Annotated in this window: 57 protein-coding genes (2 of these 57 cut by a window edge); 25 read left to right on the top strand and 32 right to left on the bottom strand. The window is 47.4% G+C overall.

The window, feature by feature from the left end; all coding sequences use genetic code 11:
- Positions 1-383 carry the 3' portion of a hypothetical protein gene (locus AC1DYT_RS14860; RefSeq protein ID WP_477470362.1) on the top strand. Its footprint begins 4 nt before the window's first position, so only the last 383 of its 387 coding nucleotides appear in the window; its start codon lies off the left edge, out of view; the stop codon is at positions 381-383.
- Here the strand turns inward: AC1DYT_RS14860 and AC1DYT_RS14865 are convergent.
- Entirely contained in the window at positions 380-904 is a 525-nt protein-coding gene (locus AC1DYT_RS14865; RefSeq protein ID WP_477470363.1) for a GNAT family N-acetyltransferase, read from the bottom strand. The genes AC1DYT_RS14860 and AC1DYT_RS14865 overlap by 4 nt on opposite strands.
- Before the next feature lie 73 nt (positions 905-977).
- Here AC1DYT_RS14865 and AC1DYT_RS14870 point away from each other — a divergent pair, with 73 nt between their 5' ends.
- Positions 978-3,350, top strand: coding sequence for a S9 family peptidase (locus AC1DYT_RS14870; protein WP_477470364.1), 2,373 nt, complete (start codon positions 978-980; stop codon positions 3,348-3,350).
- 145 nt (positions 3,351-3,495) lie between these two features.
- On the opposite strand, the gene AC1DYT_RS14875 is transcribed toward AC1DYT_RS14870, so the two are convergent.
- Positions 3,496-4,101, bottom strand: a complete 606-nt coding sequence (locus AC1DYT_RS14875) for a murein L,D-transpeptidase catalytic domain-containing protein (RefSeq protein ID WP_477470365.1) — start codon at positions 4,099-4,101, stop codon at positions 3,496-3,498.
- A gap of 138 nt (positions 4,102-4,239) precedes the next feature.
- On the opposite strand from AC1DYT_RS14875, the gene AC1DYT_RS14880 reads away from it, so the two are divergent.
- A complete protein-coding gene (locus tag AC1DYT_RS14880) occupies positions 4,240-4,575 on the top strand; it encodes a tRNA-binding protein (protein ID WP_477470453.1) in 336 nt (111 codons plus the stop codon).
- Positions 4,576-4,798: 223 nt separating this feature from the next.
- Here the strand turns inward: AC1DYT_RS14880 and AC1DYT_RS14885 are convergent, their stop codons facing one another.
- Both AC1DYT_RS14885 and AC1DYT_RS14890 read right to left on the bottom strand, forming a co-directional pair.
- Positions 4,799-5,164 carry a hypothetical protein gene (locus AC1DYT_RS14885; protein WP_477470366.1) on the bottom strand — a complete coding sequence of 122 codons (366 nt, stop codon included), beginning with the start codon at positions 5,162-5,164 and terminating at the stop codon, positions 4,799-4,801.
- A gap of 10 nt (positions 5,165-5,174) precedes the next feature.
- Complete coding sequence (locus AC1DYT_RS14890) at positions 5,175-6,980, bottom strand: M61 family metallopeptidase (protein WP_477470367.1); 1,806 nt, start codon at positions 6,978-6,980, stop codon at positions 5,175-5,177.
- Between the two features lie 258 nt (positions 6,981-7,238).
- Between AC1DYT_RS14890 and AC1DYT_RS14895 the strand changes: the two genes are divergently transcribed.
- From AC1DYT_RS14895 to AC1DYT_RS14915, 5 genes are read left to right on the top strand one after another with little or no spacing between them, the layout of a single operon-like run.
- Positions 7,239-8,357, top strand: a complete 1,119-nt coding sequence (locus AC1DYT_RS14895; RefSeq protein ID WP_477470368.1) for an efflux RND transporter periplasmic adaptor subunit — start codon at positions 7,239-7,241, stop codon at positions 8,355-8,357.
- Between the two features lie 3 nt (positions 8,358-8,360).
- On the top strand, positions 8,361-11,489 hold the full coding sequence (locus tag AC1DYT_RS14900; RefSeq protein ID WP_477470369.1) for an efflux RND transporter permease subunit: 3,129 nt from the start codon (positions 8,361-8,363) through the stop codon (positions 11,487-11,489).
- Between the two features lie 6 nt (positions 11,490-11,495).
- Positions 11,496-12,812, top strand: a complete 1,317-nt coding sequence (locus AC1DYT_RS14905; RefSeq protein WP_477470370.1) for a TolC family protein — start codon at positions 11,496-11,498, stop codon at positions 12,810-12,812.
- A 36-nt stretch (positions 12,813-12,848) separates the two neighbouring features.
- A complete protein-coding gene (locus AC1DYT_RS14910; protein WP_477470371.1) occupies positions 12,849-13,232 on the top strand; it encodes a response regulator in 384 nt (127 codons plus the stop codon).
- Positions 13,229-14,080 (top strand): N-acetylglucosamine kinase, encoded by an 852-nt coding sequence (locus AC1DYT_RS14915; RefSeq protein ID WP_477470372.1) that lies wholly within the window; start codon positions 13,229-13,231, stop codon positions 14,078-14,080. The genes AC1DYT_RS14910 and AC1DYT_RS14915 overlap by 4 nt, the downstream gene beginning before the upstream one ends.
- 133 nt (positions 14,081-14,213) lie before the next feature.
- Here the strand turns inward: AC1DYT_RS14915 and AC1DYT_RS14920 are convergent, their stop codons facing one another.
- Positions 14,214-14,648, bottom strand: coding sequence for a hypothetical protein (locus AC1DYT_RS14920; RefSeq protein WP_477470373.1), 435 nt, complete (start codon positions 14,646-14,648; stop codon positions 14,214-14,216).
- 131 nt (positions 14,649-14,779) lie between these two features.
- Between AC1DYT_RS14920 and AC1DYT_RS14925 the strand changes: the two genes are divergently transcribed.
- On the top strand, positions 14,780-15,412 hold the full coding sequence (locus AC1DYT_RS14925) for a dihydrofolate reductase family protein (protein WP_477470374.1): 633 nt from the start codon (positions 14,780-14,782) through the stop codon (positions 15,410-15,412).
- A 5-nt stretch (positions 15,413-15,417) separates the two neighbouring features.
- Here AC1DYT_RS14925 and lnt read toward each other — a convergent pair whose 3' ends face one another.
- From lnt to rsmI, 3 genes are read right to left on the bottom strand one after another with little or no spacing between them, the layout of a single operon-like run.
- Complete coding sequence (gene lnt, locus AC1DYT_RS14930) at positions 15,418-17,019, bottom strand: apolipoprotein N-acyltransferase (RefSeq protein WP_477470375.1); 1,602 nt, start codon at positions 17,017-17,019, stop codon at positions 15,418-15,420.
- Complete coding sequence (locus AC1DYT_RS14935) at positions 17,019-17,558, bottom strand: DUF1572 family protein (protein WP_477470376.1); 540 nt, start codon at positions 17,556-17,558, stop codon at positions 17,019-17,021. The genes lnt and AC1DYT_RS14935 overlap by 1 nt, the downstream gene beginning before the upstream one ends.
- Before the next feature lie 12 nt (positions 17,559-17,570).
- On the bottom strand, positions 17,571-18,305 hold the full coding sequence (rsmI, locus tag AC1DYT_RS14940) for a 16S rRNA (cytidine(1402)-2'-O)-methyltransferase (RefSeq protein WP_477470377.1): 735 nt from the start codon (positions 18,303-18,305) through the stop codon (positions 17,571-17,573).
- Positions 18,306-18,414: 109 nt separating this feature from the next.
- Between rsmI and serS the strand changes: the two genes are divergently transcribed.
- On the top strand, positions 18,415-19,686 hold the full coding sequence (gene serS, locus AC1DYT_RS14945; RefSeq protein WP_477470378.1) for a serine--tRNA ligase: 1,272 nt from the start codon (positions 18,415-18,417) through the stop codon (positions 19,684-19,686).
- 195 nt (positions 19,687-19,881) lie between these two features.
- On the opposite strand, the gene AC1DYT_RS14950 is transcribed toward serS, so the two are convergent.
- From AC1DYT_RS14950 to fumC, 5 genes are all read right to left on the bottom strand, one after another.
- The gene (locus tag AC1DYT_RS14950) at positions 19,882-20,376 is read right to left on the bottom strand and encodes a DUF3347 domain-containing protein (protein WP_477470379.1); all 495 of its coding nucleotides are present in this window, start codon (positions 20,374-20,376) and stop codon (positions 19,882-19,884) included.
- A 47-nt stretch (positions 20,377-20,423) separates the two neighbouring features.
- Complete coding sequence (locus AC1DYT_RS14955) at positions 20,424-20,864, bottom strand: low molecular weight protein-tyrosine-phosphatase (RefSeq protein WP_477470380.1); 441 nt, start codon at positions 20,862-20,864, stop codon at positions 20,424-20,426.
- Positions 20,865-20,967: 103 nt separating this feature from the next.
- A complete protein-coding gene (locus AC1DYT_RS14960) occupies positions 20,968-21,759 on the bottom strand; it encodes a S1/P1 nuclease (RefSeq protein ID WP_477470381.1) in 792 nt (263 codons plus the stop codon).
- 2 nt (positions 21,760-21,761) lie between these two features.
- Positions 21,762-22,277 (bottom strand): fumarate hydratase, encoded by a 516-nt coding sequence (locus tag AC1DYT_RS14965; RefSeq protein WP_477470382.1) that lies wholly within the window; start codon positions 22,275-22,277, stop codon positions 21,762-21,764.
- A gap of 80 nt (positions 22,278-22,357) precedes the next feature.
- A complete protein-coding gene (gene fumC / locus AC1DYT_RS14970) occupies positions 22,358-23,755 on the bottom strand; it encodes a class II fumarate hydratase (RefSeq protein ID WP_477470383.1) in 1,398 nt (465 codons plus the stop codon).
- A gap of 90 nt (positions 23,756-23,845) precedes the next feature.
- Here fumC and AC1DYT_RS14975 point away from each other — a divergent pair, with 90 nt between their 5' ends.
- Positions 23,846-25,072 carry an AAA family ATPase gene (locus tag AC1DYT_RS14975; protein ID WP_477470384.1) on the top strand — a complete coding sequence of 409 codons (1,227 nt, stop codon included), beginning with the start codon at positions 23,846-23,848 and terminating at the stop codon, positions 25,070-25,072.
- Positions 25,072-25,716 carry an HNH endonuclease gene (locus AC1DYT_RS14980; RefSeq protein ID WP_477470385.1) on the top strand — a complete coding sequence of 215 codons (645 nt, stop codon included), beginning with the start codon at positions 25,072-25,074 and terminating at the stop codon, positions 25,714-25,716. Before AC1DYT_RS14975 ends, AC1DYT_RS14980 begins: the two co-directional genes overlap by 1 nt.
- A 5-nt stretch (positions 25,717-25,721) precedes the next feature.
- On the opposite strand, the gene AC1DYT_RS14985 is transcribed toward AC1DYT_RS14980, so the two are convergent.
- Together AC1DYT_RS14985 and AC1DYT_RS14990 are read right to left on the bottom strand one after the other, a co-directional pair.
- Positions 25,722-26,732 carry a tetratricopeptide repeat protein gene (locus AC1DYT_RS14985; RefSeq protein ID WP_477470386.1) on the bottom strand — a complete coding sequence of 337 codons (1,011 nt, stop codon included), beginning with the start codon at positions 26,730-26,732 and terminating at the stop codon, positions 25,722-25,724.
- A 2-nt stretch (positions 26,733-26,734) separates the two neighbouring features.
- Complete coding sequence (locus AC1DYT_RS14990; protein ID WP_477470387.1) at positions 26,735-27,754, bottom strand: tetratricopeptide repeat protein; 1,020 nt, start codon at positions 27,752-27,754, stop codon at positions 26,735-26,737.
- A 214-nt stretch (positions 27,755-27,968) separates the two neighbouring features.
- Here AC1DYT_RS14990 and AC1DYT_RS14995 point away from each other — a divergent pair, with 214 nt between their 5' ends.
- From AC1DYT_RS14995 to AC1DYT_RS15005, 3 genes are all read left to right on the top strand, one after another.
- On the top strand, positions 27,969-29,174 hold the full coding sequence (locus AC1DYT_RS14995) for a serine hydrolase domain-containing protein (protein WP_477470388.1): 1,206 nt from the start codon (positions 27,969-27,971) through the stop codon (positions 29,172-29,174).
- A 175-nt stretch (positions 29,175-29,349) separates the two neighbouring features.
- Complete coding sequence (locus tag AC1DYT_RS15000) at positions 29,350-29,655, top strand: YbaB/EbfC family nucleoid-associated protein (protein WP_477470389.1); 306 nt, start codon at positions 29,350-29,352, stop codon at positions 29,653-29,655.
- Positions 29,656-29,747: 92 nt separating this feature from the next.
- Positions 29,748-30,428: a metal-dependent hydrolase gene (locus AC1DYT_RS15005; RefSeq protein ID WP_477470390.1), complete on the top strand. Its 681-nt coding sequence runs from the start codon at positions 29,748-29,750 to the stop codon at positions 30,426-30,428.
- 52 nt (positions 30,429-30,480) lie between these two features.
- Here the strand turns inward: AC1DYT_RS15005 and AC1DYT_RS15010 are convergent, their stop codons facing one another.
- The 7 genes from AC1DYT_RS15010 to AC1DYT_RS15040 all read right to left on the bottom strand — a co-directional run bounded on the left by AC1DYT_RS15010 (position 30,481) and on the right by AC1DYT_RS15040 (position 38,786).
- The gene (locus AC1DYT_RS15010; RefSeq protein WP_477470391.1) at positions 30,481-31,743 is read right to left on the bottom strand and encodes a glucose-1-phosphate adenylyltransferase; all 1,263 of its coding nucleotides are present in this window, start codon (positions 31,741-31,743) and stop codon (positions 30,481-30,483) included.
- Entirely contained in the window at positions 31,740-33,164 is a 1,425-nt protein-coding gene (locus tag AC1DYT_RS15015) for a glycogen synthase (protein ID WP_477470392.1), read from the bottom strand. Before AC1DYT_RS15015 ends, AC1DYT_RS15010 begins: the two co-directional genes overlap by 4 nt.
- A gap of 207 nt (positions 33,165-33,371) precedes the next feature.
- A complete protein-coding gene (locus tag AC1DYT_RS15020) occupies positions 33,372-33,923 on the bottom strand; it encodes a Uma2 family endonuclease (RefSeq protein ID WP_477470393.1) in 552 nt (183 codons plus the stop codon).
- A 135-nt stretch (positions 33,924-34,058) separates the two neighbouring features.
- Entirely contained in the window at positions 34,059-36,869 is a 2,811-nt protein-coding gene (polA, locus tag AC1DYT_RS15025) for a DNA polymerase I (protein WP_477470394.1), read from the bottom strand.
- A gap of 206 nt (positions 36,870-37,075) precedes the next feature.
- On the bottom strand, positions 37,076-37,633 hold the full coding sequence (locus AC1DYT_RS15030; protein WP_477470395.1) for a DNA-3-methyladenine glycosylase I: 558 nt from the start codon (positions 37,631-37,633) through the stop codon (positions 37,076-37,078).
- A 121-nt stretch (positions 37,634-37,754) separates the two neighbouring features.
- Positions 37,755-38,279 carry a hypothetical protein gene (locus AC1DYT_RS15035; protein WP_477470396.1) on the bottom strand — a complete coding sequence of 175 codons (525 nt, stop codon included), beginning with the start codon at positions 38,277-38,279 and terminating at the stop codon, positions 37,755-37,757.
- Positions 38,280-38,429: 150 nt separating this feature from the next.
- Positions 38,430-38,786 carry a carboxymuconolactone decarboxylase family protein gene (locus AC1DYT_RS15040; protein ID WP_477470397.1) on the bottom strand — a complete coding sequence of 119 codons (357 nt, stop codon included), beginning with the start codon at positions 38,784-38,786 and terminating at the stop codon, positions 38,430-38,432.
- Positions 38,787-38,900: 114 nt separating this feature from the next.
- On the opposite strand from AC1DYT_RS15040, the gene AC1DYT_RS15045 reads away from it, so the two are divergent.
- The 3 genes from AC1DYT_RS15045 to AC1DYT_RS15055 all read left to right on the top strand — a co-directional run bounded on the left by AC1DYT_RS15045 (position 38,901) and on the right by AC1DYT_RS15055 (position 40,119).
- Complete coding sequence (locus tag AC1DYT_RS15045; protein ID WP_477470398.1) at positions 38,901-39,284, top strand: VOC family protein; 384 nt, start codon at positions 38,901-38,903, stop codon at positions 39,282-39,284.
- The gene (locus AC1DYT_RS15050) at positions 39,281-39,643 is read left to right on the top strand and encodes a VOC family protein (protein ID WP_477470399.1); all 363 of its coding nucleotides are present in this window, start codon (positions 39,281-39,283) and stop codon (positions 39,641-39,643) included. The genes AC1DYT_RS15045 and AC1DYT_RS15050 overlap by 4 nt, the downstream gene beginning before the upstream one ends.
- 71 nt (positions 39,644-39,714) lie before the next feature.
- A complete protein-coding gene (locus AC1DYT_RS15055) occupies positions 39,715-40,119 on the top strand; it encodes a hypothetical protein (protein ID WP_477470400.1) in 405 nt (134 codons plus the stop codon).
- Here AC1DYT_RS15055 and AC1DYT_RS15060 read toward each other — a convergent pair.
- From AC1DYT_RS15060 to AC1DYT_RS15070, 3 genes are all read right to left on the bottom strand, one after another.
- Positions 40,076-40,408, bottom strand: a complete 333-nt coding sequence (locus AC1DYT_RS15060; protein WP_477470401.1) for an MGMT family protein — start codon at positions 40,406-40,408, stop codon at positions 40,076-40,078. The genes AC1DYT_RS15055 and AC1DYT_RS15060 overlap by 44 nt on opposite strands.
- Before the next feature lie 5 nt (positions 40,409-40,413).
- Entirely contained in the window at positions 40,414-41,061 is a 648-nt protein-coding gene (gene trmB / locus AC1DYT_RS15065) for a tRNA (guanosine(46)-N7)-methyltransferase TrmB (protein ID WP_477470402.1), read from the bottom strand.
- A 66-nt stretch (positions 41,062-41,127) separates the two neighbouring features.
- Positions 41,128-41,904 carry an SDR family oxidoreductase gene (locus AC1DYT_RS15070; protein ID WP_477470403.1) on the bottom strand — a complete coding sequence of 259 codons (777 nt, stop codon included), beginning with the start codon at positions 41,902-41,904 and terminating at the stop codon, positions 41,128-41,130.
- A 170-nt stretch (positions 41,905-42,074) separates the two neighbouring features.
- On the opposite strand from AC1DYT_RS15070, the gene AC1DYT_RS15075 reads away from it, so the two are divergent.
- From AC1DYT_RS15075 to AC1DYT_RS15100, 6 genes are read left to right on the top strand one after another with little or no spacing between them, the layout of a single operon-like run.
- Entirely contained in the window at positions 42,075-43,595 is a 1,521-nt protein-coding gene (locus AC1DYT_RS15075; protein ID WP_477470404.1) for a CotH kinase family protein, read from the top strand.
- Between the two features lie 54 nt (positions 43,596-43,649).
- Complete coding sequence (locus AC1DYT_RS15080) at positions 43,650-43,850, top strand: hypothetical protein (protein WP_477470405.1); 201 nt, start codon at positions 43,650-43,652, stop codon at positions 43,848-43,850.
- On the top strand, positions 43,851-43,994 hold the full coding sequence (locus tag AC1DYT_RS15085; protein ID WP_477470406.1) for an ATP-binding protein: 144 nt from the start codon (positions 43,851-43,853) through the stop codon (positions 43,992-43,994).
- Between the two features lie 30 nt (positions 43,995-44,024).
- On the top strand, positions 44,025-44,393 hold the full coding sequence (locus AC1DYT_RS15090; protein ID WP_477470407.1) for a diacylglycerol kinase family protein: 369 nt from the start codon (positions 44,025-44,027) through the stop codon (positions 44,391-44,393).
- A complete protein-coding gene (gene recO, locus AC1DYT_RS15095) occupies positions 44,383-45,108 on the top strand; it encodes a DNA repair protein RecO (RefSeq protein WP_477470408.1) in 726 nt (241 codons plus the stop codon). Before AC1DYT_RS15090 ends, recO begins: the two co-directional genes overlap by 11 nt.
- Before the next feature lie 53 nt (positions 45,109-45,161).
- Positions 45,162-46,133: a hypothetical protein gene (locus tag AC1DYT_RS15100; protein ID WP_477470409.1), complete on the top strand. Its 972-nt coding sequence runs from the start codon at positions 45,162-45,164 to the stop codon at positions 46,131-46,133.
- Between the two features lie 31 nt (positions 46,134-46,164).
- On the opposite strand, the gene AC1DYT_RS15105 is transcribed toward AC1DYT_RS15100, so the two are convergent.
- The 7 genes from AC1DYT_RS15105 to AC1DYT_RS15135 form a co-directional block, all read right to left on the bottom strand.
- On the bottom strand, positions 46,165-46,407 hold the full coding sequence (locus tag AC1DYT_RS15105) for a hypothetical protein (RefSeq protein ID WP_477470410.1): 243 nt from the start codon (positions 46,405-46,407) through the stop codon (positions 46,165-46,167).
- 251 nt (positions 46,408-46,658) lie between these two features.
- Positions 46,659-47,570, bottom strand: coding sequence for a glycosyltransferase (locus AC1DYT_RS15110; protein WP_477470411.1), 912 nt, complete (start codon positions 47,568-47,570; stop codon positions 46,659-46,661).
- Between the two features lie 107 nt (positions 47,571-47,677).
- The gene (locus AC1DYT_RS15115; protein WP_477470412.1) at positions 47,678-48,055 is read right to left on the bottom strand and encodes a GxxExxY protein; all 378 of its coding nucleotides are present in this window, start codon (positions 48,053-48,055) and stop codon (positions 47,678-47,680) included.
- 134 nt (positions 48,056-48,189) lie between these two features.
- The gene (locus AC1DYT_RS15120) at positions 48,190-48,963 is read right to left on the bottom strand and encodes a class I SAM-dependent methyltransferase (protein WP_477470413.1); all 774 of its coding nucleotides are present in this window, start codon (positions 48,961-48,963) and stop codon (positions 48,190-48,192) included.
- Positions 48,964-49,025: 62 nt separating this feature from the next.
- Entirely contained in the window at positions 49,026-50,966 is a 1,941-nt protein-coding gene (locus AC1DYT_RS15125; RefSeq protein ID WP_477470414.1) for an OmpA family protein, read from the bottom strand.
- Between the two features lie 14 nt (positions 50,967-50,980).
- Positions 50,981-51,982, bottom strand: a complete 1,002-nt coding sequence (locus AC1DYT_RS15130) for a PorP/SprF family type IX secretion system membrane protein (RefSeq protein ID WP_477470415.1) — start codon at positions 51,980-51,982, stop codon at positions 50,981-50,983.
- Positions 51,979-55,803: an Ig-like domain-containing protein gene (locus AC1DYT_RS15135; protein WP_477470416.1), complete on the bottom strand. Its 3,825-nt coding sequence runs from the start codon at positions 55,801-55,803 to the stop codon at positions 51,979-51,981. Before AC1DYT_RS15135 ends, AC1DYT_RS15130 begins: the two co-directional genes overlap by 4 nt.
- Before the next feature lie 114 nt (positions 55,804-55,917).
- On the opposite strand from AC1DYT_RS15135, the gene AC1DYT_RS15140 reads away from it, so the two are divergent.
- Positions 55,918-56,284 carry the 5' portion of an FkbM family methyltransferase gene (locus tag AC1DYT_RS15140; RefSeq protein ID WP_477470417.1) on the top strand. The gene runs 320 nt beyond the window's last position, so 367 of the gene's 687 nt are visible here — the first part of the coding sequence; it begins with the start codon at positions 55,918-55,920; its stop codon lies beyond the right edge, outside the window.

Below are 56,284 nucleotides of genomic sequence, written 5' to 3' on the forward strand. Positions count from 1 at the left end.
AAAAACCAATGCCATATGAGTTCCTGTTAGATTACCTGCCGGCTACGGTGGTGGTTAAGCCGGCCATCGGCATGTTTTATGTTTATTTCGGAGGCAAGATCGTGCTCATCTTCCGCAAGGTGGGCAAGAATCCGCAGCACAATGGCTTATGGATAGCTACCCGCAAGGAGCACCACGCCAGCCTCAAAGCTGATATACCCGCCATTACCGATTTTTTGTTGGGCGAGGGCGAGGTTTTTGAATCGGACTGGCTGCAGCTAAGCGATGGGCACGATGATTTCGAAGCAGCAGCGATAAGCATTTGCGGACTGGTTTCTGGTCGGGATAAGAGGGTAGGCAAGCCCACGCCGAAAGCTGCCCTGCTTACCAGGCAAAGCGATTAAGCGCTTGCAGGCCGGTAAGCCACATAAATATGCTCATCCAAAACCTGCCCCAGTTTAAGCACTGTACCTATCAGGATGCCCTGTTTTACGTACCCCGCTTTCTCCAGCACCCGCATCGATGCCGGGTTACTGCTGAAAACGCCCGCCTGCAGGCACATAATATCGAATGTCGCAAAGGCGTATTGCGTTACCAGCTGCGCGGCTTCCGTCATGATGCCGCGCCCCCAATACGGTTCGCCCAGCCAATAACCAAACAGCGGCGATTTGCTGAATACATCGCCGCGTAACTCCAGCCCTATAGCCCCCGCGAACGCCCCCTCAATATCTATTACAAGGGTTGTAGCCGGCTGTTCGCTTATTTTCCTGCTGATAAACCACTCCGCATCGGCGAGGGTGTAGGGTGATGGGAAGCGGTCGTACAAATTGGCGGCTATTTTAGGGTTATCGGCAAGCCGCTGCAAGTCTGCCGCGTCGCTTTCGCGCCAGTTGCGTAAGATGAAACTACTGCCTTTTATTTCCATTTGTAACAATCCAATCGTTAAAAATAGTAATATTACTTAAACTGCTAACTTGCGGCTGCTTATACTTTTTACGATGAAAAAAATCCTTACCCTGTCTTTCTTGCTGATGGCATCGGGCGCTATGGCCCAAACATTAGGCGCGCTCAGCATCGACAAAATAATGCGCGACCCTAAATGGATGGGTGTAGCGCCCTCCAATATCCGCTGGAGCGACGACAGTAGGAAAATATACTTCAACTGGAACCCTAAGAACCAGGACCGCGACGGCCTGTTCTCCATCACCCCAACAAGTATAAAACCCATTGAGGTAGGCACGGGCGACGAGCGTATGCTGCCGCCCGAGACCGGCAACTGGAACAAAAAGCATACGCTGAAAGCCTTCGAGAAGAATGGCGACATTTATCTGTTGGATATAACCACGGGTAAAACCAGACAGCTTACCAGCACTACCGAACGCGAAGCCTTGCCCGTATTCACCGGCGACGAGAGCGCCATCTTGTTCGTTAGAGATAATAACCTCTACAAAATAAGCCTGGTTAAAGGCGAACTGGTTCAGTTGACCAACTTTGTGAAAACGGCCGGCAAACCCACCAAAAAGAACACCGACAACCAACAGGAAATTTACCTCAAAAAGCAGCAACTGGAACTGTTCGATATCATTAAAGTAGAAGATAAAGACCGCAAACTGGATAGCATCGAGCGCGAAAACATGGCGTTGCCTAAGCTAAAAGAAATTGTTTATGGCGATAAGCGCGTAAATGGCATTCAATTAAGCCCGGACGGGCGATACATTACTTATCGCCTTATACAGGCTGCCGATGGCGGGCGCAACGGCATAGTGCCCGATTACGTAACCGCATCGGGCTTCACCGAGGATATCCCAAACCGCACCAAGGTGGGCGCGCCGCAATCAACATCGGTAAGTTATATTTTCGACAGACAGCGCGACAGCGTTTACGCCGTATCAACCAAAGAAATACCCGGTATAAAAGATTTGCCCGACTACCTTAAAGATTACCCCAAACTGTTGGCAGAACGCAAGAAAGCCGGTGCCGACCGCAAGGTGGATATAGGCTTGCCCATATGGAGCACGGATGGGAAATACGCAGTAATGGTGGTTGAATCGCAGGATAATAAGGACCGTTGGATAATGAAGCTGGATGCTGCAACAGGCAAACTGGCCCTGCTGGATCGCCAACGCGACGAAGCCTGGATAGGCGGCCCCGGTACAGGCGGTTTCTTCGCCAACGGCAGCCTCGGCTTTACCGATAACAGCCACTTTTACTACCAAAGCGAAGCCAGCGGCTACTCGCACCTGTACCTGATGGACTTGGTAAGCGGCACAAAAAAGCAGCTTACTTCAGGGCGTTGGGAGGTGCAGACGTTGAAACTATCTAACGATAAAAAGACTTTCTACTTTACCGCGAATATCGAGCACCCGGGCATCACGCATTTCTATTGCATCCCCGTAAGCGGCGGTGCGCCTGTAAAAATAACCGGTATGAAAGGCGGCAACGAGGTTGATCTTTCGCCCGACGAGAAATGGCTGGCCATACGTTACTCGTATGCTAACAAGCCATGGGAGCTATATGTGCAGGCCAATAAGCCCGGCGCAAAGGCCGTGCAGGTAACCAGCTCTACCACTGCGGAGTTCAATTCCTACGCATGGAAAGAGCCGGAGGTAATCAGCTTCAAAAACCGTTACGGCAGCGATATTTATGCCCGCGTTTATCAGCCCAAAACGCCCGACCCGGCCCGGCCCGCAGTAGTCTTCGTGCATGGTGCGGGCTACCTGCAAAACGTGCACTACTGGTGGAGCAGCTACTTCCGCGAGTATATGTTTAACAACATGCTGGCCGATAACGGTTACACGGTGATAGATATCGATTATACCGCCAGCTCTGGCTATGGCCGCGATATGCGTACCGGCATTTACCGCCACATGGGCGGCAAAGACCTTACCGACCAGGTGGATGGCGTGAAATACCTGGTAGAGAAATACGGTGTAAACCCTAATCATGTGGGCCTCTACGGCGGCTCGTACGGCGGTTTTATTACACTGATGGCCTTGTTTACCCAACCGGATGTATTTGCCGCTGGTGGTGCCATACGCTCGGTTACCGATTGGGCGCACTACAACCACGGCTACACCTCCAATATTTTGAACGAGCCCTTCGAGGATGATATAGCCTACCGCCAAAGTTCGCCCATCTATTTTGCCGATGGCCTTAAAGGCAAATTGCTGATGTTGCACGGCATGGTAGACCAGAACGTGAACTACCAGGACATCATCCGCCTTACCCAAAAACTGATAGAACTGCACAAGGATAACTGGGAACTGGCATCGTACCCTGTAGAAGACCACGGCTTTGTTCAACCCAGCAGCTGGACGGATGAGTATAAACGGATATTTAAATTATTCGAGGAGACGTTGAAGGGGAAATAAGCTTTTGATAACCATCGTCATCTTGAACTTGTTTCAAGACCCCATCATAGAAGTAGCCACTACGCTAAGCAGCTTTGCATGCCGCTGACCTGCCTTGTGGGGCACCGAAATAAACTCCATGACGAATGTTTGTTGAGTAACGCCCTCAATTATAAACCCACATCAAAACCTTTTTCTTCTGTTTCTTCAATAATGCATCCACTGTTTTCATGGTTTGGTTGGATATGGCCGGGCAACCCCATCCCTCCGGAGTACCGTTGGGGTACACTTCCGTTTCGCTCACTTTTTCCCAGGAATGAAAAACGATTTGCCGGGCGTAAGCATTGCTGTTGGTGGCATCTAAACCGGTTAAATAATATTTTACATTGATGCCCCAGGCGCTGTAATCGCGTGCGCCAATAGCGTATTTACCCAGGGCCGTGCAGTGGCTGCCGTCGGCATTGCTAAAAGAGGGCTTATCCTTGCTCCACTCGCCAGACCACGGACTAAGGCCGCAGCCGTGGCTCACCAATCCGGAGGTAATGGCTTTATCTGCCTTAAAATCCCAAACCATAAAGCGTTTAACGCCGCTGGGCAGGCTCATGTCGATCAAAATACAATAGCGGGAGTTGTAGCCTCTTTTTTTAGAAAATATTAAAGCTTGTTTGGCCTTTTCGCGGGTGCGGGCAATATCTATATGCGGCGTGTCGGCAACTGCACTTAGGTAACATAATAATGCCAGCACCAAAGCGGTAAAAGATTTAGGTATCATGGATGGGGTTTACAGGTTTAGGATGATAACGGTAAAGATGCCCTGGTATTTTATAGCTGCAGAAAAAGCACGACCTTCAGCCCCCATTCGTGTATTTCGGGATAATTGATGAAATTCGAGCCTCAATATTTTAGCCCTATGGAAACCATCACCTGGAACGATTTCGAAAAAGTAGATTTACGCGCAGGCACCATTTTAGAGGCCGCCGATTTCCCGGAAGCGCGCAAGCCGGCCTATAAGCTCAAGGTAGATTTCGGGCCGCTGGGCATCAGGCAATCCAGCGCGCAGATAACTAAACATTACACCAAAGAAGAGCTGCCCGGCAGGCAGATAATCGGTGTAGTCAATTTCCCCAGGAAACAGATAGCCAATTTCATGTCGGAGTTTTTGGTAACCGGCTTCGCCGATGAGAACGGCGATATTGTTTTGGCTGCTATTGATACACCCGTGCCCAATGGCAGCAAGCTGATATAACTATCTCATTTTCAGTTGTTCACGGTGTTCACGCGCCGCCGCGTGAACACCGTGAACACTTTCAAATTACTCATAATCAAATACTTGCAATTTTCAGCATGGTGACAAAATAATGTCACCAGCCATTTGAACAATCGGCATGACGATGGGGGTACGGCCTCTAAAAACGAAAGCCCTTTCTGCACGGCAAAAAGGGCTTTCGTTCTTTAGGTCTTAGCCTGTTTTATTTTACTCTTGTATAAGAAGGAGACTTATCCGATGAGGTAGATTTATTCTTTGGAACGTAATACAAATCTTTGTTTTTAATTAAATACCGTTCTTTCAAATACACCCACTTACCACGCGTCTTTCCGCCATCTTCCGAAAGGGCATCATCTTTGTAAACTATCGATAGAATATTTCCTTTTAGCGTATAAGTACCATGATACGTATAATCCAGTTCACAATTGTAAATCGCTACCCGATGGTTCTTTTCTATTGTAATCGTGTTGATGCCCGTTTTGGTAACGTGGTATTCCCAAACACTCCCCACCAAACTGTTATTGCTTAAGGTAGAAAAGAATAAAACTATCGTTAGTATCCGGTTCATTAAATACTTCTTACAGCTTCAGCCATTTTTTGCGAACGGCCAATTGCTGGGCAGTTGGGTTTGGCAATTCCTCTACTTTGTATTGCACGCGGTTATTACGCAGCAGGGTTACCGGCAGGCTGTAGGGTTTACCATCGCGGTTAACGACAATGGTAAGCTTATCGCCAACTTTATGGGCTGCTATAGCAGCGGCCAGGTCGGTAACGGGAGCGCCGTCTATGGATACGATCTCGTCGCCAACGTTCAGGCCGTCTACCCAGCCTGCACCGCCGCGCAATACCATGCTAATGGTTTTTTTGCCGTTTGCCTGGTTGTTAGTGCCTATGCCCAGGGTAGGGTTGTTGCTATCGGCTAGTTGGTCGGTAATTTTGTAGCCCGCGTAGCCCAGGTATTTGTTGTAATCTATAGCTGCAAGGCCATTGATGTATTTGGCATAAAAATCATTGAGGTTTTTGCCCGCGAACTTCTCGAAACCGGCTTTGAACTCCGCATCGGTATAGCCACGTTTTTTTCCTTTATAATAAGTATCGTACATGTACTTCATCACATCATCCAATGATTTTTTGCCGTTGGTAGCGTTGATGATCTCCAGATCGAGCAGCAGGGCCACCACGGCTCCTTTATCGTAGTAAGAGATGCCGGTGTTGTACGAATTCTCGTTGGGGCGGTAAGCTTTTATCCAGGCATCAAAGCTGGCTTCGGCCAGTGGTTGTACCTGCGTGCCGGGCTGGTTCTCCACGGTGTTGATATCGCCCAAGGCATCCTCTAGGAATGCATCGGCCGAGTAAACATCGGCATGGCGGCGTGCCAGGTTCTGGTAGTAGGCGGTAAAGCCCTCGGCTATCCAAAGGTTGGTGGTGTAGTTCTCGTTCTCGTAATCAAACGGACCTAAAACAATCGGGCGCAGGCGTTTTACGTTCCACAGGTGGAAATGCTCATGCGCTACCAGGCCCAAAAAGCCCATATAGCCGCTTTCGTTGCCATATTGTTCACGGGCAGCGCCCAGCACGGTAGAGCTTAAATGCTCCAGGCCGCCGCCGCCGCGCTGGCGGTTATGTACAATGAAGGTGTAATGCTTATTAGGGTTCTCGCCAAAAACGGCAGTTTCGGCCTCTATAATTTTGGCCATATCTTTCTTCAGGCGTTCTTTATCGTAATTGCCGCCGCCATACATGGCCACTTCGTATTTTACGCCGGCCGCATCAAAGCCGAAAACATCCTGTGTGCCCACTTCTATAGGCGAATCGAACAGGATATCGTAGTTAGGCGCGGTGCGGGCAAACTGGTCGCCGCCGATTTTTTCTAAACTGGTAGATACGGTGGTCCAGTCTTTATAAGGCGTAATTTTGATGGTCGATGGTTGGTTCAGCATACCCTTTGGGTAAAGGAATACGCCGGTAGTTGATAAAAACCCATGCGATACATCAACAAAGCTGGTGCGTACCGATACCTCGAAGGCGTAAACTTTGTATTTAACCACCACGGTTTGTACGCCGGCGGTGTTGAGGTGCCAGGTGTTCTTATTAAGCTTTGGCGCGGCAATAGCCTTGCCATTGGCAGTAGCGGTAAGCGATTCTATGTTTTTGGCAAATTCCCTCACCAGGTAAGATCCGGGGGTCCAAACGGGCATTTTTAATTCGAGTGAGGCTTGTTTTAGGCCGCTTACGGTCATTTCTACTTCTACGTAGTGTGCTTGCGCTTCGGGGAATGTAACTTTATAAGATATTTTTGGGGATACTACAGCAGCTCCGGCCGGCGTAATTTTCATAATCAACAGTATTAAATAAGCCAGGGCTATTGGTTTAAGATTTTTCATGGTGCAAGTTATAAAATTTTACGTTTTTTAATTGCAAGGCAAAAAATAGCAATGTTGTAAAATGGTTGATACAAGCAAGCAAAATAACACTTAAGCGGTTAGTTTTGCGAGCATTAAAGATGGCTGTTTATACCCCGATAGATTTATATTTGCGGGAGATTGATAGCCTGCTGCCCTTAGCCCCAAAGCTGCATGAAATTTAAAAATGAAATTGCGCCCATAAAATCGTAACCCCATCACCCCTGCCATACGCCCAACATGAAAACTAAGTACATTATCTACACGCTGCTGGCTTTATTGGTCGCGTTCCTTATCTACAACAAATTTTTTAGCGATCGTGCTAAAGAACGCGATGCACTGACTGCAGGCCCTGGGGGCGGCGGAGCCAAAGGGGGCAAAGATGCCAAAGGCGGCAAGGGCGGTAGGCAAAACCCTCCCGTATCGGTAACCATAATGGTGGTAAAAGATACTGCCGTAAACAACCAGATTGATATTACGGGCACCATAGATGCCAACGAAAAAGTAAGCCTGATAAGCCAAACGGCCGGCAACATCACCGGCATATACTTTACCGAGGGCACCAAGGTTGCCAAGGGCCAGTTGCTGGTAAAGGTTTACAACCAGGATCTGCAGGCATCGTTGCAGCAGGTAAACGCGCAGATGATATTGGCGAAAGACATCAACAACCGCAACAAGATATTACTAGAGAAAGAGGCCGTGAGCAAAGAGGAGTACGAAACCTCGCTGTCGTCGCTTAACTCTATAAAGGCACAGGCCGACGTGATAAGGGCGCAGATAGCCCGTACCGAAATACGCGCGCCGTTCTCGGGCACCATTGGCTTGCGTAATGTAAGCCCCGGCGGCTACCTCTCGCCATCTACACCCATAGCTACCATCGTCAACATCGACCCGGCTAAGCTTACCTTTTCGGTACCGGAACGTTACCTGCCTATTATAAGTAAAGGCAGCAAGGTAAAGTTCACTATCGAAAGTTCGCTGAAAGAATTCAGCGCGACGGTTTACGCCATAGAGCCGGCACTGGATGCTGCATCGCGTACCATAACCGTGCGTGCCACGGCGCCTAACCCGGGCAACCTGCTTACTGCGGGTTCTTTCGCCAAGATAAACCTTACGCTGGATCAGATACCTAAAACCATTATGCTGCCAACCGAAGCCGTAATACCCGACTTAAAGAGCAGCAAGGTGTTTGTGTACCACAATGGCGTTGCCGTGCCGCGTTTCGTAAAAACCGATTTGCGTACCGATACCAAGATACAGATAGTAGATGGCTTGAAACAGGGCGACAGCGTAGTGATATCGGGCCTGATACAGATACGCCCCAAATCGCCTTTGAAGATTAAAAAAGTTATACAATAACCTATGAGTTTATCGTCCGTAAGTATAAAAAGGCCGGTACTGGCAACGGTTATGTCGGTTGTCATCGTGGTTTTCGGGGTAATTGGCTATACCTTCCTTGGGGTGCGCGATTTCCCCTCCGTAGACCCGCCCATCATATCCGTATCTACCAGTTACTCTGGCGCCAATGCCGATGTGGTAGAATCGCAGATAACCGAGCCGCTGGAGAAAGCCATCAACGGCGTGCCGGGCATCCGCAATATATCGTCTACCAGTTCTGTAGGATCAAGTAATATCACCGTAGAATTCAACCTGGATGCCGACCTGGAAACCGCCGCTAACGACGTGCGCGACAAGGTGAGCCAGGCGCAACGCCAACTGCCGCAGGATATAAATGCGCCGCCTGTAGTTACCAAGGCCGATGCCAGCGCAGACAACATCATCACCCTAACGGTGAGCAGCGATAAGCGCAACATAATGCAGGTGAACGATTATGCCGAGAACGTATTGCAGGAGGGCCTGCAAACCATCCCCGGCGTAAGTACTATCAACATACAGGGGCAGCGGCAGTATGCCATGCGTTTATGGATAGACCCCAACAAGCTTTCGGCACTGGGGCTTACCGCTACTGATATAGGCACGGCACTAAACCGCGAGAACGTGGAATTGCCGGCAGGTAAAATAGAAGGGAATAATACGGAGATAACCATCCGAGCGCTGGGTAAACTCACTAATGAGAAGGATTTCAATAATCTCATCATCCGTGCGGATAGCAACCGGGTAATCAGGCTGAGCGATATAGGCTACGCCGTGCTGGGTTCTGCCAACGAGGAAACCTCACTCAAAGAATCTTTCGTGCCGATGGTGAGCCTTAACGTGGTGCCGCAACCGGGTGCCAACTATGTGCAGATAGCCAAGGATTTTTATGTAAGGCTAGCGCAGATCCAAAAAGATTTGCCGCCCGATATTAAAGTTAAAGTTGCGCTCGATAACACAAAATTCATCAACAACTCCATTATAGAGGTGAAGGAAACCCTGCTGGTATCATTCGTGCTGGTGGTGATTATCATCTACCTCTTCTTCCGCGATTGGCTCATCGCCTTCCGGCCGCTGATAGATATCCCGGTATCGTTGATAGGGGCTTTCTTTATCATGTACGTGTTCGGTTACTCCATCAATATATTGACCTTGCTGGGCATTGTGCTGGCAACGGGGCTGGTGGTAGATGATGGTATCGTAGTAACCGAGAACATCTACAAAAAAGTAGAGGGCGGCATGGCCATACGGCAGGCGGCGTTCCAGGGCTCGGCAGAGATATTCTTCGCGGTGGTTTCTACCTCGGTTACCTTGGCGGCGGTGTTTTTGCCTATCATGTTTTTGCAGGGCTTTACCGGCAGGCTGTTCCGCGAGTTTGCGGTAGTAGTGGCCGGCTCGGTGCTGATATCGGCATTCGTATCCTTATCGCTTACCCCGATGCTGAACGTGAAGCTTATCCGCAAGAGCCAGAAGAAATCAAAATTCTACGAGAAAACCGAACCTTTCTTCGTGAACATGACCAACGGCTACACCGAATCGCTAATGGGTTTCATGAAGAAGAAATGGGTCTCCTTCGTGATACTGGGCGGATCATTGGTGCTTACCTATGTGCTGTTTTTGATAACCCCGTCAGAACTGGCACCGCTTGATGACCGCAGCCTGCTGCGTTATTCGGTAACCGGCTCGGAGGGCGCAACCTACGAGTACATGACGCGCTATATGGACAAAGTTGCCCAAATTGTAGCCGATTCGGTACCTGAGGCCAACGTAAACCTCGAGATCGTATCGCCATCCTTCGGCGGTGGTGGTTCGGCAAACTCGGGTTTTGGTCGTGTTGGTTTGGTACCGCCAGATCAGCGTAAGCGTAGTCAGCAGCAGATTGCCGATTTCCTGAATAAGAAATTACGCGCCATGCCCGATGCCCGTGCCATTGTGGTGCAAGAGCAAACCATAAGTGGGGGTGGTAGCGGTGCGCGTACCTCGCTGCCGGTGCAGTTTGTTATCCAGAACCAGGATTTTGAGAAGATACGCAAGGTGCTGCCTGATTTTTTTGCCGAGGTATCAAAAAGCCCGGTTTTTCAGGGTACGGATATCAACCTTAAATTTACCAAACCCGAGCTGCGCGTAACGACAGACCGCGACCGTGCCCGCGACCTTGGCGTTTCGGTAGAAGATATTGCCCAAACCCTGCAGCTTTATTACAGCGGGGGCAGGCTCGATTATTTCCTCATCAACGGCAAGCAATACCAGGTAATAGCCCAGGTAGACCGCGGCAACCGCGACCAACCACTGGATCTGAAATCGGTTTACGTACGCAGCTCTAAAGGTAATTTAGTGCAGTTGGATAACGTGGTGAAGATTGCCGAGAGCGCAACGCCGCCATCTATCTTCCACTTTAACAGGTATAAATCTGCCACCGTGCAGGCCGGCCTTGCACCGGGTAAAACCATTGGCGATGGCATTGCCGAGATGAACCGCATCTCTAAGAGTATGCTCGACGAAACCTTCAGCACCGCCCTAAGCGGTCCGTCGAGGGATTACTCGGAGGGTTCATCCAATATCGCTTTTGCGTTCCTGTTCGCCTTGTTGCTGATTTATTTAGTGCTTGCCGCCCAGTTCGAAAGCTTTGTGGATCCGTTCATCGTGATGCTTACCGTGCCGCTCGCGATATCAGGGGCCTTCCTCTCGCTTTGGCTGTTCGATCAAACGTTCAATATTTTCAGCCAGATAGGTATCATTACCCTGGTGGGGCTGGTGACCAAAAACGGTATCCTGATAGTAGAGTTTGCTAACCAGCGTATGGAACATGGCTTAAACAAATACGAGGCCGTGGTAGAGGCCGCCACGTCGCGCCTGCGCCCTATATTAATGACCAGTTTGGCAGTGGTGCTGGGCTCGGTGCCTATCGCACTGGCTTTAGGCGCCGGGGCAAAAAGCCGCATGTCACTAGGTATCGTTATCATCGGGGGGATGCTTTTCTCGCTGATACTTACGCTGTACGTAATACCAACCATGTACATGGTGTTCGGCTCTAAAACGCGGAAGGATCCGGATGAAGAAACCGAAGAAGAGAACAAGGCTATCCATCCATCGCACATTATCATCCAAAAACATTAAGCAGCAATGAAAATCAAACATATACTGGGCTTAATTTTTTGCACGCTGCCTTTTACCGGGCTGCATGCACAGGATGCCCCCTTGCTTACACTGAAAGATGCCGTAGAAATAGCCCTGAAAAACAATTATAACATCAGGCTATCGCAAAACAATGCAACCATACAGGGTAATAACGTTACACTGGGTAACGCCGGCTTTTTGCCCACGGTAACCGGCAACCTTACGCAGAACAGCAGCGTGCAAACCACCAAGCAAACCCGCAGCGACGGCACCGTGAACGATATCAAGAACGCGCATAACAGCAATTTGAATTATGGCGTAAACCTCAACTGGACCGTGTTTGACGGCTTTGCCATGTTTGCTACTTACGACCAGCTGAAGCAGCTGGATAAGCTGGGTGCCATACGCCTGCAGGATACTATCCAGAGTACCATTGCCAGCGTTATCAATACCTATTACAGCCTCATCAGCCAAAACGAGCAGATAAAGGCGCTTCGCGGAGCCATAGATATATCGCGCACGCAAGTGCGCTACGCTAACGATAAGTTTGCCGTAGGCCGAGTTTCGCGGCTGGATGTTTACAATGCGCAGGTGAACCTGAATACCGATACCGCAGCATTGATTACCCAGTTACAACAATTCAAAACCACCAAAATACAGATGAACCAGCTACTGGTGCGCGATTTGCAAACCGACTTTACAGTGGGCGACACCATAGTAGTGGACCGCTCGTTGGTATTGGGCGATATACTGAGCCGGGCACAAACCCAAAACCCGGGCATATTATCATCGCAAATAAACAAGCGCCTGGCCGATATAAACCTGAAGCAGGTGCGCAGCACACGCTACCCTACGGTGGGGCTAACATCGGGCTATACCTTTACCCGCAACAAAACCCCGGCCGGCTTTACGCTGCAGCAGAATGCACATGGCTTTGCTTATGGCGTAGTAGCATCTGTAAACATATTCGATGGGCTTAACCAGTGGCGCAGGGAGCGCAACGCCAAATTGCAGATAGATAATGCCGATTTGGATTACAAAAAGACCATGCAGGAGGTTGAGGCGCAGATAAGCAGCTTCTACGTGTCGTACCTATCGGGCCTGGATCTGATAAAAATTGGCGAGGCCAACGTTGACCTGGCGCGCAAAAATCTGGAGATATCCTTAGAGAAATACCGCCTGGGTAACATCACTCCGCTGGAGATACGCGAGGCGCAAAGGAACTACCTGGATGCACAATCCACCTTCTTTTCGGCGCAGTACCAAAGCAAAATGGCAGAAGTTACTTTAAAGCAGATTACTAACAGTATAAATATTCAATAAAGTATATTTAATTGCTTTAAAAGATTATTTTTGGACATGCCTGTCCGCTATAAACTTTGCTTGCTGATTGACGATAATTATATCGACAATTTTGTTACGCGCAGGATTTTAGAAAGTGGCAATTTTGCGGAGAAAATCATCGTGCAGCAATCGCCTGCCGACGCATTAGCAGGATTGAAAAACGGCGTTATAAAACCCGACGTGATTTTTTTAGACGTGCGGATGCCGGGCATGTCGGGCTTTGAGTTTTTGGAAGAGTACGATAAGCTTGAACCCGACGCGGAGAACCCCGTGAAGATATTCATGCTCTCGTCCTCGCTGGACCCTACCGACATGAACCTTTCACTCAACAGCAGGCACGTAGCGCAATTTATACATAAACCCCTTACTTACGAGGCGCTCGAAGAACTTAGCACATGATATTAGTAGCAGATAGCGGATCGTCGAAAACAGATTGGTTGCTTTCGGATACAGAAAGCGAGCCTAAGGCCTTCCGTTCGGTTGGATTGAACCCATACTTCCTTAATCAGCAAGAGATAACCAAAATACTGCAGGAGCAGATTGCCGACCTGATACCCTACGCCCCCCAAATAAGCGAAATATACTTTTTTGGTGCAGGCTGTTCCAGCCCGGATAGGCACGAAATTGTTTCTAACGCGCTTACGGCGCTTTTCCCCAAATCATACATCAGCGTAGATAGCGACCTTTTGGCTTCGGCATATGCCACCTGCGGGCGCGAGAAAGGCTTTTGCTGCATATTGGGTACGGGCTCCAATATTTCCTTTTTTGATGGGGAAGAAATACACGACGGGCAGCATGGCCTGGGCTACGTATTGGGCGATGAAGGCGCGGGCACCATCATAGGCAAAACCCTGATTACCGATTTCCTGTACGGCCGCATGCCGGCGGATATCAGCACCCTGTTCAACGATGCTTATCACCTGGATAAAGAGGTAGTGATTAAAAACGTGTACCAAAGGCCCTCCGCAAATACTTACCTGGCTACGTTTTCTAAATTCCTGTTCGATATACGCAATACTGCTTATGTGCAGGATCTGTTGAGAAATCTTTTCCAGGAGTTTGTAGATACCAACGTAAAGTCGTATCCGCAGTACAATAAGTTCAAATGTAACTTTGTTGGCTCGGTTGCTTATGTATTTGCCGATGAGCTGAAAGCCGTTTGCGAGGCCAACGACGTGCACGTAGGCAAAATCATCAAACAACCCATCAACGATCTGCTGGAGTTTATCATCGAAAGGAACAAGTGACCGTTGATTTTTCGCAGTTTAATCGTTTTTAAAGGCGCTCAAGAGGGCTTCGCCGTTTTAATGATTGCGTTGATGAGCTCGTCATGCTGAAATTTTTTCAGCACCCCACCAGAAGAGCCGTTAGCTTAATGAATTATTTGCCGTCGTAAGTTATTGTCCATTTATGGTCAATAAGTTCTTGTTCGGTGTACTCAAACCGCTTCAAATACTTGCCGGCGCGGATGATGTCACCCATAACATTTCCCCGGTATTGACTAATCTCTTTTACCGAGAAAACATAGACAAATAATTTTTTCCTGGGGCTGTGGTCAATGTACCAATGCCAGGCACTATCTTTTCCCGCTATGACTATATCGTAGGTAGAATCCGGCATAATTGAATTGCGGTCGGCAATGTAATATTCAACATTATTCATCTGTTCGGGTAGTTCCCTGTCTGTATATTCTACAGTAACAATCTCCTTTGATTTGTTGTGAAGTTTCAGCTTATGGTTGTAGTAGTCGCAGCTACTCAGGAAAACGCTGACTACTATAATTGGCAGGATGAGTACAAACAACTTGGCTTTCATAACGTTTGCCGTTAATACTTTTCACCGACAAAAAGTAACCTTGCAGTCGTAAATTACCTCTCAATTGTCGCGTTCGCATCCCCTAAACAATTTCTCAGTAGCTGATATTTACATCATTAAATACCAAGGCAATGAGAAAGCTGATTTTATCGATGAACGCATCGCTCGATGGCTACATAGAAGGCAAGGGCGGCGATATGAGCTGGATGCAGCCGGACGACGATGATACCTGGGGCGATTTGTTCGGTATGCTGGAAGAACATGTAGACTTATTCCTCTTAGGCCGGGGCATGTGGGCAGAATACCGCAACTACTGGAAAAAAGCACTGGCCGAGCCGGAGAAATTCTCGGCTCACGAGGTTGCTTACGCAAAGCTGGCTGAAAAGACACCGCACATTGTTTTTTCCAAAACGCTCAAAGAGTCGGGCTGGGAAAATACCACCATCAATAATGGCGACCTGGTGATTGAAATAAAGAAACTCAAAGCCGCAACAGGTAAGGATATCCAGATAGTAGGCGGGGCGGATTTCGCAGCGGCCCTGCTAGATACCGGACTGGTAGATGAAATGCGCATCTTGTTAAACCCGGCTATCGTTGCGGGCGGCAAATCATTCTTTCATCAACTCAAAAACCGCCACTCATTGGAGTTGACGGAAGTTAAGCAGCTGGCCAACCAGATAGTGGTGCTGGTTTACCGTCAAATAGATACCAACAGCGCCGTAAACCAAAATCCGGTAAAGAGAAGGGCGGAGAATAATGAGTAACGTGGTTATTTCTTCCAGCGGATTAACAAAAATACAATTCCCAACAAAGCCAGTACGCTCCCCAGCTTTGGCAAATAATCGCCATATTCTACATAAAACGTAATATCGCTGTTGAGGTTGATATCCTGCTTTAGGGCCGTGCGTACCCACCAGGCACTATGCTGCACCACATCGCCGCGTTGGTTGATGAATGCCGAAATGCCCGTATTAGCCGAGCGGCACACCCAGCGGCGTGTTTCTATAGCGCGTAGTTTGGCGTAATCCAGATGCTGGTCTTTGCCGGAAGTGTTTTCCCACCAGCCATCGTTGGTAATGATGGCGATGAACTGCGAGCCTTGCCTTACCGATTTGGCCACCCATTCGCCCCAGGGCGATTCGTAGCAGATAACGGGCGTTACCCCAATGCCGCTTTGCGAATAAAATACGCCGGGTTCGGCTTGCGTGGTATAAGCGCCTGTTGCTCCGCCCAGGTGCTCAAAAACCGGCTTTAAGAACGATAAAGCGTTGCCGAAAGGCAAAGATTCGGCCCCGGGTACCAGCCGCGATTTATGGTAGAATTGCACTTTGGCCGAATTCTCGATATTGATAGCTGAGCTGTAATGATCCCAAAAGCCGCCGCCGGGGATAGGCGATGCTGTTTTGGTTGCGCGGGTATCATACGTGCGGTAAGTTTCGCCGCCGGTAAGTACGTTGCCGTTTTTGTATTTATCCAGGAATCGCCTCACCTGCAAGTAATAATTATTGGTTAGGATGTGGTTCTCGTCTATATAATCGGGGATGGCCGTTTCCGGCCATATGAAGAATTCGGTGTTGGGTTGCGCCAGTGAATCGGAAAGTTTGGTAAGCGTTTCTATCTGCTTAAATACAGGAATGGTCCCCCCCTTTTCATAGGGGTCGATATTGGGCTGGGCAACAATAATGTTGGCGGGGTTTACCTGCTCTTCGTATCCATAATATCTGGTTAGCGAGACGCCAATCGGCACCAGCAATACCAGCGCAACAATAATTATTAGTTTTAGGCGCAACTTTTTTGCCTGTGCTTCGCCTAGTCCGATATAAATTAAAAACAGCAGGATATTGGCGGCCCATACCCAGATGGTGCCGCCGTAAACGCCGGTGTACTCGTACCATTGTACCCATTGGTGCGATACCGCGAAGCCGTTGCCCAGCGTCATCCAGGGGAAGTTGAGGTCCCAGCTTTGGTGTAGGTATTCGTAAGCTATCCAAAAACAAACCAGGCCAATAAGCCCTACGGTGCGGTTTGTTCTTAAGCGCAGGCGGTAGTAGAGCCAGCAAGCGGTACTCATCAGTGCAGGCCCCAATGTATAAGGTATCAGCGAAATGGGCACAGCCACAACCGGCCCGATGATTTTAAGCGAATTATACACCCAGTAAACGCACAGCGTGTTCCAAATGACGAACCCAACGAAGGTGGTGTTGAATATCTGCTTCCCCCTTTTGGCCGAACTGGATTGGATAATGTTTTCCATCGCCAGCAGCATGGGTACAAAACCTACAAACAACAGGATAGTAGTATAAGGCGTTGGTGGCCAGGCCAGCCAAAGCAATAAGCCTGAGGATATGGATAGGAGGAGATTTTTTTTCATCAGAAGGTTTTTTTTGCCGCTACTTCGGCAAATTTCTGTGCATTGAATTCTGCGCTTTTGCCGCGCGGCACGGTAAGCGATGCCCAATCATCGGCGGCATGCAACTTGGCGATGAACACGATTTGCCCCACGTGATAGGGGATATGGGCCAACTGCCGGTTTATAGCATCCACAACGGTGTGCTTTTCGCCGCGGATAAAAACATCATTATGCCAGTTGCATTCATTAACCGAATCGAGCGCAGCGAAAAGGCATGCCCAACCTTCGTTCCATTTGGCGAATAACTCCTCGCGGGTTTGAGTAGCGTTCTCAAACTCCGCATCGCGCTGCCGCCAGGGCTTTTCGCCATCAGTGGTTAAAAAGTCGGTCCATCGCGATAGCATATTGCCCTGCAGATGTTTGATGATGGTTGCGATGCTGTTGCATTCGGCGTTGTGTTGCCAAAATAAAGCATCATCGCTAACCTGGGCTATTGCCCGTTCGCCTACCGATTTATAATACTCGAATTGTTTGCGTGCGCTTTGCAGGTAAGTGTGCATGCCGGTATATTTTTAATCTTCGTCTTCGTCGTCCTGGTACTTCCGCTTTTTCTTGTCCTGTTCAACCGGTGTGGCCCCGGCCACGCACATCACGAACTCGCCTTTCAGCGGATGTGTTTCGAAATAGGTTTTTACTTCGGTAACCGTTCCGCGTACCGTTTCCTCGAACATTTTGGTCAGCTCCCGCGATACGGACACCTGCCTGTCGGCTCCCCAAAAGGTGGCCATTTCTTCCAGCGTTTTTAATAAACGGTGCGGCGATTCGTAAAGTATCAGTGTGCGTTCTTCGGTTGCCAATTGTTTGTAACGTGTTTGGCGGCCTTTTTTTAGGGGTAAGAACCCTTCGAAGCAAAATTTATCCGTAGGGAAGCCCGAGTTGACCAGCGCCGGCACGAAAGCTGTTGCGCCGGGCAGGCATTCTACCGCGATGTTGAACTTTAGGGCCTCGCGCACCAGGAAAAAGCCCGGGTCGGATATGGCGGGCGTACCCGCATCAGATATCAGCGCCACGTTTTGCCCCATCAGCAGGAATTTGATGATCTCGTTGCTGCTTTGGTGCTCGTTGTGCTGGTGGTGGGCAAATACTTTATTCTGTATATCGAAATGCTTCAGCATGGGGGCAGAGGTGCGGGTATCTTCGGCCAGTATCAGGTCGGCCTCCTTTAATACGCGGATAGCACGGAAGGTCATATCCTCCAGGTTGCCTATTGGGGTGGGTACTAAGTAGAGTTTACCGGTTTGGTTCATGGGTGATGGTTCATAGTTTATGGTAGCTCCTTAGCTAAATTGTGATCCGGCTATGAACCATCAACCACAAACCATCAACTAATTTATATCTTTGCCTAAAATTATAATAATGCTGCAAGTTAGTTATATCCGCGATAACAGGGAACAGGTTTTAGAACGTTTGGCTGTAAAAAATTTCAAACAGCCCGAATTGGTAGATGAGGTGATTGGTCTGGACGATAAGCGCCGCCAAACTCAAACGCAATTGGATAACGTTTCGGCCCAATCCAACGCAGCCGCCAAACAAATTGGCGAACTGATGCGCAACGGCAAAAAAGAAGAAGCCGAAGCTATAAAAGCCAATACCGGTAAGTGGAAAGAAGAAGGCAAACAACTGAGCGAACAGCTTAGCGCGGTTGAGCAGGAACTGCAGGACAAAATCGTTTTGCTACCCAACCTGCCGCATGCTTCTGTTCCCAAAGGCATCACGCCCGAGGAAAATGAAGTGGTGCTGGAGCATGGCGCAATCCCCGCTTTGCCGGTCGGCGCTTTGCCACATTGGGAACTGGCTACTAAATACAACCTGATAGATTTTGAACTCGGCGTTAAAATAACCGGCGCTGGCTTCCCCGTGTATAAGGGCAAAGGTGCCAAATTGCAGCGCGCGCTCATCGCTTTCTTTTTGGATGAAGCCGAAAAAGCCGGTTACGAAGAAGTAATGTTGCCTCTAATGGTGAACGAAGCATCGGGCTTTGGCACCGGGCAATTGCCCGATAAAGAGGGCCAGATGTATTTCGTGGGCCAGGATAACCTGTACCTGATACCCACTGCCGAAGTGCCTATTACCAACTTGTACCGCGATGTGATATTAAAAGGCGATGAGTTACCTGTACGAAACACGGGCTACACACCATGCTTCCGCCGCGAGGCTGGTTCATATGGCGCCCACGTGCGCGGCCTGAACCGTTTGCACCAGTTTGATAAAGTAGAATTGGTACAGGTGGTGCACCCCGATACTTCTTACGATGTATTAGAGCAGATGAGTGCTCATGTGCAGGGCCTGCTGCAAAAGCTTGGCTTGCCCTACCGCGTGTTACGCCTTTGCGGTGGCGACATGAGCTTTACCGCAGCTTTAACGTACGATATGGAAACCTGGAGCGCCGCACAAGGCCGCTGGCTGGAAGTATCGTCTGTATCTAACTTCGAAACCTTCCAAAGCAACAGGTTGAAACTGCGTTTCCGCAACGCGGAAGGTAAAACGCAACTGGCGCACACACTTAACGGCAGCGCATTGGCCCTGCCGCGTATTGTTGCTACATTGCTGGAGAATAACCAAACCGAAAACGGCATTAAGATACCGGAGGTGCTGGTGCCTTATACCCGGTTTGAGTGGATAGACTAGTCATACACATTCAACACTCACTCATCGTCATTGCGAGGAACGAAGCAATCTACCGGTAAGAAGAGCCGCTATGCAAATCCGCTTGTCGAACGTAGAGATTGCTTCGTGCCTCGCAATGACGCGGTGGAGATTAACTAAAAAAGCGGCGAATGCCGCTTTTTTAGTTAATAAAATAATTGAAGCAATACGCCTGGCTTATTTCCCGGCCTTCAACGTGGCGGTTACCTTGCCGCATTCCATCATGTCCGAGCCGTAGTAAGGGTTGCGGATATCGGTGCTTTCGCTTAGCCAATAGGCCTTTTTCATGGGGCAGTACTGCTGGTAAAGCGGCGAACTGTTTAGGTTAAGGCCCGATAACAGGGCATACATATTTTTAGACAGGCTTTGGAAATGCTCGCGCTGATGGTCGATAACCGCAGTTTCGCTGATGTGGCGGCTATCGTATTTCAATTTAGCGAGGTAGGTGGCAAATGTTTTCTGCTGTTTGGGCTGAAGCGTTTTTACCGGGAACGCCGTTAATGCAGCCAGTAATTCGCCCGATTTGCTTTTGGCCAACTCGGCATTGCTGTTTACCAGGGCCTCTTTCAGGCTGATGTAATGCGCGGTTACTTTGTCAACGCTGTTTATCTGCTGGGCGTTAACGGTTACGATGCCAAATGCGAGGATGATGCTAAAAAAAAGTGCTTTCATGATTTTGTCTCTAAATTCTATAAAATCGCCTATATCAAATATACGAATTACTTGTTTTTATATTGCCTGATGATTTCCTTGCAACCGGCTTCAATCAGTTTAAAAACAGGTGCAAATTGTGCGTCGTCGTAATAGGGGTCGGGGACTATCTTATCGCCCAATAGCATCTTCACCTTTTCGCGGTCTGCGTTGTTGCGTGCTTTTGCTAATATATCGCTCAGATTGCTTTTGTCCATCACCAGTATCAAGTCGAACTCGTTGAAATCGCTCGTGCGGAACAAGCGGCAAACTTGTTTGCTAATATCTACCCCCTGATCGGCCGCAGCGCGGATGGAGCGCCTATCGGGCGGGGAGCCTACGTGCCAGTGCCCCGTACCTGCCGAATCGACTTCCCAATCCAACCCTTCCTTATCGGCCAGGTGCTGCATGACGCCCTCTGCCAGCGGCGAACGGCAAATATTGCCCAGGCAAACCATTAGTATCTTCATTTTAGTTGGAAAGTTTTAAGGTTGTAACGTTGGAAAGTTGTAAGGTTACCACAAGAGCGTTTAATTTATAGAACCTTAAAACTTTCCAACCTTACAACGGTGTTTAACTAAAAAGTTGATTCAACACTCCCGCCAGCCTTACGCCGCCTTGCAGCAGGCGTTGGTTTACGGTGGCTATGAATTTAAAATTGTAGGTGTAGCCGCTTATCTTATCGCCGTCTTTACTGTAAGCGTAAATGTCCTGGCAAATAGCGTTCGATTCGTATAGCCATTGAGCGATAGGGGCCTTTTGCCACTCGGCGCGTTGTGCTGCAGTGGTATGGTTTATCTCAGCGGCGTATTCGGTGAAGCTCATCTGCTGGAAATCTATCAATTGCGAATCCCAGATGGTGTGCAGGTTGGTTGGGTTGTTGAACCAGGTAACCTTTACGTCGTTGCCGCCTTTATCAAAGCTATGCGCAGTGTGCATCGGCTGGTGTATATCCTCAACCAGGTGTATCAGCATGTGCAGGCAGAATGATTTCTGATTTTTGCCCAGGGTCTTTTTCTTCAGTTCGCCAATCAAAAAGTTCAATTTGGTGTAGGCATCGGTAACGGTATCCTGCGCCAGGTAGGCTTTAATTTCGGGCAGGGTGTAGCCTTTATCCAGATTTACATAGTGCCAAACCTCGGTGAATTTGTACTCGGGATTAGAACGCTCGAAATCGGCCCAGTTGCCGGCCAGTGCCAGCGACTCATCGCCCAGGATGGCTTTGATGGCGGCCTTGGTTTTTGGCGTAAGGTAACTGTAAGCAATTTGCCCGGTAATGCGGTGCCCCTGTGTGCCCCATGCCATACATTGCACGGGCAGGTAAAATGTGGCTGCTAAAAGCAGTGTTTTGAATAGGTTTTTCATTTTTATAACGGTTTTGGATTACAGGTAGTGCGTTTTATTAAGCGTGCATTAAAAGGGATAACGCTTGAGGTTGGTAAAAATTGAATTCTTGAATCAGCTTTTTGGCTCAGCTTAAAAACTTCTTCGTAATTGCCGGAGCGGAAACAGCCGCCCTCGTTTTTATAACTGAAATCGGCATTGCAAAAAAGGCCCTTAAGGCGCAGGGTATCGTTCTTTTGCGTGTACACGCCTTTGGCGTACTCTCCCCACTGCCCGTTCTTTACGCAGCTATCCGGGTAGCCGCCGTTGGCTTTGCTGAAGGAATTAACACTGACGAAGAACGAATCGCAACTGAAGCGGAAGTGGTACAAGGAGTAGTTGAGCAATTTTTTCTGTAATGCCGAAGTATCCTGCTGCCATTCGCCCTGTAGGGCTGCTACGCCCGGCCCCTGCATATTGGGGTTAAACCTGCAAGCAGTTAAGCCGAAGGCCATTATTAAGGTAAAAGATAAAAGGTAAAAGGCGAAAGGTCTTTGCATGTGCCGTTAAGGATTTAAAGCCCTCTCGAATGGAGAGGGCTTATCTTTTACTCCTCCGTTAGCTAACGGAGGCTGAGGACTTATTTCAGCCCGCCTATCATATCTTCGGGGCGCACCCACTGGTCAAATTGCTCGTTGGTAAGGTAACCTAAGCCAACGGCCGTCTCGCGCAGCGATTTATTTTCTTTCAGCGCGGTTTTAGCAATTTTTGCAGCAGCATCGTACCCGATGTGCGGATTAAGCGCGGTTACCAACATCAGTGAGTTTTCGAGGTGTTTTTTAATGCCTTCGTAATTCGGTTCGATGCCAATGGCGCAATGGTCGTTGAACGATACGCAGGCATCGCCGATAAGGCGGGCTGACTGCAAAAAGTTTGCTGCCATTACGGGTTTAAATACATTCAACTCGTAATGTCCGTTGCTGCCGCCTATAGAGATGGCTACATCGTTGCCCATTACCTGTGCTGCTACCATGGTTACTGCTTCGTTTTGGGTTGGGTTAACCTTGCCCGGCATAATGGATGAACCCGGTTCGTTATCGGGGATGTGTATTTCGCCGATGCCCGAGCGCGGACCCGAAGCCAGCATGCGGATATCGTTGGCAATCTTCATCAGCGATACGGCTATTTGTTTCAATGCCCCGTGGCTTTCTACGATGGCATCGTGCGCGGCCAAAGCTTCGAATTTATTCTCGGCAGTGATGAACGGCAAGTTGGTGAACTGGGCAATATATTCGGCTACCTTCACATCGTAACCTTTTGGCGTGTTGATGCCAGTACCTACTGCGGTGCCACCAAGGGCCAGTTCGCTCAGGTGTTCAAAGGTATTGCGTAAGGCTTTCAGACCATGGTTCAGTTGCGATACATAGCCCGAAAACTCCTGGCCCAGGGTAAGCGGCGTAGCATCCATCAGGTGGGTACGGCCTATTTTTACCACGGCTTTAAAGGCTTCGCTTTTGGCCTGCAGCGTATCGCGCAGTTTTTCGATGCCGGGGATGGTGACATCGATTAATATTTTGTAAGCGGCAATGTGCATTGCCGTAGGGTAAGTATCATTTGATGATTGCGATTTGTTTACATCATCATTAGGGTGGATAAAGGTTTTGCCTTCGCCCAAAGTATTGCCTGCCAATACATGGCTACGGTTGGCTACCACCTCGTTTACGTTCATGTTTGATTGCGTGCCCGAGCCGGTTTGCCATATTACCAGCGGGAATTCGCCATCCAGCTTGCCTGCTAAGATCTCGTCGCATACGGCGGCAATCATATCGCGTTTTTCGGCAGGGAGTACGCCGCAATCGGTATTGGTGTAAGCGGCGGCTTTCTTTAAATAAGCAAATGCTTCGATGATTTCCTTCGGCATAGAAGCCTCGGGGCCAATTTTGAAGTTGTTGCGGCTGCGTTCGGTTTGTGCGCCCCAGTATTTGTCGGTCGGTACCTGTACCGCGCCCATGGTATCATATTCGGTTCTGAAACTCATATGGATATATTTGTTTTGCGGGGCAAATTTAGGGTTTTAAATGTGTTTGAGTTAAATTTTAGTAATATTGCTATAGGCAATTGACAAGTTATGGAAACGGAAATACCAGAAAGGTTAATGATAGACCAATACCTTACGGGAATTGATATTTTAGGCTTACCAAATATTGGAACATTACCAATAAATCTTAGCAGTGATCAAAAGAAACATTTAATTATCACTGGTAGAAATGGATCTGGTAAAACTACATTTTTAAACGCATTACGAAACTTCGTTGGTGATATCCTTGGACCTCAAGGTGTAATGTATTTTACGGCGTTGAAGGCTCTGAGGAATACCACTATAACCGCCGCTAACAATCATTTGATCCAAAACGAAACTGACCAAAAACAAAGATTCATTAACAGATACAAAATATTTGCAACTTTTTCGAGCCCCGGGACGGCATCGAACGCAATTAATAATAGGAACTTTTTATTTACCACTTTTGAGGCAAAACGAATAACGGCTTTCGCGAAGCCTAAAAGTATTTCGGTGTTAGAGTTACGCCCACGGCTTGCTCAAAATCCGAATTTGCGAGAAGTTTTTCTTCAATATATCGTAAATAAGAAAGCAGAACAATCGTTCGCAAGGGATGACAACGATACCTTGTCTGTTCAACAAATTGAAAAATGGTTTAGTACTTTTTTGCATCAGTTAAAAGTACTCTTCGAAGATGAGACCCTCCAGTTGATTTTTGACAGGAAATCTTTTAATTTTTCTATAAAATTGAAAGATAAAGCCGCCTTTGATTTTAATCAAATGTCAGATGGATATGCAGCCGTTTTTACAGTTGTAACTGAAATAATTTTGAGAATGGAAGCGAACGATAGGCCAGAATTTGATTTGCCAGGAATAATATTAATAGATGAAATTGAAACTCATTTGCATGTTGATTTACAAAAGAAAATCTTACCTTTTTTAACTGCATTTTTCCCCAATCTACAATTTATAGTGACAACCCATTCTCCATTTGTTATTACGTCCTTAAATAACAGCGTGATTTGTGATTTGGAAAATAAAATTGTGGTTAATGATTTAAGTGCATATTCATATGACGCAATTATTGAAAGTTATTACAATTCCGATAAATATTCAGAGCAACTAAAAATAAATTTAGAACGTTATGAAAAGTTGTTAATTAATAAAGCATCGTTATCTGAAACAGAAAATACCGAGTTGCTCGAACTATCAAGATACTTTGATGGTATTCCTAAACATTTAGCAAAAGAATTACAGGCAAAATTGGTGCAACTTGAATTAGATTATAGCAGATAATGATTAATATAACAAAATCCCAACCAGGTCCTATTGAACTTTTAACTGCGAGAAATTATAACATTCCAGAGGTTGTGGAAGCTCTCAAGGTCGATTCGCATGATAAGTGTTATATATGCGAAAGAAAAAATCCAAGCTCAATAGAAATCGAACATTTCGTATCCCATCAAGGAAATCGCGTACTACAATTAGACTGGAATAATTTATTTTTTGCATGCAGGCATTGCAATAATAGTAAAAGCACTAATTACGATAACATGTTAAATTGCACTTTGCCAGCAGACGACATCGAAGGCTTTATTAACTTCAAATTTATACCTTTCCCAAAGGAGTACCCTCAATTTGATGCCATAGATACAAGTCAAAAGACGCTTAATACAATAAGCTTGTTGGAAAAAGTTTACATAGGCGAGACTGCTCAAAAAAAACTGGAAGCTTCCTATTTGAGAGACAATCTACTCGACGAGATTTTGGATTTTCTTTTTCTCATACGAGAATATTTTAAGCAGGCAGAACCAAATTATAAAAATAACTTGCTTGCCAAAATTGGAGCTCAATTATATCAAAGTTCAGCGTATACCGCTTTTAAAAGGAGATACGTAAGAGATAAATATATGGCGGAATTCGGCCACTTTCTTCCTTAGATTTTTTAAAGATTTATTTTATTAGCAGCTATCCATGCATCAAGATTATTCACTTTCTCCGCATTATCCTTCAACCATTTTACGCTCTCCGGTTTAGCACTTTGGCTGATATAGCGGGCAAAAGCGGGCATATTGTCCGTTGAAGCCAGGGCCTTAAAATAAGTAGCTAAGGATTGCCAAAAAGCATATTTTTCAACAGGGATATTACCGATTGCATCGAAGACCGCTTTAAGTTGCGCCGCTAATAAATCTGCCGGCGCAGCATATTTCCTGGTTGCAAAAGCCGCAAGTGTTTTCGCGAATATCTTATTGCCGGGGTCTGCAAGGTTGGTAACGAGGGATACACTTAAATCGGGCTCCGGTTTTAAAACGCCGCCCTGCAATATGTTCTGTAAGTTGCTATAAGCCTCGGTACTGCGGGCGGTATTAGGCTCCTGTATCAGGAAACGACAAAACCCAAAGGTTGCTTCGGCACGCTTGTTTTGATGAAAGGCCGATAGGGCGTACATGCGGGCACTGCCGGCATCGCTGCTGTCCCGTTTCATGGCATCGGCAAATGTACATTCAGCATCATTATATCGCTTCCCTTTGAAATACGCTATCCCCAAATTGTAATAGATACGTTGGTTGCTGCCATCGGCTTTTATGGCATTTTGATACGCCGTAACGGCGTTAGGCAATTGACTGCTGGCCTGGTAAATGCTGCCCATCAGGCTGTAGGCCATGGCGGTAAATTTGGGGTTTGGGCCATGGGTTGCTTTTTCTATATATGGCAAGGCCTCCGCATTTTTCCCCGCAGAGAAAAGCGTAAAGGCCATTTGATAATTGGCTTGTATATTATCGGGGTCTGCGGCTAAAGCGGTTTTGTATTTGTCGGCAGCTTCGGCGTATTTCTTTTGGGTATTCAGTTCGATGCCTTGTTTGATCAGATCGGGCACACTGGTATCCTGCGCAGATACGCCCACGGTCGTTGCTGAAATACAAATAGAAAGGATAAGCCTCAGATATATCTTCATCGTTAAAATTCCCGTTTGGTTGCCTGCATCCAAGTATCGAAAGCGGTAAGTTCTTTGTCATGCTCTTTAAACCAGGCAACGTTTTCGTCCTTGTAAACGCTTAGGCTTATATAACGCGTAAAGGCCGCCATATTGCCCGATTTGGCAAGGCTCGCAAAAAAATCCGAATAATAAGAAGCAACGAATGGTTGGTCTTTATCGTTGGTGATGGTATGCGCCACCGAGAACAGCGATGTTAATTGCAAAGTGAGCGAATCTAAAGCCGATAAGCCTTTTTTATCAGTGGTAGCGGCCATTACGGATAGGGGCAACATCAGGTTGCCGGGGTTTTTGTCGTCGGGGTTGTAGGTAATATTCACGGTTTTGTCGCCCGTGCGCTTTATGCCGTTGTTGATGATTGCTTTTATATAAGCCATTGCTTCTGCCGAGCGCTGTGTTTGTGGCTCTATGAGCAAGAAGTTGCACCAGGCCAATAGCGAGGCACCTAATTTATTCTGCTTGTTGGCTGCCAAAGCAAACGCACGCTGGCTGCTGGCATGTTTAGGGTTCAGTTTAATGGCATTTATAGCCGAGGCCTCCGCGTCGGCATACTTGCCCTGCCGTAAGTATGATATAGCCAGATTGAAGTGCAGATTCTGGAAATCGGGGAAGGCGATTATCCCCTGCTTGTAATAGGCCACGGCTTTTTCGTAATCTTTCTCGTCGTCATAAATACTTGCCAGCAGATCGTAAGCTTCGCCGGAATCGTGCCTCGCTGCGAGTTTTTCCAGGAAGGGTATGGCTTCTTTCTGCCTGTTTATAGTAACAAAAGTAAAAGAAAGTTCATATTGTGCCGAAGAGTTGTCAGGGTCCAGAGCCAAAGCTTCCTTATATTTTTTTATCGCATCGTCGTATTTGCCTTCATCGTGCAGGGTGATGCCTTCTTTTATCAAGGCTTTAGCTTTGTCGTGATCCTGGGCGTAGCCGACTAAGGAGCCGAAAACGAACGCCAATAGCAATAAGGTTTTGTATAGGGTTTTCATACAATAAGGTTTACGATGTTAATAATACCTATAAGATGCGAGAAGTAGAAGCATTCCATAAAGTTTCTGATAAAATAAATGCGGTGCCTAACGGAATACAGTCCCTGTAATTTAACTTGTTTTTAATTGTGTTGAAACATTATTTCTAATTTTCTCTTTAACCTTCTATATAATTTCTCATTTTCGCTTTCGTTTAAAGAAGAATTTTTTACCTATGAAGTTTGTGTTCCGTGCTGCCTGCGCAGCCACCTTGTTCTTGTTCTCCGCATGTTCCTCAGATACTGCCAAAAAAAAAGCGGAGGCTGCCAGCGCTGCGGCCCCCTTTAACCCTGCCGGTTTATTAAAATACGATCCCAAAAACGCCGATAAGAAGATAGACGAATTTATGCAGCACCTGCATAAGGTAAGTGGCTTTAACGGCAACGTACTGGTAGCCAAAAAAGGTAAGATAATTTATGAGAACACTTTTGGCTGGGCAAATCATTTGCTGCGCGATAGCCTGAAATTGGGCTCGCAGTTCGAGCTGGCATCCGTCACCAAAACCATGACGGGTACCGCCATTATGCAACTTTGGGAACAGGGTAAAATAAAGCTGGACCAGAACGTAAAAGAGTTCTTTCCGGATTTTCCTTACGAGGGCATCACTATCCGCCTGTTGCTGGAGCACCGCTCGGGCATGATGAATTATGTTTATTTTTTAGATGGTATATATCGCGGCGAACATCTTAACCAAAGCAAGGGCCTTACCAATGCCGACGCCATGGCCATGATAGCCAAATATAAGCCGGCGCGTTACATCGCCCCTGATAAAAAATTCCATTACAACAATTCCAACTTTATGGTGCTTGGTGCCATTATAGAAAAGGTTACGGGTAAAACCTATGCCAATTATATGATGGAGAACGTATTCAAGCCTGCCGGCATGCTGCATACTGCGGTGTACTCTAAAGCCGTGTACGATAAGATACCTGTTGATGTGGTAGGGCACGACAGGAACAGCTGGCGATACTCTGTCGCGCAAAACTACCTCGATGGCCCTGTAGGCGATAAAGGCATTTACAGCACCGTTGGCGATCTCTACATTTTCGACCAGGCGCTGCGCGCAGGTAAGTTGATAAAGCCAGCCACGCAGGATTCGGCCTATACGCCGCGTAACCCTATGATACGCGGGCATTTTAGTTATGGCTACGGCTGGCGTATATTTAATGCGCCGGGGCAACAGGTAATTTACCACACCGGTTGGTGGCACGGTTTCAGGCACATATATTTGCGCGATATGAAGAACGACGTTACCATTGTATTATTGGGCAACGTGGTAAACGGCAGCCTGTTGCACCTGGATGATTTGTTTAAGATTACCGGCATGCCGGTAGTACGCAAAGGGGCCTATAACGGCGCGGGCGATACGGAGGAAGATTAAGCTGCGGATGTGCAGATGTGCAAATTTCAGATTTGCAGATGAAGCTGCGAGCTATGGTATTCGTTAACGCAAGCAATAGAATAAATTAAATAATAACCTTATAAAGCAGTTAAGTTTGAGCGTTGTGCTTTTCATTTGCACATCTGCACATTGAAATCTGCACATCTACAACACCATGTTTGATAAATTAATGGAAGCCCAGCAAAAGGCTGGCGAAGTAAAACAGAGACTGGACGCGATAAGTGTAACCGGCAGCGCCGAGGGCGGCAAAATTACCGTACAGGCCAATGGCAATAAGGTGGTACAATCGGTTACTATTGATGAGGCATTTTTAAAGGAGGCGGATAAAGAAGAATTGGAAGAGCTACTGGTTATTGCCATTAACAAAGCCATGGAGCAGGCCGATAATGTTAGCCAAAGCGAAATGGCCGCCATGACCAGCGCTATGTTTGGTGGTATGGGCGGCTTGTTTGGCAAATAGTATTGCGGATATGTAATATTACCGTTAAATAGGTTGCACGTTTAAACATCTATCCGGTTAATTTGTAATTTGGGCACTTAATTCAATCGCTTATGAAAGTTACCTATTTGGGCCAATCGACCATTGAGCTGGTGGCCGACGGCAAAAAACTATTATTCGACCCGTTTATTACGTATAACGAACTGGCTAAAGGCATCGTAGATGTTGCCAGCCTTAAACCCGATTACATCCTGGTATCGCACGGCCACGGCGACCACGTTGCGGATCTGGTGCAGGTGCAAAAACAAAGTGGTGCCAAAGTAATCTGCATTGCAGAAATTGCCGGCTGGCTGGGTAAGCAAGGCATTGATAATGTGCATGGCATGAATATTGGCGGAGGATTCAATTTTGATTTTGGCCGTGTTAAGATGGTAAACGCGGTACACTCAAGCGCGCTGCCCGATGGCAGCAACGGCGGCAACCCGGCGGGCTTCGTGATATCCTCGGAGGGGAAGAAAATATACTTTGCAGGCGATACTGCGCTCACCTACGATATGAAACTGTTGGAAGACGAGAACCTCGACTGGGCGTTCTTACCGATCGGCGATAACTACACCATGGGTGCAGATGATGCCATCAAAGCCGCTGCATTCATCAACTGCAAAAACATTATCGGTATCCACTATGATTCGTTCCCGGTTATCAAGATTGATAAAGAAGAAGTAAAAGAAAAATTTATCAAAGCAGGGCTTAACCTTAAGCTGCCTGCAATAGGAGAGAGCCTGGATTTGTAAAAAACCAAAACGGCCCCGCAATTTGCGGGGCCGTTTTGCATAAAACTATTTATTAAATCACAGTTCCGCTTGGGATAATGGCGCGTTTCTTAACGATAACGATGCCATCTACAACCGTGTAGGTTGGGAAATCGCCATCGGGCAGTTTTCCGCCGCAATTGATTTTTACATCGTCGCCGATGTAGGTGTTCTTATCTATGATCGCATTGCGGATAGTACACCTGTCTCCGATACCCATTATGGGTTCCCCGGCTGCTTTGGCTACTGCTATCTCTTCTAAAGTTTGATAGTTGTCGCTGCCCATTACGTAGCAACTTTCTATTGTAGTATAAAGGCCAACACGGGTACGAATGCCCACAATGGAGCGGCTGATCAAACTCGCGTTGATGATACAACCATCAGCAATTATCGACCTGTCTAAATGCGTGCCCGATATTTTGGTAGGCGGCAGCATGCGCGCACGGGTATAGATGTGGTTTTTATCGAACAGGTTAAACTGCGGGATATCATCGGTAAGGCCAAGGTTAGCATCAAAGAAAGATGGGATAGTACCGATATCTGTCCAATAGCCTTCGTATTGGTAGCTTACTACCTTGTGGCCTTCAATAGATTGCGGGATGATTTCTTTACCGAAGTCGGTATGGTCGTTACCTTCCAGTAAATCGTAAAGCAGTTTGCGGTTAAATATGTAGATACCCATAGATGCCAGGTAAATACGGCCCTGGGCTTTCATTTCGGGGCTCACTTCTGATACCCAATTCTCGAAACCGCTTTTCGGTTTTTCGATGAAAGAGGTAATGAGGTTTTCGTCGTCGGTTTTCAGGATACCGAAGCCGGGAACATCGTTCACATGCACCGGGATGGTGGCAATGGATATATCTGCCTTTTTCTCGATATGCTGTTTGATCATTTCGTCAAAATCCATCTGGTATAGCTGGTCGCCCGATAGGATAAGCACGTATTCAAAATCGTGTACGCCCAGGTGGTGCAAGCTTTGCCTTACTGCATCGGCAGTGCCCTGGAACCAACCTGCGCTGGTAGGGGTTTGCTCGGCAGCCAAAATATCTACAAAAGCCGTGCTGAACGTGCTAAAGTGATAAGTGTTTTTGATGTGCTTGTTAAGCGATGCCGAGTTGAACTGCGTAAGCACGAATATCCTGTCGATACCCGAGTGGAGGCAGTTAGAGATCGGTATATCTACCAACCGGTATTTACCCGCAATAGGTACTGCCGGTTTTGAGCGTGTGAGTGTTAGCGGTGCTAACCGGCTGCCCTGGCCGCCGCCAAGTACAATGCTTATTACTTTTGATGTCATATCGTAGGAGTTAAACTTTCGTATAGGTCAATATATTCTTTTGCCGAGCGGCCCCACGAAAAATCGAGGCCCATCATTCGCTTACGCAGTAGTGTCATTTTCTTGGTATCGCTGTATAGCTCAACAGCACGGGTTATGGAAGTGCTAATATCATCCACACTTACATTGTTGAAGCGGATACCGTAGCCGTTCTCATCGCCAAAATCGATAACGGTATCGGCTAAACCGCCGGTGGTACGCACTACCGGGATGGTGCCATAGCGTATGGCGTATAACTGGTTAAGCCCGCAAGGCTCCACGCGCGATGGCATCAGCAGGAAATCGGCCCCGGCGTATATCAAATGCGCCAGCGATTCGTCGTAACCGATAAACACATTGCAGTTTTGCGGGTAAAAATCTTTGAGTTTTTGCAAGGCCATTTCGGTTTCGGTATCGCCGGTGCCTAAAATCAGGAAGGTTACCTCGTCGCCATGTTGCTGTATGCTGCGCTCGATGGCGGCGGGCAATACATCGGCCCCTTTTTCTATCACCAAACGGCCTATGAATACGATAAGCGGTTTATCTGCCGAAAGGTGGAAACGGGTGCAAAGAGCCTCCTTGTTTTTTTGCTTGCCTTTATTTACGGTCGTCAACGAGAATTTGTTTGGTACCATAGGGTCGCTGGCAGCATCCCAAACATCGGTATCTATGCCGTTGATAATGCCGTAGCCCTTTTGCCTTTCTACGTAAAACAGGTATTCGAGCCCGTTGGAGTTGATGGTAAGCTCGCGCAGGTAATTTGGCGATACAGTGGTGTAGCGCCAGCAGCATTTTACAGCGCAGGCCAGCGGGTTTATACCGCCATTCCAATCAAGCAGGCCGGTTTTGTAAAAATCTATCTCGGGCAGCAGGTTCAGCCTTTCCCAGCCGAAGGCGCCGTGGTACTGCCCGTTGTGTATAGTAAATATAGTGGGGATATGCGCCAGCCGTTTGTACAAAGCCGAGTGGTACATCATGAATGGAATAAGCCCGGAGTGATGGTCGTGGCAATGTATCAGATCGGGCGTTTGGCCGCTCCAGTTTATCCAATCTAAAAAACATATCTGGAACGCCAGGAACTGGTCCAACTCATCGGGGTAGCTATAGATGTTCTCTCGATCCAGCAGGCCGGGTACCTTTATCATGAACAGCTCGAAGCCCAGCTTATCGGTGGTTTCCTTTAATACCTCGAAGTATATGCGGCGCGTACCCAGTAGCGTAGTGCCCTGGAAAACCATATCGAAAGTATTCTCGTGCACGAATTTGCGGTTGTAAAACGGCATTACCACAGCGGCATTTTGCCCCGCCTGGTTTTGGTATTTAGGCAATGCGCCAACTACATCTGCAAGCCCCCCAACCTTGGCAATGGGGTAGCATTCGGCACTCAGGTGGAAAATTCTCATTCGGTATTATATAGTGGTTAAGGTACTAAACATTTATTCAATTGAACAAACATATAATTTGAAAAATCTGTTTAAAATGCTGTTATTATTTAATTAAAACACGCGGTTAATTACCAGATCGATATTTATCAGAAATAGACAGTAGGTTTTGTTGCGGATTTGGCAACAGGGTAGTATAAAGTGACTGAGCTTTTTAAAAATGATGCTTTAAAAAGCAATTTCGCAGGCCAGGAGCGATGATTTTAACACACCGGGTATCTCGTAAGTTTGCTGATAGAGGCCGGATGCATCAAGGGTAAGCAGGGTCGTATTTTTATTTTCGGGGTCTATCATGAAGTATTCTTTAACGCCTGCTTTTTCGTAAAGGGCACGTTTGCGCTTGGTATCATAGGCACGATTTGAGGAAAGAATTTCGATGATAAGCGAAGGTGCACCATGAACACCGTTGGTTCCTACGATATCGCCAACCTCATTCAAAACCACGAACAGGTCAGGCTGAACCACCGATTGTTGCTCTCCAATATAAACATCAAAAGGAGCACTCAATAACGTTCCAACCGGGTTATTCTGTAAAAACTGGAATAGCAAAGAAGTAAGTTTAATTACAAGAAGCTGATGTTCCCGGGATGGTGCTGGCGACATAATCAATTCGTTAAAAATCACTTCACAGCGCGTACCCTCCGGCAACATGCGGTAAATATCAACCGCTGTACGCGGTATCTCTGGTATTACCTGTTGATATTTATGTTTTTCATTCATAACCCTTTTACAAAGCGCTTCACACAAATATAACGATTGCAATAATTAAACCATAGTAAAGAAGCTCTTTCAGAATTTTTAACGTTCGGTGCATCTACATTTTAGTTTTAGAATTTAGGCTTTAGAATTTTATTATCAATGCGCTTCCAACCAATTCACCCCGGTACCAATTTCTACCATAATAGGTACTTCGGTTTTGATGGCGTTTTTCATGTTCTCTAATATGATAGGTTTTACAATTTCCACTTCGTAATGTGGCACATCAAACACCAACTCATCATGCACCTGCATGGTCATGCGGGCATCCAGCTTTTGGGCCTTAAATTCGCGGTGGATGTTGATCATCGCTATTTTGATCATATCTGCAGCCGAGCCCTGGATAGGTGCGTTGATAGCATTTCGCTCAGCAAAGCCGCGTACGGTTTGGTTGGCCGAGTTGATATCGCGCAGGTAACGGCGGCGGCCCATCAGCGTGGTTACGTAACCATTTTCACGGGCAAAGTTCATGGTATCGGCCATGTATTGTTTAATGCCGGGGTATTGGGCAAAATAGTTTTCGATGATGTCGGCCGCTTCTTTCCTTGGGATGCCCAGATTCTGCGAAAGCCCAAATGCCGATTGCCCGTAAATGATACCGAAGTTTACCGCTTTGGCGTTGCGGCGCTGTGTGCTGTCGACTTCATCCAAACCGATACCATATACTTTGGCCGCGGTTGCCGTGTGGATATCGATATTGTCAACAAATGCCTGGCGCATGTTCGGGTCTTTGCTTATCTCTGCGATTATTCGCAGCTCTATCTGCGAATAATCCGCCGAAACGATGATGTGGTTCTCATCGCGCGGAATAAAGGCTTTCCTTACTTCGCGGCCACGTTCGGTACGGATGGGGATATTTTGCAGGTTAGGGTTGTTGGAGCTTAAACGCCCGGTGGCTGCCACCGCCTGGTTGTAACTGGTGTGGATGCGACCCGTTTTTGGGTTCACCATAGTCGGCAGGGCATCTACATAGGTAGACTTTAGCTTTTGTAACTGGCGGAAATCTAATATATCGCGCACGATATCGCTCTTGGCAGCAAGGGACAGCAGCACATCCTCCCCGGTTTGGTATTGCCCGGTTTTGGTTTTTTTGGCTTTAGGGTCAAGCAGTAGTTTTTCGAAGAGTACCTCGCCCAGTTGCTTTGGCGATGCAATGTTGAAGCGAACGCCGGCTTTCTCGTAAACAACTTTCTCCAGCTTGGCGATGTCGGTTTCCAGTTCCTTGCTGAACTCTTTTAGCGTTTCGTGGTCTATGCGAACGCCTTCGTGCTCCACATCGGCCAGTACATATATCAGGGGGTTCTCAATCTCGTTCAGCAGTTTTTCGGCGCCTACTTCTTTTATCTTTGGCTCGAAGATGGTTTTCAGCTGCAGGGTAACATCGGCATCTTCGGCCGCGTAATCTTTTATTTTTTCGATTTCCACATCGCGCATGGTACCCTGGTTTTTACCTTTGGGGCCAATGAGCTCTGTAATGGAAACAGGCTTGTAGTTAAGGTAGTTTTCCGACAGGATATCCATATTGTGGCGGGTGTCCGGGTCGATGACGTAATGCGCCATCATGGTATCGAAGAGTTTGCCCTTTATTTCTACGCCGTACCACTTCAGCATCAGTATATCGAACTTGAGGTTCTGCCCAATCTTGCCAATCTTTTCATCCTCCAGCACGGGCTTAAATTCGGCTACTATCTTCAGTATCTCCTGCTCATCTACCGGTACGGGAACGTACCAGGCCTGGTAATGCTTCACCGCGAAGGAAAGACCCACCAATTCGCACTGATTGGCATCGGTACCTGTGGTTTCGGTATCGAAACAGATGCTCTCCTGTTGTTTAAGAATGGCTATAAGCTCGGCGCGTTTCTCGAATGTATCGGCTAAGATATATTCGTGCTCAACCGTGTTGATGTTTTTTACATCGGGTTGGTTGGGGGCTTCGTAAACGTCCTGCACATCTACGGTAAGCGTGGTGCGTGCACCTGCAACAGGCTCGCCAAAAAGGTCGGTTTGTACAGATACGGCGCGCGTTTCGGTAATGCTGAAGTCATCGCCAAACACACGGCGGCCCAGCGTACGGAACTCCAGCTCGGCAAAAAGCGGCTCCAACAGGTCTTTGCTTGGGGCGCACATTTCCAGCCCTGCCTCATCAAGTTCTACCGGGGAATTGAGGTTGATGGTGGCGAGGCGTTTGGACATCAGACCCTGCTCGGCAAAAGCCTGCACGTTCTCGCGCAGCTTACCTTTCAGTTCGTGGCTATGGGCAATAATGCCTTCCACCGAGTCGTATTGTTTGATTAGCGTTTTAGCCGTTTTTTCGCCAACACCGGGGATGCCGGGGATGCCATCCACTGCATCGCCCCAAAGGCCAAGGATATCTATCACCTGCTCGGGGCGCTCTATCTCCCATTTCTCCAGCACTTCTTTTACGCCCAATATCTCCATCTCGTTACCCATACGGGCAGGTTTGTAAATGCGGATATTCTCGGACACCAGCTGCGCAAAATCCTTATCGGGTGTCATACAGTAAACCTGGTAGCCTTTGGCTTCGGCTTTTTTGGCGAGGGTGCCTATGATATCGTCGGCCTCGTAACCATCAGATGTGATGAGCGGTATGTTGAACCCCAGCACCACTTTAAATATATAGGGGAGGGCCTTGCTCAGGTCCTCGGGCATGCTTTCGCGGTGGGCCTTGTAGGCCGCAAATTCGGTATGGCGTTCGGTAGGTGCTTCGGTATCAAAAACTACCGCCATGTGGGTGGGCTTTTCTTTCTTCAATACATCCAGCAGGGTATTGGTAAAGCCCATTACGGCCGAGGTATTCAAGCCGCCCGAAGTAAAGCGCGGGGTTTTGCTCAATGCGAAATGCGCCCGGTAAATAAGGGCCATGCCATCCAATAGAAAAAGCTTCTTCATTTTATTTGATTACACCGATTATTTTTTTTGACACCGATTGCACAGATTTAAATGATTTCACCGAATAACGGCGATAGCTTCAAAAATCGGTTCTCGATGTATGTTTTCAAAAGTACGATTAATGTTTACGAACAGCCAAGATATGCCTATCAAAAAATCAGCATTCACTTTTATCTGTGAAATCATTTTAATCGGTGTAATCGAAATTATCTAAAAGAACAGTGCGGTACGTGGTCGTTCACCATGCCGGTTGCCTGCATAAAGGCGTAGCATATGGTGGTGCCGAAGAATTTGAAGCCGCGCTTTTTCATGTCTTTGGATATCGCATCAGATTCGGGCGTGCTTACCTGCGGGCCATGGTAGGTAGTAATAGGCTTACCATCGGGCATAAAGCTATACAGGTAATTATTGAACGAGCCGAACTCCTTTTGTACATCCAAAAATAATTGCGCATTGCGTATGGCAGAAGACACTTTGAGGCGGTTGCGGATAATGCCCGCATCCTGCAATAAACGCTGCTGGTCTTCTTCGGTAAAAGCCGCTACTTTTTGTACATCAAAATTTGCGAAAGCATTACGGTAGCCATCGCGCCGGCGCAAAATGGTTATCCAGCTAAGGCCGGCCTGCGCAGCTTCAAGGATTAAAAACTCAAAAAAGATTTTATCATCGTGCGTGGTTTTGCCCCATTCTTTATCGTGATATTCCATGTAAAGCGGGTCCGTTCCGCACCAGCCGCAGCGGGTTATTTCCTGGGTAGAAGGCATTTTATTTCGGCTTAATTTGTGCAGGCTAAATTAGCAATAAAAATATATTTTGCTAATATTTTTAGATTTTGATATCGGGTGTAATAAAGATTCTCGGCTTAACTGAATCGAGTTGCTGTGACTAATTCGGATTGAATGGCTTTGTTTCGGTAATCAGCCTGAATTTATTTATATGCTTCTCTTGCAAAACACTAATGACTCTTTTAATTAACGAATATTCAGTATATCGGTCGGCTTTTAAAGCAACCCTCAGCGAATACCCTGTGGTTGACTCGCGAACTTGTTTTGCTATTTGTATCCACTCGCCCAACTCATTTTCATCGGCACTTATTTTCATCCCTAATTGATGGTAATATGCTTCGCTCTCAATTTTATAATTGGCCAGATATGATTTTAGATGCGATAAAGGCATACCTATTACCTCCATATTTTCAAAAGTTGCTATTTCAACAGACGAAAATTGCATAGTATGCTTTTTTGCCATATTTATTAAAGTTTGCCGGCGAAGCTCCTTATCTAGAGTTAACATCACCTTTCCCTGGCCAATCAATATTACCCCTTCCCCAAAACCATCAATATCGCAAAAAAAGCCGGTTGACCCTGGCATTTTTAAATTAATCGGTTCGGGATAATTTGAGCGTGCCATGGAAAGGTATAGTAGCAAAAGCAAGAAACCAACGGAGCATACCGCTGCCAGGTCTAAGGGGGAATAAATATACCGGCTGCGTTTGTACACAATCTTAGGTTTGGGCTATAAATTTACCAAATTAATTTTCAGCAAACCAAAGCAAACTGCTTACTGCAAACCGCCAACTGAATTCAACTCATCCCAATACTCCACCGCCCTGCGGTAATGAGGTATTACGATAGAGCCGCCCACTAAATTGGCGATCATAAACACTTCGTTCATTTCGTCGTGCTTTACCCCGGTTTCGTGGCATTTGCCCAGGTGGTATTTGATGCAGTCGTCGCAGCGGAGCACCATGCTGGCTACCAGCCCAAGCATTTCTTTGGTTTTTACATCCAATGCGCCATCGGCATAAGTAGTGGTATCGAGGGCGAAGAATCGCTTGATATTGGTGTTGGCGGTCTCCATTATCCTGTCGTTCATTTTGCTGCGATAGGCTTCAAAATCGTTTATCAGTTGTCCCATTGTGTCGGCGGTTATTTCGTCAATTATTTGCTATTTTATTTAGCATTAAAGTTATAAATGTTTTACCTTTATCCGCTTCATTAACCATAATTTTACGCATTTATTAAAATACCTATGGAAAGCTTATCGCCCAATATCTTCGTTGCCGATATCAACAAAACCATCGAATTTTACACCATCCTGGGTTTCGATTTGGCCATGAGCGTGCCTGAGGTAGGCCCCGATTTTGTTTGGGCCATGATGGTAAAAGGCAACGTAACCATGATGTTCCAGACTATGGAAAGCCTGGGCGAAGAATTGCCCGAGATAAAGCGTACCAACGGCGGTTCGTTGTTACTGTACATTAAGCTAAGTGGTATTCGTGCTTTTTTTGAGGATATAAAAGATAAGGTTACTGTGCTTAAAGGCCTCGAGAAAACCTTTTACGGCGCAACCGAATTCTCCATACTGGATAATAACAGCTATGTTTTAACCTTTGCTGAAGACGAAGCGGAATGATAACATTTAAACGACTGGACCACTTCCACGTTTGCGTGCCGCCCGAAAGATTGGAAGAAGCGCGGCTATTTTACACCGATGTAATAGGGCTGGAGCAGATTTACCGGCCCGACCATCTTTTCTCTTCAGCAGGGTATTGGTTTAACATTGGCGACTTGCAACTTCATATTGGCGTAGAGCCGACCTTGCCGCGTACCATAAGGCATGTTGCGATAGAAGTTGCCGATATTGAGGCAGCAAGACAACACCTGGAAGCAAATGGCGTGGAGCTTGTGGAAGAGCCGGTAATACCCGGCCGCACGCGTTTTGCCTTTATCGATCCTTTTGGCAATCGCATGGAGCTGCTGCAAATAATATAATACACCCGATAGTTGTGGGTTTTATAGTTAAATTAGTGGCCTTTGGGCCGGTTTTTGCTTAATGCTGAGCTATGAAAATACTTACACCCGCTATGCACGGCATTGCCGACTACCTGATTGTAGTATTCTTATGGTCTGCACCAACGTTGTTCGTATTACCTGGCGATCTTGCCAGTATTGTTTATGGCTTGGGTATTGCGCATTTGGCGTTAACCGTCTGTACCGACAATACCGCCGGGATTTTCAGGTTTTTCTCTATGCGTGTACACGGTTTGATGGAGCTGGTACTAGGCGTTTTGCTGCTTGCACTTTCCTTTACCTTGTTGAAATACGACGAACGCGCCAAGCCTTTTTTCATCACCTACGGCGTAATGTTGCTGGTGCTTTCTCTGGTGACTGATTACAGCTATATTAAGCCCGATTTCCGTAAAATCAGAGCTTCAGCTCGATTGCGGGATCCCAATACAGCTCTTTAAAATTCTGCACCTGGTTATCTACAACGATTACCCCCTCGCTGGCGAGCAACTGCTCCATCGTATCGCCGCCAAAATGGAATTTTCCTGTAAGCAAGCCTTGCCGGTTTACTACGCGGTGCGCAGGAACAGGCGGATTGGCGGTGCCCGCGGCCATCATGGCGTAACCAACAACGCGCGATGATTGCTTCGACCCCAGGTACGAGGCGATGGCCCCATAGGAGGTTACCCTGCCTGCCGGTATCAGCCGCACTACATCGTACACGTTATCATAAAAATTATAATCGGCCATTTGCTTTAAAACGAAAACTTAAGGTAATTGATGTTTTTGTTATGCTGCAGGTACTTTTTCTCGTAGTAAGTTTTGATAGATAACACCTCGTCGGCAAATTCCGAGTGGTATAGGTCTTCGGTTTTGGTATGCAGCAGCAAGTTCAATTCTACTATCTTTTCGGCAGTGTACGCATGCAGTCCATCGTTGTCGGTCTTCAAATTTACACAGCCACCTGGTTTTAACAGTACACGATATTTATCTAAAAAACGGGGCGAAGTGAGGCGTTTCTTCTCTCGGCTTAGTTGCGGCTGCGGGTCGGGAAAGGTTATCCATATCTCGTCTACCTCGCCCGGTGCAAAATAATCGGTGAGGTTCTCTATCTGTATCCGCAAAAAGGCAACATTAGGCACGCCATCTTCCAGCGCGGTTTTTGCCCCGCGCCAAATGCGGTTACCCTTATAATCTATACCGATAAAGTTTTTGCCGGGGAACATAGTCGCCAGGTTTACCGTGTATTCGCCTTTGCCGCAGGCAAGCTCCAGCACCACAGGATTATTGTTCTTGAAAAATCCTGTTGCCCAATTGCCTTTGTAGGGCTTGCCGGCATCCAGTTGCAAAACATTATCGAAGGTTTCTATCTCGGCAAAACGCCTTATTTTATCTTTTCCCATAAAAAGGCAAAAATAATAAAATTAATGATGTTGGCCCATGATGGTCAACCGCCCACATGCAGGGGCTTAATATATTGCCCGGCTTGCGCCACCATCTACCTGTATGGTTTGCCCGCTGATGTAGCTTGCTTGTGCGGATGCCAGGAAAGCCACCAGTGCTGCCAATTCGGTCGGCTCGCCAATGCGGCCAAGGGGGATGCTTTTGGCTTTTTCTTTCATAACTTCTTCGGTATCCACGCCTTTGGGGAGGGTGTGTTTTATCCGGTCGGTAAGGATAAGACCGGGTGCCACATTATTTACGGTAATGTTGTAGGGGCCAAATTCGTCGGCCATCATTTTAGCCATGCCAACAACGCCCATACGCATGGCAGTGGATAGCACCGAACCTGCCAGCACCGCCTTTACCGATCCGCTGATGACGTTAATGATGCGACCGCTGCCGGTTTGCTGCATATATGGCAGCACCAATTTACTGGCGCGTGCCACGCTCATCAGGTTAAGGTTAAAGGCTTTCAGCCATTGCTCTTCGTTGATGTTCTCGAATTTATCGAAGGGTGGGCCGCCGGCATTGTTTATCAAAATATCTACCCGCCCGAATTGAGTTACTGCTTGTTTGATAAAAGCTGCTACCTCCTCGGGTTTCGATACATCAACAGTTATTGCCAATACCGGGTTGCCCGTAAGCGCCGTTATTTCAGCGGCAGTTTTATTCAACTCATCAGCATCGCGCGAGCCGATAACCACCGTTGCACCCTCGGCAGATAAAGCCGTTGCGATAGCTTTGCCCAGGCCCTTGCTGGCCGCAAATACCAGGGCCACTTTATTGTGCAGTTTTAAATCCATAGGCTACAATAATAGCCAATTTGAGGTTTTGAGCATCTGTTTAATTATCAATAAAATATCATAAATTAGGAGCCAATTATATTACCAAATTATAAATAAATCATTAAGTATCTCAACGATGTTGGCCGCATGGCCGGTTTATGCCCGTTTGTTTTGCAACCTATAAATTTATGAGAAGAGCCTTTACCTATTTGTGCATTATCCTGTTTATGGCGAGCTGTAAAAAAGACGAGCCGAAAATTACCCCGCCGGATACCGCGCCCGATTTCAATATTTTTGTGGAAGCCAAGTACAATACAGGCAAAATAGGCGCGGATATCTTCCTTACGCAAGATGGCAGTAGTTTTAAAGGCGGCACCGCCGAGCCCGAAACGGATATGAACCTGGTGGCCGGTTTTGCAACCAAAAGCGGCACTGTAGTTAAAGTGGGCGATGTGGTACAAACCAGCAGCGTTACCAGCAACGATTTTTCTAAGCCGGTTGTTTACTCGGTAACAACAGGCGGCACTGTAAAAACCTATACCGTAACTATTGCCAATTTTACCGGCTTGCCCGTGTTCAATATTACAACTGCCAGCCCTGTAGTATCTAAGGACGATTATGTGAACGGCACGCTCAATATCAATACCATGGGCTTGTACGATCAGGACGTGAAAACCATAGAAATGCAGATAAAGGGTCGCGGCAACTCTACCTGGGGGATGCCTAAAAAGCCTTACCGCCTGAAATTCACCAGCAAGAATAAGTTGCTGGGGTTGGCCAGCGCTAAGAATTGGGTGCTGCTGGCCAATTACTCCGATAAAACTTTGATGCGTAACAGCCTGGCCTTTGGCCTTGCGCAATCCCTAAACTCTGACTACGCGCAGCACGGCATATTCGTAGAGGTTTTTATGAATGGCGAATACCTGGGCAACTACACCCTTACCGAACAAGTGGAGATAAACGCCGCCCGCGTAAACATCCCCGAGCTTAAGGCGGCCGACGTAAGCGCAACTGCTGTTACAGGCGGCTATTTGATAGAACTTGACCAGCGTAATGGCGAGATAGTGCATTTCAATACCACAAAAGGCCTGCCCATGAACCTGCGCTCGCCGGAGGTGCCGAATACCGACCAGCTGAATTATATCCAAAACTATTTGCAGCAAACCGAGGACGCTATATTCTCGGCCAATTTTGCCGACCCCGCTACCGGTTATGCCAAATACATCAACTCCGACTCATTCATTAGCTGGTTTTTGGTGAACGAGGTTTTCAAGAACCAGGATGCCGCCAACTTTGCCAGCATGTTTTATTATAAAGACAGGGGCGGCAAATTAGGTATGGGCCCCGCCTGGGATTTCGACCTGGGGGCGGGCAACGTAGATTACAGCGACGCCACCAAGCCTGAAGGCTGGTGGGTACATGATGGCGTTTGGATTGGCCGCCTGATGCAGGATCCCGCTTTTGCTGCCAAGGTAAAAGCCAAATGGGATGTGCTCAAAACAACAGGCCTCCCCGAGATGCTTGCTGCTATGGATAAGAACGCGGCATATCTCGACGAATCGCAGAAACGCAACTTCGCTAAATGGAACATCCTCAATATTTACGTATGGCCAAACCCTGTAGTACTGGGCAGTTATAAAGCCGAGGTGGCTTACGTAAAAAACTGGTTCCAGAAACGCATCACCTGGATGGATGCCAATATAAAATAGCCTCGGCGATGCAGCCTGGTTAAGTGGTTGGCTAAAAATCGATATCTTTCGCCTATGAAAAACCAGGTTACGCGAACCATTTTATTGCTGGCGGTTTCTATTACACTGTTTGCGGTTATCTTATGGGCACCGGCCCCTAAAAACCCGGCCTTGTTCGATGTCATCAGGGGAGCATCGGGCGGCTTTGGGCTGGCAGGTTGTATAAGTTTTATTTTACTGCTGAAGGATGAATTAAAAGCCGCTAAAAAAGTATAGGTGCAACATTCGTTTTTGCATAAGAGTGCTATCATCGGGTTATATCTTTGTGCTGAGATAATGCTGCGCCACGACGGCAAGATTTGGGTAAAAAGTGAGAAGGGCGAGGGCTCTACCTTTTACTTCACGCTGCCTGTAAATTAATTTGTGCAGATTTGCGTATCTTGACAGGTAATGAAAAAGTTTATTCGCGGTTTCGGCTTTGCCTTTAAAGGCCTGCATTATGCTTTTACTACGCAGGTAAACTTCAGGGTGCATGTATTTGCTGCCCTTGCAGCCGTAGCCGCCGGGTTTTATCTCCGTATAAATACAGCCGAATGGAAATGGGTATTGCTGTGCATAGCCATGGTATTACTTACCGAACTTTTAAACACAGCTATCGAGCTGCTCACAGACCTGGTATCGCCGGGCTATAATAAGCTGGCGGGGCATGTAAAAGACGTGAGCGCGGCCGCCGTATTAATAGTGGCCATTTTTGCGGCTGTAACCGGCATCATTATCTTCCTGCCGAAAATTTTATTGCTCGCGGACCATGCTGCATAAAACACGCGGCATCGTTTTTAAAACTACCGACTATAGCGAGAGCAGCGTGGTGGTACAGATATTTACCGAAAAATTCGGGCTGCAATCGTACCTCATCAACGGCGTAAAAAAGCCTAAGGCCAAAATAAGCCGCAACATGCTGCAGCCCCTGCATTTGGTAGATATGGTGGTGTACCACAAACCGGCGGGCAATATACAGCGGATAGCCGAGATGAAGAATTCGCCGGTGCTACTCAGTATTCCTTACGATATCATCAAAAGTTGCATCGCCATGTTTTTGAACGAGGTGCTGTACAAGGCCGTTAAACAACAAACGCCCGATGAAAATAGCTTCGATTTTGTCTTCCACGCGATAGAATGGCTGGACAATGCTACCCAAGGGCTCGCCAATTTCCACCTGGTGTTTTTGGTGCAGCTAACCCGTTACCTGGGTTTTTATCCGCATAGCGAGAATGCGGCCAACGCAAGCTATTTTGATATGAAGAATGGCGTATTCAGTAACTACAGGCCCGATAGCTTATCTTACCTCTCACCACCGCATACCCAAAACTTTATAGCATTGCTCCAAAGTAGTTTCGCCAGCCTGGAGCATATCGAACTCAATAACGATGAGCGTCGCTACCTCATCAGCAAACTGCTGGAGTATTATGCCTTGCACATAGAAGGATTCGGATACATCAAATCGCACGAGGTACTGGAAGAAGTATTAGGGTAGAAAAATTTTTCGTAATTAAATTCTATTATTATCTTTAATGCAGAATAAAAAGTATGTCTATGCGAGAATCGTTGCTTAAAAATTTTGTTTTAGTGCTTTCAACTGGTGCGGTATTGGCGTTTGCCGGATGTGATAATAATCCGACTCATAAGGCCAATAAAAAACGGATATTTTTCAAAACTATAGAGGGCATTACTTATACAGAAGTATCGCGTGTACAGCAAAATGGGCTATCGTTCAATGAATATGGTTATCACCTAAACCCCGACTGGCGGCTGCGTTTCGTGTCGGATGATTCTGTGGCCCTGTTTAGCCCTGTAAAGAAAGCATTCCTCAATTTCCCCCTGGCGCTCGGGTACGATTCTGTCATCAATACCAATCAATCGTACCTAAAAATGCGGCGGATGAGCAAGGATAGCTTGGTGTTTGAGCTCCTCCTCGCCAAAAACGATTCGCTGAATATTAATGGCACAAAGATTTACATGAAATTTTACGCCGATAATTACATCAAAAATAAGCTGCATACCACCGCCGCCGTTTTACAGCATTATAAAGCTCAGGATACCTTATTTGTTATGGGCTTAGTGGCCAAAGCCAATGCCGACATGAAGGAATATTTTGCTGCGCAGCAGCCAGTACAGTTGATAAGCAAGAGCCCGGTAATCACCGTGGTGAAGGAAAAAACCGTGCCCGATTTCGTGTTGAATAATTACAATACCTCCGATGATTACATGAACCCGCAATACGATATCGTAATCAATAAAGCGTACGAAGATTTTAACTACTCATTTACAGTGTATGTAGATAAGGATGGCAAAATGTATTACAATGAACCGATGACGCAGTTCCCGGATGGGAAATATAAGGATAACTACATCAGCAAGTCGACAGCTATCATGAATGGCTATTTAAAAAGATACGTGTCAAACGTTCCCGGGCAAACGCTTGGGATGAAGCATGCAAGCTTAATATCGCTGCATGTAAAGGGCGTATCGGGCAAAAAAAATACGATAGCAGCACGATGATTTTTGGCGCTATGGCATCCCGGTATTAGCATTAACCCAAAATTCGTTTCTTGATAAATTCTACTGCCGAGTCGGCCAGGTCGGTGCCGCCGGTTTGGGTGAGGGTCCCATCCGGAGCGAGGGTAAGCTCGGCGGTGATGTTGTCTTCTATATAAACGATAAGCTTATTCTGCTCCTTTATTATGGTACAAGGAACTTCGCGGCCCGAGTAATAGATCATGAACTCGTACTTGCCGTCTTTATCTGCGGGGCTGGTGTCTTTCTCGTCAATCATGGTTTAGTTGTTTTAGAGATAACACCAAAAGCCGCCTCATGTTTCTAAAAACAAAAAAGAGAGAACTTTCGGCCCTCTCCTTTTCTTTGCTTTTTACTGATCTTATTATTAAATCATAAAGAACGGTAGGTTTATAATTGGTTTAATAATGCACAAATATAATGTCTATAGATTTAGCAGACTAATATTTGTGCATATTTTTTTATTAACAAGCCAATAATTACCAACATTTGGGCAATTGTTGGTAATTTTCAGTGCAGGTATTTGCTTTTCAGTTGTCTAAGGAATTGCATTCCGCGGTTGAACAGGCTGCCTTTTCGGTTTTTGAGGAAGTATTTTATAGCCTCGTAGGCTTTTTTATCTTCTTTGATGGTATCCGGAAAATATTCAACGCGTTTTTGAGCTATCTGTACCCGATAGGTATCTTCTATATTAGAGTGCGTGCCGCTGCCATCGTGCCCTATATTGTGCACCAGCGACTGCGCCGGGTTGAGCGTTAGGCCACCGTTTAAAAATACAGATGCATACCAGCGGATGGCCCAGGAATTATTTTTGCCGGCCTTAAAATCCAATACCTGTTTCCAAAAATTCATGGTATGGTTGATGGAAAACCCGTCTATCTTTTCCTTGTCGAATTGCTGTATAAGCTTATCCACATCCGGTTCGAAATGGTTCCAGGCACGGGCCCAGGTTGCCCATCCCCAGCTGAATGCCGCCCGGAAGAAAAACGTTTCGGCCAGGGTTTTGTCCTTCAGATTGAACATATAGGCACTCAGGTGCATCACCTTCGGGTCATCGGCATACCGCGCCAGCCCATCGTTGAAATATTGGAGGGTGTGCGGCGATGATAGCAAATCATCCTCAAACACGATTACCTTACCATACTCTGCCACTAATTGCGTAACGCCTGCAATGATGGAATCGGCAAGGCCGAGGTTATGGTCCCGCGCTATCACTTTTACTGCTTTAAAACCCGTGGCATCTTTTGCCAATTGCCTCACCTGTTCCACGCTGGCTTTATCGGCATCGGTTTTTGCCCCATCGCTAAAAATAAACAASCGCGACTCTTGCGCCAGCAAATTCTTTTGCAAATAGCTGATGGTGCGGCGGGTATGCTCGGGCCGGTTATAAACAAACAGCGCTATGGGGGCGGGGTGGGACAATTATTGAATGAATTATTGAAATATATTGTAGTTTAATTTAACCGCAAAGGGCGCAAAGATCTCGCAAAGTTCGCAAAGGATTTGCAGTTGGTTAATAAGATTATAAATTAAATACCGTTTGCTACCCGCTTTATACCATCTTTTAATTTTATTACATTAAAGTTTATTAAGATGCCCAACTTGTAATTACCCAATTTTAGATAGGTTAGCGTTTGAGCCGTATGTACATCATTTAGAGCTGCAACACTTTTTATTTCTATAACTAACTTGTTTTCTATAAGCAGGTCAAGTCTATATCCACAATCAAGCTTTATTTCCTCGAATACAATTGGCATTGGCTTTTCCTTCTCCACAAATAACCCCGATTTGATAAGCTTATAATAGAAGCATTCTTTGTAAGCACTTTCTAACAAGCCTGGACCCAAGGCATTATGTACCTCAATTGCAAGCCCAATTGCTTTATTGGAAATTTCATTCTCTGTCATACTTAACGAGCATAAAAATTATCAGCTACACCACTTAATATTCAACTATCCAATCTTTGCGCCCTTTGCGCTCGCCTCCATACAGGTTTTTGCGCCCTTTGCGGTTAAATGACCGCTAAAGCTCTGCTGACAGTTTAAAATATATCAGCCTGCTTATCCGTCTTTTTGCAAAGCACGGTGTACGCATTTGCAAAACGCTCGTTCGTTTTTTCGCCACCCAATTTGCTCAGGGTGTTTTTGATGGCGTATTCTGCCGCTATCTTCATATTTGTTAGTGGGCTCTTCGGTTTCTTTTGGTTGATGTAGGTGTTGAATTTGGTTACTTCCGGCTCTATCATCGATGTGAGGTCTTTCTCAACTTCGTAGCCTTCTGTAAGTAACAGGTAACGCAGGCTGGTTGGCGTGTATATGTTGATGTGCCCATACGCCAAAAAATGCCTGATGTTTTTATCTACGTCGGCTTTATAATCCAGGGGTACCTCTATCACGAAATGGCGGCTCACGCGTTTCATTTCGCGCAGCAAAAGGCGCTCGTGCTCTACGTGTTCCAGCACATGCGATAGTATAATGAGGTCTATGCTGTCATCTTCGAAAGGCAATTTATACCCATCGAACTCCTGCACGGTTTTTAAGCCGTTGATACTGCGCGATTGGATGTGCTGCACGCCGCTATCGGATATCTCGACTGCGTGATATTCCGGTGCGAAATTTCGGTCCGAAAGGTATTTCAGGATACTGCCATCCCCTGCACCAACTTCTAAAACCTTGGTAAAAGTTTTGCCCGCGCAAACATCAATAATGTGCTGCGCTTTATACTTGGCGCCCAGCATGCGCCAGGCTTCGTCGTGCTTTTGGTAAAATTCGTCGTACGCGGTTTTTACGTTGCCGCTAATGGCAGATGGTTGCATCAATATAAATTTTTCTACTGAGGGCGTAAAGTTACGGTATTGCGCAAACGTTCAAAATGTTTTTATTTGCCTAAAATGGTAAACTCGGTGCGGCGGTTAAGCTGGCGGCCCGCAGGGTTATCTGCACCGCCAGGAAGCGTGTTTGGGGCAACAGGCTTACTTTCACCATAGCCTTTGGCGTAAAGCCTGTCCTTGCTGATGCCGCTTGCCAAAATATAATCCACGCAGGCCTGCGCGCGCAGTTGAGAAAGGTTAAGGTTGGCTGCATCGGGACCGATTGCATCCGTGTGGGCTGCTAATTCAATCTTCAGGGTTGGGTTATCTTTCAATATCTCTACCAGGTTATCCAACGCTACCTTCGCTTCGGGGCGCAAATCGGCCTTGTTATAGTCGTACAGGATATTATTCAATACGATCGGTTTTTTTACCACGAAGCCCTGCAAGCAAATTTGCTGGCTATACAAGGTATCGGTATTGGATGTGAGGTTAAGCGTTACGGTTTTAGTAAAAAAACCTTCTTTCTCTATCTTCAACTGGTAGTTGCGGCGTTGGTATATGGTTAAGTCATATGCGCCGCCGGCGCCCGGTTGGGCCGAACTGATGGACTGGCCCGAGCCCGCATCTACCAGGCTCACCTTAACACCCGTTAATGCCCCGGCCGAATCGCACGCTACAACGGTGCCGCGTATGTAGATGGGTTTTTCGTTCAGTACGAATACAGCGAGGCAGCAATCTGAGGCGCGGTCACTGCTTAGGTAGGCCTTATGCGCATCATCCGTATCCTGGAAGTAATAGAGGTCATCTTTAGAAGAATTTGCTGGGTACCCCAAGTTTTTGGGTGCCAACCATTGGTTGCCGTTAGCGAAGCTTTCGAAAAAATCGAACCCGCCTATTCCGGTAAAACCTTTAGAGCTGTACACCAGGCGGCTTTTAGCCGCATCGTAAAAAGGGGCCTCCTCGTCGTAAGCGGAGTTTACTCGGTTACCTAAGTTTACGCTGTTGATAGCATTGCCATCAGCATCAAGGTCGCTCATCCAAATATCATAGCCGCCTTGCCCACCAGGTTTGTCTGATGCGTAATAGAGGCGTTTGCCATCATCGGTAACCCGGGGCTGCATGGCGTTGTAGCCATCGGCGTTTACGTTTTTAAGTTTCCGCAGTACCGACCAGCCATTGCCGAAGTTGGCACTGTAGCATACCGCCAGGCTGGCTTTGCTGCCATTTTTGTTCCATGCGGTAAAATACATGCGGTTGCCTGCTTTATTGAGCGATGGCGTGCCGAACTCTGTATAGCTGCTGCCCTCGGCGGCAACTATTTTGCCGGGTACCAGCGGGTTGCCGGCCTCGTCTTTGTAAATATTGTTGAGGTATTTGTTGGCTGTTTTACTGTAGCTGGTTGAGGTGAGCCAGAACGTGCCATTGTTTTTGATGAGGGCGTAGTTGCCGCCTTCATTGTTCCAAGCCTCGTTTAATTTACTGGTGGTGGTATTAGTGGTGGCAGCGTATTGTTGCTTGGCCAGCAGGCTTGCCGCCAATTCGCGATCTGCCATTGCCTTAAATTTGGCATCGCTTTTAAACCCTGCCTTAATAAATTGCTGCAGCTGCGCTATCGAGGCGTCGAAGTGTTCGTTGGCCCGTAAGCATATGCCATACCATAAACGCGTTAAAGGGTAATCGGCACCGAAACCGTTGCTCAACACCTTCTCGTACCATTTCTCGGCGTTATGGTAGTTTTGGTAAAGGCGGTACGATTCTGCCAGGCGATAGTAAATAAACGGACGGTCTTCCGATATTTTCTTATTGTTGTCGTTGCGGCTTATATAGGTAGGGATGCTGAGGTTAACGGCTTTGCTGCTATCGGTCAGCTTTTCGTAATTAAAAGCGGCCTCAAAGTATTTGCCCTGGTCGAAACTGTCGTCGGCCTTTTTTTTGATTTCGCGGTACTGCGCATATGTGCTTGTGCATGCAAGAGCGGCCAGAAGCATTAATATTATCGATTTCATATATATACTTTGCGTTAAATCCTGGGGCAAACTTCAGCAGGGGCATTTGCGATTCGTTTACGGAAAACATAGCTGATAGAAAGCTCGAAGCCGCCCGCGCCGTTGGTGGCTGTGCGCAACTGCGATGTGTTGAAATCATAGCTCATGCCGATAACCAGGCTTTTTACATGGTAGCCTGCATTGGCCACGGCGGCATCGCCAAAGCGGTAAAGGCCACCTAATATTAAGCCGTTATCCTCATCCAGCTTTATTTCGGAGTATAACCCGAGGGCCTTGATACTGTTTTTTTGCTGGCTGATGTAAACCGCATGCGGCGTAACATCGAAACCTTCTGATGCTTTTATTTTAACACCGCCATGCGCATTGAACCGGTAAGGCAGCTTGCTGCTTACGCCGCCTGTAGTAAAGGGATTGCTGGGCGAGGTCAAGTGCGCCAGGCTTACGCCGGCAAATACGTTTGCCTTATGCGCTGGGTCGCCATCGAAATAAAAGATACCCGCGCTGGCATCAAAAACCGTGACGTTGGTGCTGGTAAAGTTTTCTAAGGTGGGGAGGTTGGGGTCGTACCCGCCGCCGGGGGTGTATTGGTTATCGGTTTGTAGCTTGCTTGGATCGAAACTTCGGTTGATGATGCCCGCCTGCACGCCGAAATGCAGCTTTTGCGTGCCGTCTGCCGATATGGCTACGCCATAACCGAAAGAGCCGTATCCTGCAAAATAATTGTAGCCTGCCGTGCCTGCGGCCTGGTTGATGATATTGAAACCCAGGCCCACCTTATCGCTGGCCCTGGTATCTAAAGAAATGCCGCCGGTTTTATAGCCATTGGGCAGCCCGCTCCATTGCTCTTTAAAGTTGCCGTTGATGCGGGTTTGCCCGTCGGTAACGCCGGTAAGCGCCGGGTTTAGCCACAGCGGATAAGCGTAATACTGCGAAAAGTGAGGATCTACCTGGGCTTGTAGCCTGGCGGTAGCCCCCAACAGCAGCAGAGATGTTATGAGTATGGATATCTTTTTCACCTGATTAATGTAATGGTGCCTTTTTTATTTATTTGCTTGCCGGTTTTCATGGTTGCCTGTACGTAATAAACATACACGCCTGCAGGTTCGGCTTTCCCTTTGAAGGTGCCATCCCAGCCGTTCTGCACGCTTACCGATGAGAACAGCAGTTCGCCCCATTGATCGTACACCGAGAACTTAAGGGTGTTGATGTTTTCGCTATGCACGTATGCAACATCGTTTTTCCCGTCGCCATTTGGCGTAAACGCGTTGGCAACGTATATCTGGTCGGCAAGCGGGTCTACGGCGGTAAGCGTTACCACGTTAGAATTGCTGCTTAGCTGGCAAGGTAATGGGCCGGTTGCTTTGATGATGACATTGACCGTTTGGCCGGGATTCATCCCTTGCACACCAATGGTTACCCCGGCATTCCCGGTGGCTACGGCCACGAATGTTTGGCCGTTATCCAGGCTTTGCAGGTAGCCTGTTGCATTTGGTACGGGTTCCCACCTGAAGGATACGCTTGTTGCCGTCACATCCAACGGGGTTATCACGGGTGCTGGTAATGGCTGTGCGAGCTGTAGGGTTGCAGGCGCGCGCGCCACAGAAACGCAGCCAGTGGCGTTATTGGTAGCCTCGGCATAGTAGGTGGTTGCGGCATTAACCGGCTGGGTAGTAAAACTTGCGCCCGTAAAAACGCTGTTGCCGCCTGTTGCATTGGCATACCATCTTATGGTGACATTATTATCGGTGCTGCTGGCAGTAAGCGTAGCCCCGCTACCTGCGCAAATGGTTGCCCCCTGTGCTGCTATGGATGGCGCTGCCAGGATATTTACCGTAACAGGCGTACGCTGCGATACGCAGCCTGTGGCGTTAGTTGCATCAACATAATAAACGGTATTGGTAGTTAAGGGCCCGGTTACGAACTGCTGGCCTGTGAATGCAGGCGTAGTACCTGCAGCTGTGCTGTACCATTTATAAGTCAAACCCACCTGCGGGCCGGCAATATTTAAAGTGGCCGGCGTGCCGTTGCATACCGATACCGGGTTGGTGGCCACGGCAGGGTTAGCCGGCATTTGCACTACGGTTACGGTAACGCCGGTAATCGTAGGAGATGTGCAGGTACCGTTAGAAGCCTCTACGTAATAGGTTTGGTTTCCGTTTAGCGGATTAGTGGTAAATGTAGCCCCAATAAATAACGTGTTGGCCTTGGCGGGCGAATCGTACCAGGTGTAGGTAAGGCCGGCATCTGGCGCGCTTACCGAAAGGTTTGCGTTGCTACCTGCGCATATAGGGGCAACGGCGGTCAATACCACGTTGGCGGGTTGCGGCAAAACGGTAATGGTTACCACGTTGCTCAATACGTTGCAAACGCCCGATGTTACCGACCTGCGGTAGTAAACCGTGCTGTTGGAGGCAGCGGGGTTATAATCTTTAGTTGTAGCGGCAGCAATATCTGTAAAAGTTACGTTATCTGCCGAGCGTTGCCATTGGTAGGTATAATTGCCGGTACCGCCTGTTGCCGTGCTGCCGGTAATTATGGCCGCATCGCCTGTGGCGCAAAATGAGGTTACCGCAGGAGCCGTAATCGTATTATTGCCGATGGCGGGCGTTACGTTGATAGCAATTACATTACTTTTTACCGAAGCCACGCATGTGCCCGATGATACGATGCGTTGGTAATAGGTAGTGGCGCTGACGGCCGCTGGGTCGTAATCTTTAGCGGTAGCACCGGCAATATCCGTAAAGGTTACGTTATCTGCCGAGCGTTGCCATTGGTAAACATAAACGCCATTGCCGCCTACAGGCGTTGAGCCGGTTATGCTGGCCGGGTCGCCGGTGCCGCAAAAGCTGCTTACTGCGGGTGCCGTAGCCGTATTGCTGGTTATTGCCGTTGAGGACTGCACAGTAACCTCATAATACGAATCATAAGCAATGGATCCGCCCGCTGCTGTAATTTGCCGGCGCAGGTTGAATGTTATGTCTGCAGCGGCATTGTTCACCAGTGCCGAGGTTTGGTAATTGGCAGCATTGATAGTGCCCGGAGCGTTTACCCAACTGCCGTTTTGTAGTACCTGCCAGGCTATTGTGCCGGCGGGGAGGGGGGTATCGCCTGCGATGGTATTGGCGGTGCCCGAACAAGTGGTAATCGCTTTGGCAACTAATACGGTTACTTTATAAACTATGGGTGCGCAACCGCCGCTGGCGGTATAGTTTACCGGATTGGTGAAATTTTGCGCAACACCCGATGCCGGCGAAAGCGCGCCGCTGTTGCTTACGACTATTGTTGGCACTAATGCGGTTACATTGGTGTTGTGCGGCACGGCAACGGTAACCGTTAGGTTTGCCTGATCAATAACCGCAGGCGCAATTTGCGGCGGCACGGTGAAACCGGTAATCTGCGTAATTGCGCTTGCCCCCTGCACGTACCTGGCTACGAAGCTATCGGAGGTGAAATTTTGGGCAGTGCGGTTGGTTACGGTACAGGCAGAAGGGTCGAAATTTACTGTAGAGCAGAACGACCCGCCCAGCACCACATCGTCAACGTTTATCACGGCAATCTCTATACCCAGGGTAAGGTTGCAATTTGGGCTGCCGGCGCTAAAGGCCCATTGGTAATTGCCGTTCAAATCGTATTTGGCCAGGTAAAAATCGCGTTGCCCATGGTCGGCCACATTGGCTACGGCTGCAGCAGGGTTAAAATCTATCGTGCCGGTAAAATAGCCGGTGATGTAAACATTCTTAGCCGTGTCGTTCCGTATCATGTAGTTGAACGAGCCCGCGTTGAAGCCGCCTATATCTTTGGCGAATGCGAAAGTGCCGTTGGATAAATACTTAGCCAGAAAGGTGTCCTGGTAGCCAGATAAATTTAAAACCGTGCTGCCATTGAAGGTAAGCGGCGTAGCAAAAGAGCCCGTAAAATAAATATCATCATTAGCATCTATACTCAAAGCCGAACCATTGTTGACGAAGCTGCCGCCGACATATTTAACCCATATCAATTTACCCGCAGGCGTGTATTTGGCGAGGAAAGGGGTATTGGAACCGAACGTAGGTGAGTTTTGATGCGCACCCAAAGGGTCGAAATCTACCGTGCCCGAGTACGAGCCGGAAACCACCACGTTGCCCTGGCTATCGATACCGTTGCCGAATACCTGCGTATCGCCGCCGTTGCTGCTTAGGTTGATGTCCCATTGCACCACACCCGCCGAATTGTACTTTATAACCAACGCACCGAAGCCGCCCGGGGCAGTTTCGGTATGGCTGCCAACGCTAATAGTTTGCTGGAAGATTGCCGTGGCTATTACGTTGCCCTGCGCATCGGCAGTCACCTGCTCGCCACGGTCGGTACCGAAAGCGCCATGCGTGTTTGCCCATAGCACGTTGCCATTGGTATCCATGTGGATAACGAAGATATCCTCATCGCCCGTGCTCGTCAGAAAAAATCCGCCTGCGTTAAGGCTTAACGACCTGAACTGGCCGATGATGGTTGGGTTGCCGTTAGCATCTATACCCATAGCATTCACCTGATCCAGATCGTTGCCGCCCATAGATACCGCCCAAACCAGCGTGCCATCGGCTTTGTATTTGGCCACGTAAATGTCATAGCCCCCAGCCGAGGTCAGGTTTTTTTGCCCTGCAGATGGGTCGAAATCTACCGTGCCGCTAAAATAACCTGCCACGTAAATATTGTTCTGGCCATCGGCAACCATGCCGGTCGGCTTGCTATCGCCCGCGCCGCCCATATCGTTAACCCATTTGGGGTAGGGCAGCTGGCAATAACCCGTTAGGGGCGATAATAACAGCAACAGGAAAAGTAATCGTAGTAAAGGTTTTATCATGTATTAATTTGTAACTAATATAATATATAATATCGAGAACCACGCTTGCTATTGCATCGCCGGCCCCGGCTTTTTCATTTTCAACTGTGTAAAGATTATCGTTTCTTTGCTGCTATGTTCAATCTCAAGAAAGCTATCTTAAAATATTTACCCGTACACTATTTTAAGGCCGTAAGCTCTTACTCGCAAGAAGGGGAAGACATGGTGCTCCGCTCTTTTTACGAGGGTATGAAAAACTATAAAGGCTTTTTTGTAGATGTTGGCGCGCATCACCCTTACCGCTTCTCTAACACGCAGCACTTTTACAAAAAAGGCTGGCGTGGTATCAACATAGAGCCTACGCCCGGTGCGATAAAAGCATTCAACATCTTCAGAAAGAACGATATCAACTTAAATATCGGCATCAGCAGCGTAAAGGATAAGCTTACCTTTTACTGCTTTAACGAACCTGCCCTCAACGGTTTCTCTAAAGAAATATCCG

The sequence above is a fragment of the Mucilaginibacter sp. P1_D10 genome (assembly GCF_056406215.1).

Excerpts from the sequence above, each read along its gene's own strand:
- AC1DYT_RS14865 (WP_477470363.1), bottom strand. The coding sequence starts at position 904 with ATGGAAATAAAAGGCAGTAGTTTCATCTTACGCAACTGGCGCGAAAGC.
- AC1DYT_RS14870 (WP_477470364.1), top strand. The coding sequence starts at position 978 with ATGAAAAAAATCCTTACCCTGTCTTTCTTGCTGATGGCATCGGGCGCT.
- AC1DYT_RS14875 (WP_477470365.1), bottom strand. The coding sequence starts at position 4,101 with ATGATACCTAAATCTTTTACCGCTTTGGTGCTGGCATTATTATGTTAC.
- AC1DYT_RS14880 (WP_477470453.1), top strand. The coding sequence starts at position 4,240 with ATGGAAACCATCACCTGGAACGATTTCGAAAAAGTAGATTTACGCGCA.
- AC1DYT_RS14885 (WP_477470366.1), bottom strand. The coding sequence starts at position 5,164 with ATGAACCGGATACTAACGATAGTTTTATTCTTTTCTACCTTAAGCAAT.
- AC1DYT_RS14890 (WP_477470367.1), bottom strand. The coding sequence starts at position 6,980 with ATGAAAAATCTTAAACCAATAGCCCTGGCTTATTTAATACTGTTGATT.
- AC1DYT_RS14895 (WP_477470368.1), top strand. The coding sequence starts at position 7,239 with ATGAAAACTAAGTACATTATCTACACGCTGCTGGCTTTATTGGTCGCG.
- AC1DYT_RS14900 (WP_477470369.1), top strand. The coding sequence starts at position 8,361 with ATGAGTTTATCGTCCGTAAGTATAAAAAGGCCGGTACTGGCAACGGTT.
- AC1DYT_RS14905 (WP_477470370.1), top strand. The coding sequence starts at position 11,496 with ATGAAAATCAAACATATACTGGGCTTAATTTTTTGCACGCTGCCTTTT.
- AC1DYT_RS14910 (WP_477470371.1), top strand. The coding sequence starts at position 12,849 with ATGCCTGTCCGCTATAAACTTTGCTTGCTGATTGACGATAATTATATC.
- AC1DYT_RS14915 (WP_477470372.1), top strand. The coding sequence starts at position 13,229 with ATGATATTAGTAGCAGATAGCGGATCGTCGAAAACAGATTGGTTGCTT.
- AC1DYT_RS14920 (WP_477470373.1), bottom strand. The coding sequence starts at position 14,648 with ATGAAAGCCAAGTTGTTTGTACTCATCCTGCCAATTATAGTAGTCAGC.
- AC1DYT_RS14925 (WP_477470374.1), top strand. The coding sequence starts at position 14,780 with ATGAGAAAGCTGATTTTATCGATGAACGCATCGCTCGATGGCTACATA.
- lnt (WP_477470375.1), bottom strand. The coding sequence starts at position 17,019 with ATGAAAAAAAATCTCCTCCTATCCATATCCTCAGGCTTATTGCTTTGG.
- AC1DYT_RS14935 (WP_477470376.1), bottom strand. The coding sequence starts at position 17,558 with ATGCACACTTACCTGCAAAGCGCACGCAAACAATTCGAGTATTATAAA.
- rsmI (WP_477470377.1), bottom strand. The coding sequence starts at position 18,305 with ATGAACCAAACCGGTAAACTCTACTTAGTACCCACCCCAATAGGCAAC.
- serS (WP_477470378.1), top strand. The coding sequence starts at position 18,415 with ATGCTGCAAGTTAGTTATATCCGCGATAACAGGGAACAGGTTTTAGAA.
- AC1DYT_RS14950 (WP_477470379.1), bottom strand. The coding sequence starts at position 20,376 with ATGAAAGCACTTTTTTTTAGCATCATCCTCGCATTTGGCATCGTAACC.
- AC1DYT_RS14955 (WP_477470380.1), bottom strand. The coding sequence starts at position 20,864 with ATGAAGATACTAATGGTTTGCCTGGGCAATATTTGCCGTTCGCCGCTG.
- AC1DYT_RS14960 (WP_477470381.1), bottom strand. The coding sequence starts at position 21,759 with ATGAAAAACCTATTCAAAACACTGCTTTTAGCAGCCACATTTTACCTG.
- AC1DYT_RS14965 (WP_477470382.1), bottom strand. The coding sequence starts at position 22,277 with ATGCAAAGACCTTTCGCCTTTTACCTTTTATCTTTTACCTTAATAATG.
- fumC (WP_477470383.1), bottom strand. The coding sequence starts at position 23,755 with ATGAGTTTCAGAACCGAATATGATACCATGGGCGCGGTACAGGTACCG.
- AC1DYT_RS14975 (WP_477470384.1), top strand. The coding sequence starts at position 23,846 with ATGGAAACGGAAATACCAGAAAGGTTAATGATAGACCAATACCTTACG.
- AC1DYT_RS14980 (WP_477470385.1), top strand. The coding sequence starts at position 25,072 with ATGATTAATATAACAAAATCCCAACCAGGTCCTATTGAACTTTTAACT.
- AC1DYT_RS14985 (WP_477470386.1), bottom strand. The coding sequence starts at position 26,732 with ATGAAGATATATCTGAGGCTTATCCTTTCTATTTGTATTTCAGCAACG.
- AC1DYT_RS14990 (WP_477470387.1), bottom strand. The coding sequence starts at position 27,754 with ATGAAAACCCTATACAAAACCTTATTGCTATTGGCGTTCGTTTTCGGC.
- AC1DYT_RS14995 (WP_477470388.1), top strand. The coding sequence starts at position 27,969 with ATGAAGTTTGTGTTCCGTGCTGCCTGCGCAGCCACCTTGTTCTTGTTC.
- AC1DYT_RS15000 (WP_477470389.1), top strand. The coding sequence starts at position 29,350 with ATGTTTGATAAATTAATGGAAGCCCAGCAAAAGGCTGGCGAAGTAAAA.
- AC1DYT_RS15005 (WP_477470390.1), top strand. The coding sequence starts at position 29,748 with ATGAAAGTTACCTATTTGGGCCAATCGACCATTGAGCTGGTGGCCGAC.
- AC1DYT_RS15010 (WP_477470391.1), bottom strand. The coding sequence starts at position 31,743 with ATGACATCAAAAGTAATAAGCATTGTACTTGGCGGCGGCCAGGGCAGC.
- AC1DYT_RS15015 (WP_477470392.1), bottom strand. The coding sequence starts at position 33,164 with ATGAGAATTTTCCACCTGAGTGCCGAATGCTACCCCATTGCCAAGGTT.
- AC1DYT_RS15020 (WP_477470393.1), bottom strand. The coding sequence starts at position 33,923 with ATGAATGAAAAACATAAATATCAACAGGTAATACCAGAGATACCGCGT.
- polA (WP_477470394.1), bottom strand. The coding sequence starts at position 36,869 with ATGAAGAAGCTTTTTCTATTGGATGGCATGGCCCTTATTTACCGGGCG.
- AC1DYT_RS15030 (WP_477470395.1), bottom strand. The coding sequence starts at position 37,633 with ATGCCTTCTACCCAGGAAATAACCCGCTGCGGCTGGTGCGGAACGGAC.
- AC1DYT_RS15035 (WP_477470396.1), bottom strand. The coding sequence starts at position 38,279 with ATGGCACGCTCAAATTATCCCGAACCGATTAATTTAAAAATGCCAGGG.
- AC1DYT_RS15040 (WP_477470397.1), bottom strand. The coding sequence starts at position 38,786 with ATGGGACAACTGATAAACGATTTTGAAGCCTATCGCAGCAAAATGAAC.
- AC1DYT_RS15045 (WP_477470398.1), top strand. The coding sequence starts at position 38,901 with ATGGAAAGCTTATCGCCCAATATCTTCGTTGCCGATATCAACAAAACC.
- AC1DYT_RS15050 (WP_477470399.1), top strand. The coding sequence starts at position 39,281 with ATGATAACATTTAAACGACTGGACCACTTCCACGTTTGCGTGCCGCCC.
- AC1DYT_RS15055 (WP_477470400.1), top strand. The coding sequence starts at position 39,715 with ATGAAAATACTTACACCCGCTATGCACGGCATTGCCGACTACCTGATT.
- AC1DYT_RS15060 (WP_477470401.1), bottom strand. The coding sequence starts at position 40,408 with ATGGCCGATTATAATTTTTATGATAACGTGTACGATGTAGTGCGGCTG.
- trmB (WP_477470402.1), bottom strand. The coding sequence starts at position 41,061 with ATGGGAAAAGATAAAATAAGGCGTTTTGCCGAGATAGAAACCTTCGAT.
- AC1DYT_RS15070 (WP_477470403.1), bottom strand. The coding sequence starts at position 41,904 with ATGGATTTAAAACTGCACAATAAAGTGGCCCTGGTATTTGCGGCCAGC.
- AC1DYT_RS15075 (WP_477470404.1), top strand. The coding sequence starts at position 42,075 with ATGAGAAGAGCCTTTACCTATTTGTGCATTATCCTGTTTATGGCGAGC.
- AC1DYT_RS15080 (WP_477470405.1), top strand. The coding sequence starts at position 43,650 with ATGAAAAACCAGGTTACGCGAACCATTTTATTGCTGGCGGTTTCTATT.
- AC1DYT_RS15090 (WP_477470407.1), top strand. The coding sequence starts at position 44,025 with ATGAAAAAGTTTATTCGCGGTTTCGGCTTTGCCTTTAAAGGCCTGCAT.
- recO (WP_477470408.1), top strand. The coding sequence starts at position 44,383 with ATGCTGCATAAAACACGCGGCATCGTTTTTAAAACTACCGACTATAGC.
- AC1DYT_RS15100 (WP_477470409.1), top strand. The coding sequence starts at position 45,162 with ATGTCTATGCGAGAATCGTTGCTTAAAAATTTTGTTTTAGTGCTTTCA.
- AC1DYT_RS15105 (WP_477470410.1), bottom strand. The coding sequence starts at position 46,407 with ATGATTGACGAGAAAGACACCAGCCCCGCAGATAAAGACGGCAAGTAC.
- AC1DYT_RS15115 (WP_477470412.1), bottom strand. The coding sequence starts at position 48,055 with ATGACAGAGAATGAAATTTCCAATAAAGCAATTGGGCTTGCAATTGAG.
- AC1DYT_RS15120 (WP_477470413.1), bottom strand. The coding sequence starts at position 48,963 with ATGCAACCATCTGCCATTAGCGGCAACGTAAAAACCGCGTACGACGAA.
- AC1DYT_RS15125 (WP_477470414.1), bottom strand. The coding sequence starts at position 50,966 with ATGAAATCGATAATATTAATGCTTCTGGCCGCTCTTGCATGCACAAGC.
- AC1DYT_RS15135 (WP_477470416.1), bottom strand. The coding sequence starts at position 55,803 with ATGATAAAACCTTTACTACGATTACTTTTCCTGTTGCTGTTATTATCG.